The 57671-nt window shown below is 45.8% G+C and carries 32 protein-coding genes and 1 pseudogene (1 of these 33 running past the window's edge); 23 read left to right on the top strand and 10 right to left on the bottom strand.

Features of this window, described 5'->3' with window-relative positions; all coding sequences use genetic code 11:
• Window positions 1-4214 carry the 3' portion of a trifunctional serine/threonine-protein kinase/ATP-binding protein/sensor histidine kinase gene (locus AACV78_RS13360; protein ID WP_194008746.1) on the top strand. 1252 nt of this gene lie to the left of the window's left edge, so the window shows 4214 of its 5466 coding nt (coding positions 1253-5466); the start codon falls outside the window, past its left edge; it ends in the stop codon at window positions 4212-4214.
• 219 nt (window positions 4215-4433) lie between these two features.
• Window positions 4434-4853, top strand: coding sequence for a hypothetical protein (locus AACV78_RS13355; protein WP_194008747.1), 420 nt, complete (start codon window positions 4434-4436; stop codon window positions 4851-4853).
• Window positions 4854-4986: 133 nt separating this feature from the next.
• Here the strand turns inward: AACV78_RS13355 and AACV78_RS13350 are convergent, their stop codons facing one another.
• Window positions 4987-5424 carry a thiol-disulfide oxidoreductase DCC family protein gene (locus tag AACV78_RS13350; RefSeq protein ID WP_194008748.1) on the bottom strand — a complete coding sequence of 146 codons (438 nt, stop codon included), beginning with the start codon at window positions 5422-5424 and terminating at the stop codon, window positions 4987-4989.
• Window positions 5425-5612: 188 nt separating this feature from the next.
• Entirely contained in the window at window positions 5613-8663 is a 3051-nt protein-coding gene (locus AACV78_RS13345) for a PAS domain-containing sensor histidine kinase (RefSeq protein WP_194008749.1), read from the bottom strand.
• Between the two features lie 532 nt (window positions 8664-9195).
• Here AACV78_RS13345 and AACV78_RS13340 point away from each other — a divergent pair.
• The 6 genes from AACV78_RS13340 (at window position 9196) to AACV78_RS13315 (ending at window position 17284) form a co-directional block, all read left to right on the top strand.
• On the top strand, window positions 9196-10389 hold the full coding sequence (locus AACV78_RS13340) for an NAD(P)/FAD-dependent oxidoreductase (RefSeq protein WP_194008750.1): 1194 nt from the start codon (window positions 9196-9198) through the stop codon (window positions 10387-10389).
• 326 nt (window positions 10390-10715) lie between these two features.
• Entirely contained in the window at window positions 10716-11423 is a 708-nt protein-coding gene (locus AACV78_RS13335; protein ID WP_194008751.1) for an HAD-IA family hydrolase, read from the top strand.
• Window positions 11424-11580: 157 nt separating this feature from the next.
• Window positions 11581-12204: a DUF3859 domain-containing protein gene (locus AACV78_RS13330; protein WP_194008752.1), complete on the top strand. Its 624-nt coding sequence runs from the start codon at window positions 11581-11583 to the stop codon at window positions 12202-12204.
• Between the two features lie 112 nt (window positions 12205-12316).
• A complete protein-coding gene (locus tag AACV78_RS13325; RefSeq protein WP_194008753.1) occupies window positions 12317-14059 on the top strand; it encodes an asparagine synthetase B family protein in 1743 nt (580 codons plus the stop codon).
• 467 nt (window positions 14060-14526) lie between these two features.
• On the top strand, window positions 14527-15747 hold the full coding sequence (locus AACV78_RS13320) for a diaminopimelate decarboxylase family protein (RefSeq protein WP_194008754.1): 1221 nt from the start codon (window positions 14527-14529) through the stop codon (window positions 15745-15747).
• 217 nt (window positions 15748-15964) lie between these two features.
• Window positions 15965-17284: a toprim domain-containing protein gene (locus tag AACV78_RS13315; protein ID WP_228042232.1), complete on the top strand. Its 1320-nt coding sequence runs from the start codon at window positions 15965-15967 to the stop codon at window positions 17282-17284.
• A gap of 310 nt (window positions 17285-17594) precedes the next feature.
• Here AACV78_RS13315 and AACV78_RS13310 read toward each other — a convergent pair whose 3' ends face one another.
• From AACV78_RS13310 to AACV78_RS13300, 3 genes are all read right to left on the bottom strand, one after another.
• Window positions 17595-19268, bottom strand: a complete 1674-nt coding sequence (locus AACV78_RS13310; RefSeq protein WP_194008756.1) for an asparagine synthetase B family protein — start codon at window positions 19266-19268, stop codon at window positions 17595-17597.
• 17 nt (window positions 19269-19285) lie between these two features.
• Complete coding sequence (locus tag AACV78_RS13305) at window positions 19286-20746, bottom strand: protein kinase domain-containing protein (RefSeq protein ID WP_194008757.1); 1461 nt, start codon at window positions 20744-20746, stop codon at window positions 19286-19288.
• Between the two features lie 343 nt (window positions 20747-21089).
• Window positions 21090-22094: a LysR family transcriptional regulator gene (locus tag AACV78_RS13300; protein WP_194008758.1), complete on the bottom strand. Its 1005-nt coding sequence runs from the start codon at window positions 22092-22094 to the stop codon at window positions 21090-21092.
• A 241-nt stretch (window positions 22095-22335) separates the two neighbouring features.
• Here AACV78_RS13300 and AACV78_RS13295 point away from each other — a divergent pair, with 241 nt between their 5' ends.
• The 5 genes from AACV78_RS13295 (at window position 22336) to AACV78_RS13275 (ending at window position 30285) form a co-directional block, all read left to right on the top strand.
• The gene (locus AACV78_RS13295; RefSeq protein ID WP_194008759.1) at window positions 22336-23049 is read left to right on the top strand and encodes an NnrU family protein; all 714 of its coding nucleotides are present in this window, start codon (window positions 22336-22338) and stop codon (window positions 23047-23049) included.
• 45 nt (window positions 23050-23094) lie between these two features.
• Entirely contained in the window at window positions 23095-23472 is a 378-nt protein-coding gene (locus AACV78_RS13290) for a thioredoxin family protein (RefSeq protein ID WP_194008760.1), read from the top strand.
• A gap of 378 nt (window positions 23473-23850) precedes the next feature.
• Window positions 23851-25896, top strand: coding sequence for an NAD(P)H-quinone oxidoreductase subunit 5 (locus AACV78_RS13285; protein ID WP_194008775.1), 2046 nt, complete (start codon window positions 23851-23853; stop codon window positions 25894-25896).
• Window positions 25897-26365: 469 nt separating this feature from the next.
• Window positions 26366-27949, top strand: a complete 1584-nt coding sequence (locus AACV78_RS13280; RefSeq protein ID WP_194008761.1) for an NAD(P)H-quinone oxidoreductase subunit 4 — start codon at window positions 26366-26368, stop codon at window positions 27947-27949.
• A 383-nt stretch (window positions 27950-28332) separates the two neighbouring features.
• Window positions 28333-30285 carry an AbiA family abortive infection protein gene (locus AACV78_RS13275; RefSeq protein WP_194008762.1) on the top strand — a complete coding sequence of 651 codons (1953 nt, stop codon included), beginning with the start codon at window positions 28333-28335 and terminating at the stop codon, window positions 30283-30285.
• A gap of 201 nt (window positions 30286-30486) precedes the next feature.
• On the opposite strand, the gene AACV78_RS13270 is transcribed toward AACV78_RS13275, so the two are convergent.
• Window positions 30487-31191, bottom strand: coding sequence for a LuxR C-terminal-related transcriptional regulator (locus AACV78_RS13270; RefSeq protein ID WP_194008763.1), 705 nt, complete (start codon window positions 31189-31191; stop codon window positions 30487-30489).
• 92 nt (window positions 31192-31283) lie between these two features.
• Here AACV78_RS13270 and AACV78_RS13265 point away from each other — a divergent pair, with 92 nt between their 5' ends.
• The 3 genes from AACV78_RS13265 to AACV78_RS13255 all read left to right on the top strand — a co-directional run bounded on the left by AACV78_RS13265 (window position 31284) and on the right by AACV78_RS13255 (window position 32945).
• Window positions 31284-31706 (top strand): DUF6220 domain-containing protein, encoded by a 423-nt coding sequence (locus AACV78_RS13265; protein WP_194008764.1) that lies wholly within the window; start codon window positions 31284-31286, stop codon window positions 31704-31706.
• 9 nt (window positions 31707-31715) lie between these two features.
• Window positions 31716-32144 (top strand): MAPEG family protein, encoded by a 429-nt coding sequence (locus tag AACV78_RS13260; RefSeq protein ID WP_194008765.1) that lies wholly within the window; start codon window positions 31716-31718, stop codon window positions 32142-32144.
• Between the two features lie 426 nt (window positions 32145-32570).
• Window positions 32571-32945 carry an IS1/IS1595 family N-terminal zinc-binding domain-containing protein gene (locus AACV78_RS13255; protein WP_194008766.1) on the top strand — a complete coding sequence of 125 codons (375 nt, stop codon included), beginning with the start codon at window positions 32571-32573 and terminating at the stop codon, window positions 32943-32945.
• Window positions 32946-33033: 88 nt separating this feature from the next.
• Here AACV78_RS13255 and AACV78_RS13250 read toward each other — a convergent pair whose 3' ends face one another.
• Complete coding sequence (locus tag AACV78_RS13250) at window positions 33034-35544, bottom strand: ATP-binding protein (RefSeq protein ID WP_194008767.1); 2511 nt, start codon at window positions 35542-35544, stop codon at window positions 33034-33036.
• 103 nt (window positions 35545-35647) lie between these two features.
• Here AACV78_RS13250 and AACV78_RS28745 point away from each other — a divergent pair.
• From AACV78_RS28745 to AACV78_RS13240, 3 genes and pseudogenes are all read left to right on the top strand, one after another.
• Window positions 35648-36118: pseudogene (locus AACV78_RS28745) on the top strand (FMN-binding negative transcriptional regulator).
• Between the two features lie 83 nt (window positions 36119-36201).
• Entirely contained in the window at window positions 36202-36381 is a 180-nt protein-coding gene (locus tag AACV78_RS13245) for a hypothetical protein (protein WP_228042231.1), read from the top strand.
• Window positions 36382-36513: 132 nt separating this feature from the next.
• Complete coding sequence (locus tag AACV78_RS13240; protein ID WP_194008768.1) at window positions 36514-38544, top strand: bifunctional serine/threonine-protein kinase/formylglycine-generating enzyme family protein; 2031 nt, start codon at window positions 36514-36516, stop codon at window positions 38542-38544.
• A gap of 113 nt (window positions 38545-38657) precedes the next feature.
• Here the strand turns inward: AACV78_RS13240 and AACV78_RS13235 are convergent, their stop codons facing one another.
• On the bottom strand, window positions 38658-40433 hold the full coding sequence (locus tag AACV78_RS13235) for a DMT family transporter (protein ID WP_194008769.1): 1776 nt from the start codon (window positions 40431-40433) through the stop codon (window positions 38658-38660).
• Window positions 40434-41244: 811 nt separating this feature from the next.
• Here AACV78_RS13235 and AACV78_RS13230 point away from each other — a divergent pair.
• Window positions 41245-44580 (top strand): non-ribosomal peptide synthetase, encoded by a 3336-nt coding sequence (locus AACV78_RS13230; protein ID WP_194008770.1) that lies wholly within the window; start codon window positions 41245-41247, stop codon window positions 44578-44580.
• A 293-nt stretch (window positions 44581-44873) separates the two neighbouring features.
• A complete protein-coding gene (locus tag AACV78_RS13225) occupies window positions 44874-46310 on the top strand; it encodes a PepSY-associated TM helix domain-containing protein (protein WP_194008771.1) in 1437 nt (478 codons plus the stop codon).
• Between the two features lie 153 nt (window positions 46311-46463).
• On the opposite strand, the gene AACV78_RS13220 is transcribed toward AACV78_RS13225, so the two are convergent.
• Window positions 46464-47573, bottom strand: a complete 1110-nt coding sequence (locus tag AACV78_RS13220) for an alpha/beta fold hydrolase (protein ID WP_194008772.1) — start codon at window positions 47571-47573, stop codon at window positions 46464-46466.
• Window positions 47574-47727: 154 nt separating this feature from the next.
• Between AACV78_RS13220 and AACV78_RS13215 the strand changes: the two genes are divergently transcribed.
• Entirely contained in the window at window positions 47728-52986 is a 5259-nt protein-coding gene (locus AACV78_RS13215; RefSeq protein ID WP_228042230.1) for a non-ribosomal peptide synthetase, read from the top strand.
• Window positions 52987-53022: 36 nt separating this feature from the next.
• Window positions 53023-57096 (top strand): non-ribosomal peptide synthetase, encoded by a 4074-nt coding sequence (locus tag AACV78_RS13210; protein ID WP_194008773.1) that lies wholly within the window; start codon window positions 53023-53025, stop codon window positions 57094-57096.
• A 32-nt stretch (window positions 57097-57128) separates the two neighbouring features.
• Here the strand turns inward: AACV78_RS13210 and AACV78_RS13205 are convergent.
• Window positions 57129-57671: inorganic phosphate transporter (locus tag AACV78_RS13205; protein ID WP_194074298.1), on the bottom strand; the 543-nt coding region annotated here is incomplete at its 5' end.

Raw genomic sequence — 57671 nt, 5'->3', positions numbered from 1 at the left:
CTTTAGGAACAAACGGTAAAGTAATTGCCGATGTAATTCCTGAGCTTGAATTAATCGTTGGCAAACAGCCAGAAGTCCCAGAAATCGGCCCTGTAGAATCGCAAAATCGCTTCAATCGAGTATTCAAAGAATTTATTCGCGTTTTCGCGCAAAAAGAACACCCGCTAGTGATTTTTTTAGACGATTTGCAGTGGGCAGATTCAGCAACATTAAAGTTAATGCAAATACTGATAACTGACCCTGACCAGCAATATTTGTTGCTAATCGGTGCTTATCGAGATAACGAAGTTAGTCCCACTCATCCTTTAATTCAAACTCTAGAAGAGATTGAAAAGACGGGTACGGTTGTCAACAATATCGTGCTGCAACCGCTGGATTTAGAAAATGTGATTGAATTAATCGCTGAAACACTTAACAGTCGCAGAGAAAAAGTAAAGAATCTAGCAGAGTTAATCTGCAATAAAACTGGCGGCAATCCTTTTTTCTTGACGCAACTACTCCAAGCACTTTATCAAGAAAATCTTTTAAAATATGACTTTAGTCCCATGATATCTCCCGTTACCAATGAAGAAGGTAAAGGGGGCTGGAATTGGAGTATCGATGAAATTCAAGCCATTGGAATTACCGATAAAAGTGTGGTGGAACTGGTAGCCAGCCGCATTGAAAAACTCCCCGCAGCCACGCAAAAAATGTTGAAATTAGCAGCTTGTGTGGGGGATAAATTTGCTCTAGATGTGCTGTCACTTGTCAGAGAAGAGTCAGCTAATACTACAGCCACTGAACTTTATTCAGCTTTGCAAGCAGGGTTAATTCTGCCCTTGAGCGATGCTTATCGGATTCCTTTGGTTTTCACTCGAGCCGAATCAATTAATCTCAAATTAGATACTTCGCGGGTTAGTTACAAATTTTTGCACGATCGCGTCCAGCAAGCCGCATATTCCCTAATTCCCGAAGATAAAAAGCAATCCACCCATTTAAAAATCGGTCAATTACTGTTACATAATACTCCACCAGAAAAGCTCGAAGAAAACATCTTTGATATTGTCAATCAGTTGAATGTCGGAATTGACACGATTAGCCAGCCAGTCGAAAAAATTGATTTAGCAAGATTAAATTTAACGGCTGGACGCAAGGCAAAAGCCGCGAGTGCTTATGAAGCTGCTGTTAGGTATTTGCGGGTGGCTATGGAATTATTGCCAGCGGATTGTTGGCAAAGTCAGTATGAATTAACATTAGCAATTTACGAGTCAACAGCAGAAGCTGAATACTTAAACAGCAACTATGAAAATTCCAAAAAACTGGTCGATATCGTACTGGAAAAAGCTAAAAATTTACTGGAAAAAATGAATGTTTATGAACTTCAAATCCAATCTTACAATGCTCAAATTAGACTTGTAGAAGCACTAAATACAGGACTGGAAGTGCTGAAACTGTTAGGCATTTCTTTTCCTCAAAACCCCAACGCGCTAAATATTGTGCCGGGACTGATCAAGACAAAACTGAGCTTGGGGTTGAAACGAATTGAGGATTTAGCTAACTTGCCAGAAATGACAGATCCCAATCAACAAGCAGCCATGCGAATTTTATCAGGGATTATCAGCACTGCTGTTCAGGGAAAACCCCGCCTGGTAGCGCTGCTGGCATTTAGGATGGTCAACCTGTGCATTAAATATGGCAATTCGCCTTATGCAAGTATTGCCTACCTTTATTATGGCGTAGTTATGTGCCGGCTAGGGGACATTAGTTTGGCATACCAATGCGGTCAACTGGCCACTAGGATGTTAGACAAATTTCCATCCCGTTCAATGAAAAGTAGAGTTTATACACTCTTGGGTTGTTTTATTCTACACTGGAAAACCGAGGTTAACTCAGGATTAAGCGTTCTCAAGGAAGGTTTTCAAACAGGGATGGAAACTGGAGAATTGGAGTATGCGAGTTATTGTATAGGTCAATATTGCTTCAAAAAAATGTCGATAGGAGAGCCTCTCGATTTGGTGGAGCATGAGACTGGTAAATATATGAAAATAATGCAGCAATCTCAACTAGAAATGGCTGTACAGTATCTAAGTATAGGCAGGCAGACAGCCCTCAATTTGCGCGGTCAAGCTGTCGAACCCTGCCATTTAGTTGGTGATAGATTTAATGAAGTTAAAACGCTCCCCGTTTTAATAGAAGCTGAAAACTTTTTTTTAGTGAGTTTGGTTTATCATGCCAAAACTCAGCTTAATTTTATCTTCAGAAACTACGCGGAAGCCTTAGAAAATTCAAGGCTATTTGAAAAATATGAAGAAGCAGTAGCCGGATTTTATGTAGTTTCTCTGAATAATTTTTACTCTTCTATAAGTCTTCTCGCTTTGTATCCCCAAGCTGAGAAAGGGGAGCAAAAGCAATATCTGAAAAAAGTGCTGCGCCACCAAAAGAAGATGAAAAAATGGGCAGTTGATGCTCCGATGAATTATCAACACAAATACGACTTGGTAGCAGCCGAGAAAGCGCGAGTGTTGGGGAAAAATACCGAAGCAATGGATTTGTACGATCGCGCAATTTCTGGAGCTGCCAAAAATGGTTACATTCAAGAGGAAGCATTAGCCTATGAATTAGCAGGAAAATTTTATCAAGCTTTGGGTAAAGAGGTAGTTTTTCAAGCATATCTGACTAAAGCCTATTATGGATATATCCATTGGGGAGCCACAGCTAAAGTTAAAGACTTAGAGTCAACACATCCTTTCTTAGCAGCACAGACGCGCACAATTCAAACCTCAACCCTCGATGTCAACCGCACAACCATGGGAAATACTACCAGTGGTAGTTTAGGCGATTTCTTAGACTTAGCTACTTTTATTAAGTCGGCGCAAGTCCTTAACGGTGAAATTGTTCTTGAAAAATTGTTGACAAAATTAATCAAAATTATTTTAGAAAATGCGGCGGCTCAAAAAGTCGTGCTGCTGCTGCTGAAAAACGATATTCTCTGCATAGAAGCTACTGGCAGTTTTGCGGAGGATAAAGTGACACTTTTACCGTCTATTCCCGTAGAAAATCGTCAAGATGTACCCCTATCTGTGATTAATTACGTACACCGGAGTCAAAAGCATCTGGTTTTAGACAATGCGACTGTCACCGAACCTTTTAAGGTGGACACCTACATTCAGAAATATCAACCAAAATCAATTCTCTGTTTGCCGATGATTTATCAATCTCAGCGGCGCGGAATAATTTATCTAGAAAATGCTGTGACGGTAGGAGCTTTTACAGCAGAGAGAGTAGAAGTATTCAAAGTGTTAATTTCTCAAGTTGCTATTGCCGTAGAAAATGCTGGTTTGTACGCGCGGGAGCAAGAGAAATCTCAACAGTTAGAAAAATCTTTCAATGAACTGCAACAGGCGCAACTGCAACTGATTCAAAGCGAAAAAATGTCGGCTTTGGGCAATTTGATTGCAGGGGTTGCTCACGAAATTAACAATCCGCTCGGTTTTATTGCGGGCAATCTTGATGCTGCTGCTGAGGCCAGCTTAGATTTGATTGATTACTTGCAACTTTACCAAGAAAAATTTCCTAATCCTGGAGATGAATTAGAGGATAAAGCATCGGAGATTGATTTAGAATATTTGATCGAAGATTTGCCAAAAATGCTTTTATCTATGAAATCAGGTACAGAGCGCATCCGCAATATTAGCACGTCTTTGCGTATTTTTTCCCGCGCTGACAGTGCGAATAAAGTGTCAGCAAATATTCATGAGGGTATCGACAGCACTTTGATGATTTTACAGTATCGCCTGAAAGCTCAAGATACTCGCCCCGCGATTAAAATTATCAAAGAATACGGCAATATCCCGCCCGTTAAATGTTATTTTGGGCAACTGAATCAGGTATTTATGAATTTGTTGGCAAATGCGATCGACTGTTTTGAGGAATCCAATCAGGGCCGCACTTACGCTGAAATTCAAGCTTTACCGAATACGATCGCCATTATTACTCATGTCTCCGAGGATAACCAGAGCGTGGTGATTAAAATCAAAGATAACGGTCAAGGGATGTCATCGGAGGTCAAATCTAAAATATTTGACCATTTATTTACTACCAAAGGAGTAGGGAAAGGTACGGGTTTGGGGTTGTCTATCAGCAGGCAAATTGTGGAAGAAACCCACGGCGGTAAACTCAGTTGCGAATCGGTGCTGGGAGAAGGTACTGAATTTGCGATCGCCCTGCCGCTTTGATAAAATTTATTCCGCACCCTTAAAGAATTACTCATTGCCAATTGTTTAATCTAAAATCTAAAATCTAAAATGTATGACTTGTGCTTAACACACATTTGGAAATTTGTCAATTCCTAAATATCTATCAAATAGTCCACAGTTCACTGTTTAAAGCAGGCAGTATGCAGTTACATTGTTAGCTAAATCATGTAATAACTGTATTTGATAGGAGTTTTTCGAGTGAACGCTGCCGAACAAGCCAGAAATATAGAAGTTGCCAGCAAAATTGCTGCTGTTGTTAATTTATTCAAGTCCGAATTCCCGGATGCGAAAGTCGATTTGAAGCCTTGGATGAATGACGAGGATACCAGAGAACTTGTAGATCCAGATTCGATCGACATTGGCTTCCATTTCCCCGGTAGAAGCCGCTTGCTGCAAAGCCGCAGCATCCTGATTCAAATCCGATTTTACCAAGATCCAGTCGAAGGATCTCGGCGGGCGATCGGGGTTGAGGCGGCCGGTTACGATCATAACGGTCAGCAGTGGCGCTTTTCTACCGTGGAAAATTGGGATTTTGTGGGTGAAACTGAACCTGTTGCGGAGTCTGCCGAAAAGCTCAAACACTTTTGCCGCGAGATATTCAATTTGTTTAATAGCTAATATTAATTTCTGGTTAATTACACATCATAAATCAAGCTTTTAGTAAGGACTTTAGTCCTTATTAAGGCTTGTAGTGAGGACTTTAGTCCGTATTAAATTAAATTATCCTCGATGGAAAAAACTAAAGTCCTCACTACGAACCGGGTTTTAAGTCGGGATTGTCGCAATTCTCGATCGACCTACAGCCAACCGCATAAACAGATTTGTACGTTGTCGATCGCTTGCCAAACAAAGTATAGCGGTTATCGCGGACTTGTTCGTACAGGCGATCGCCCATCCACTTCATCCCCGGCATAGCGCGGTAAGCCGCCACAAACACCTCACCAGCAGGCAATATCCGCCCGATTTCCTCCGCCGCATCGCTACCTTGCCAGCGTTTTTCTAGATTCTGTGAATCTATCAAAATCATCCCCATTTCGCAATCATCGGCAGTGATCCCAAAGCGATCTAATCCCTCTAAATCTTGCATAGAAATATACTCAAAATTCTGCCCTCGATCTAAGTTTTCCAGTAACTGCACCAAGGTGACGCAGAGATTGCAATTGCCGTCGTAAATTACCTTATAATTCATTGGTTGAATGTTGAATGTTGAATGTTGAATGTTGAATGTTAGCTGTTGACTGTTGACTGTTGACTGTTATTTGTTATTGGGAGTTGAGAATGGGAAATTGGGAATTCGTAGCAAGTAACCAATAACCAATAACCCATAACCAATAACTAATGACTAATGACTAATAACTACTGACTAATGACTACTAACTACTGACTTCTAGCGACAGGAATCTCGATCGCAAATTCCGTACCTTGACCCGGTGCAGAATGACATTTAAGCTCACCGCCGTGCTTTTCTACCACAATTTGATAGCTGATAGACAACCCCAAACCCGTACCTTTACCGGGTTCTTTTGTAGTAAAAAACGGATCGAACAGCCTTTGATGAACCTCTGGCGGAATCCCCGGCCCGTTGTCAGCAATCCGAATCACAATATGAGAAGCATCCCCAACAGAATGATCCGCAACAGCATCCTGTTCGTATTTTACACCAGTACAAATCCACAGCGTCGGCGAAGGACAAGAAGGAATAGGCGCAGGTTCCCCATCTGCCCAATGTCCCGTCTCCATTGCTTCTTCCAAAGCATCTATTGCATTACCGATAATATTCATAAAAACCTGATTCAACTGTCCGGCATAACACTGTACGCGAGGCAAATCACCGAACTCTTTGACTAGCGTAATTTTCGGATGTCCTGCCGTTTCTTTTAACCTGTGCTGCAAAATCAACAAAGTGCTGTCAATCCCTTCGTGAATGTCAACCTGTTTTTGTTCGGCTTCATCCAATCGCGAGAAATTCTTCAGCGACAGCACAATTTGACGAATTCGCTCGGCTCCCATTTTCATCGATGTTAACAGTTTTGGCAAATCTTTGAGCAGAAAATGCAAATCTACATCCTCTATTTCTTGTAGAATTGCTGCTGTTGGTTGAGGATATTCCTCCTGGTAAAGTTGCAGCATTTTTAGCAAGTCTTTAAAGTAATCGTCAGCGTGCATGACGTTGCCGTAAATAAAGCTAACTGGATTGTTGATTTCGTGAGCTACACCAGCTACTAACTGCCCCAAACTCACCATTTTTTCATTTTGAACCATCATGCTTTGAGTTTTGTGCACGTCCCGCAGCGCTTTGGCAAGTTCTTCATTTTTGTTCCTCAATTGACTTTCCGAAAGGCGCACTGCTTCTTCTGCTTGTTTGCGATCGGTAATATCTTTGCGAATTGCTACATATTGATGGGGTTCTCCGTTAGAATTTAAGCAAGGTACAATAGTTGTATCCAACCAGAATAATGTGCCATCTTTAGCTTGATTTTTCATCTCTCCCCGCCAAACATTTCCTTGGCGAATGGTAGACCAAAGATGCTTGAAAAAATCCGGTGAATGATAAGCTGAATTGACAAGTCTGTGGGTTTTGCCGATCAAGTCTTCTCGATTGTATTTAAAGAGTTCGCAAAATTGGTTGTTGACATAGGTAATGACACCGAATTCGTCGGTATTCGAGACGATCGCAGATTCATCTAATGCAAATTTTTCAAATTCTAATTCTTGGAGAGTTTGTCGCAGTTCGGCTTCGGCTTGTTTGCGATCGCTAATATCGGTAATCATCCGCAAAACACCTGAAAATTCGCCTTTGTCATCGAACATCGGTGTCGCTGAGACGATCGCCCACAAGTGAGATCCATCAGAGCGAGTAAACTTAAAATCGTGGCGTTCCCGAATACCTTGTCGCCTGCGCTTTACGTAACCTTCAGCTATTTCCCTCGCCTCGGCGTCGATAAACTCAAATAGCGATCGCCCCAGCATCTCCTCCACACTATACCCCAGCATTTCCGCCATCCGAGAGTTAGCAAAAGTCGTGGTGCTATCACCGTCAAACATCCAAACGCCCTCCGAAGCCGTCTCGACAATGCAGCGGTAATAACTCTCGCTCTCCCTCACTGTTGCCTCTGCTTGCTTGCGATCGGTAATATCAGTTTCTACCGCAATAAAACCTTCTAGTTTCCCAGTTTCTTGATAAATCGGCACGATCGACATCGCCACCCAATAACCTTTTCCATCCTTGCTGTAATTGTAAATTTCCTGATTAAACGGTTCACCTGTCGCCAAAGCCGATCGCATTTGAGCAATAGTTAACGGGTCAGTGTGAGGGCCTTGCAGCACATCAACCGGTTTTTTTCCCAGCACTTCTCCTAGCTTGTAACCGCTAATCCGAGTAAACCCTTCATTCACCCATTCAATGCAGCCTCGATCGTCAGTAATAATCACACCATTTTGCGTTTTTTGAGCCACGATCGCCAACCGCAACAATTCTGTTTCAGTTTTTTTACTTTCCGTAATATCTTGAGCAATACCCAGAATGTACTTAGCCGTACCCGAACTGTCAAACAAAGGAACTTTTTTGGCCTGCAAAATCCGCTTTCCCCGGCGCGGTAGTTGAATAGTTTGTTCTGGCAAATCCACACATTTTCCCGTAGCCAATACTTCTAAATCTTGTGTTTGCAAGTAATTTGCCTGCTCTGCTTCCAACAAATCAGCAGCATTGTTATTAAGCACTTCATCGCTGGAATAGCCAAATAAATTTTCGCTGGCTTTATTCCAATAAATAAATTTTTGTTCCGTAGCATCTTTAATAAACACGCTAATCGGCAGATTTTGCAGTACCGCCTTCAGAAAATCTTCTGTATTTCGCAGCTTTTCCTCAGCTTGTTTGCGCTCCGTAATATCCCAAATCACTCCGTCGATATAAAAAACCCGCGACTGAAAATTTGCGGACGAAATCGGCGAATCCGCAGCAGACAAAAACCCCTCAATTTTCCCTTGTCCCTCTTGTTTTCCTCTAGCCTCATCCACCTCGCCGCCAACAGATCGGCCTTTTTCGCAAACCCAGCTAATTTCGCCGTCAGCCCGGACAATACGGTATTCAAGAATGTACGGAGTTTTTGTTGCTACACTTTTTTGGACAGCAGCATCCACATTTTTGCAGTCTTGAGGATGGATAATGCTGGCAAAAGAACGGACGCGATCGTTGATAAAATCAGAAGATGGATAGCCTGATATTTCTTGAATTGCCTCGCTCAAAAACGCCATTGTCCGTGTTGTGAATCCGCCGTCGCCCGTACCCTCGCAGGTACAGCGGTAGACAGCACCGGGAATATTAGCTACTAAGTTTTTATAGCGTGCTTCGCTGCTTAACAAAGCTGAGTTGTCTTCGTTATGGCGATCGCCGTTATTAAATTTAGAAGAATTGGAGGAAGTTTGCATAATTTAGTCACTTGTGAGTGTGGGGGCAAGTGTTAGAGTAGATGCCTGTATAAAAAATGAATTTAATTGGGACAATAATCCGCTATCAACTAATATAGTACAAAATTACTTGGACTAACATTCAAAAAACTTTATCCTGGCTAATAGGCAAAGCTAATCAAAGATATTATGTAGAACGCAGAAGGTCGTTCGCCAAGGGATTTGATAACGGATTTAAGGGATTTAACGCATGGATGTTCGGGAAATATTTTTCCGATTCTCGCCTTTAGACTATCTTTCTCTTTCCCCATCGGACTATTCTCCCCATCTCCCCCTCTCCCCCGATCTCCATTGGGATCATCTGTGTTTTACTTTTGATCTGGCGAACTCTTAAGCTCGCACTGTAACAAAAAATACTTTGTGGCAAACTTTACAGATGCTCTCTCCCCATTACACCATTAGACTATCTCCCCCCGCTGCCACTTCCCCAATTCCCCACTCTCGTTAGAATAAGAGAAGTTGCCTTGCTATCGATCGCCCTCAAACAAAAACCATGACTCAACAACAACCCCGGATTTGCATTCTCGGCGGAGGCTTCGGCGGACTCTACACAGCCCTGCGCTTGAGTCAGTTACCCTTCTCCAAAGCCGAAAAACCCGAAATAGTCCTAGTCGATCGGCGCGATCGCTTCCTGTTCGTTCCCCTGCTGTACGAACTCCTCACCGGTGAACTCCAAACCTGGGAAATCGCCCCGCCGTTTGCCGAACTATTGGAAACCACAGGCGTGCGCTTTTGTCAAGGCACTGTATCGGGCATCGACTTAGACCAGAAGCGAGTGGAGTTACGCGACGGGCCAGAAATTCCGTGCGATCGCCTCGTTTTAGCTTTAGGTGGCGAAACCCCTCTCGATATGGTAAGAGGAGCCGTTGAATACGCTTATTCGTTCCGCACCCTCAAGGACGCCTACAGCTTGGAAGAAAGATTGCGGTTTCTCGAATCCAGCAATACCGACAAAATTCGGGTGGCGATCGTCGGTGCCGGTTATTCGGGAGTAGAATTAGCTTGTAAATTAGCCGATCGACTCGGAGACAAAGGTCGCATCCGGTTAGTCGAACAAAGCAACACAATTCTGCAGACATCGCCAGAGTTCAACCGCGAAGCAGCCAACAAAGCACTAGAAAAGCGCAAAGTGTGGATCGACTTAGAAACATCAGTAGAGGCGATCGAATCCGACACCATATCCTTAGTCTACAAAGGACAATTAGACGTTCTCCCCGTAGACATAGTATTGTGGACAGTAGGAACTAAAGTTAGTCAAACAGTGCGATCGCTACCCCTCAAACAAAACCGTCGCGGTCAACTAATAGTGAATCCGCAGATGCAAATTATCGACCATCCCGACATATTTGCCTTGGGAGACATAGCAGAATGTCACGACGCAACCGGTCAAAAAGTCCCCTCCACCGCTCAAACAGCATTCCAGCAAGCCGACTACACCGCCTGGAACATTTGGGCATCCCTGAGCGATCGTCCATTACTACCTTTCCGCTACCAGCCGCTAGGAGAAATGATGACATTAGGAATAGACAACGCCACCCTCACAGGTTTAGGAATCAAACTCGACGGACAACTAGCACACATTGCTCGCCGCCTAGCCTATCTCTATCGGATGCCCACATTTGACCACCAACTGAAAGTTGGTTTCAATTGGATTAGCAAACCAATTCAGGATTTACTGAAAAAGTAATAGTTAACTGTTAACTGTTAACTGTTAACTGTTAACTGTTAACTGTTGATTTATGATATAGAGGAGACGGCTTGGCCGTTTCCCTACGCCAGATTAATTGTAGGAAAACGGCCAAGCCGTCTCCTAATTTCTAATAATTCCGATGCAACCGGAAACTCTATGACTAACAATTAACTTATGATATAGAGGAGACGGCTTGGCCTTAGTCCCTACCTTGATTAATTGTAGGGAAACGGCCAAGCCGTCTCCTAATTTCTGATAATTCCGATGCAACCGGAAACTCTATGACAAATAACAATTAACAACTAACAAATAACCAATAACTAATGACAAAAATAATTTTTTTAGACGCCGCTGGTACATTATTTGACGTTCGCGGCAACGTCGGCGAAGTCTACGCAGAACTAGCCAAAAAATTTGGAGTTGCCGTTAAAAGCGAAGAGTTAAATGCAGCATTTTCCCAAAGTTTTGCCACAGCCAGTCCGATGGCATTTCCTGGGATAGAAGCAGCAAAAATTCCCCAGCTAGAATTTGAATGGTGGCTGACAGTTTCCGCGAAAGCATTTCAAATAGCAGGCGTTTTCCATCAATTCTCAGACTTTCCAAATTTCTTTGCCGAACTCTACGCTCATTTTGCCACCGCCGAGCCTTGGTTCGTCTATCCCGACGTATTCCCAGCATTAAATAAGTGGCAGCAACAAGGAATTGAATTAGCAATAGTCTCGAATTTTGATTCGCGAATTTATGCAGTCTTAAAAGCATTAAATTTAGCAGAATATTTCACGTCGGTGACAATCTCTACCGAAGTAGGTGCTGCTAAGCCAGATTCTAAAATTTTCACGGCAGCTTTACAAAAGCACAACTGTGTTGCTGCAAATGTGTTGCATATTGGCGATAGTTTTAAGGCTGATTATTGTGGTGCTAAAAATTCTGGTTTAAAGGCAATTTGGTTGAATCGCCAGCAGGAAATACTGGATTTAGAAAAGTTAAATTTTCCGAAGGTGGAGGAATTTGCTAGTCTGGATTTGATCTAAATATGATTTTTATGATGTTAAAGTTATGATTTTTATGAATTGACTTTGAGAATTATTTATTAAATAATATGGATAATTTAACTGCAGAGGGCGCAGAGGGCGCGGAGGAAGAGAAGAGAGGGGTGATTTATATATCTGATTTTTACTGGAAAACTCTATGGAAACTCGACTTACTCAAGATCAGTTAGCACAGGTTGTCGCTGAAATCGATAGGTTATCAAACCAGCGTGAGTTAGAATTGGGAACCGATCGGGTAAGAGAAATTTTACGGGAGTTGAATTTGCCTGATGAACTTCTGGAAGATGCGATCGCCCAAATGCACCGCCGCGAAGCCTTGGAAAAACAGCAGCGACGGAATCGTTGGATTGCGATCGCTTCGACTGCGGTTGTGATTTCGGCGATCGCGATCGGCATTCTATTCGGGCAAAATCGACAGCAGCAAAATGCTCAAGTTGCGTCAACAGAAGACAGGATTTCGCTATCGAAAAAGGGTGGTGATAGCCTCAGTCAAGTCAACCGTCAAATCAATCCCCGCATCTACTACCAGGTGACGTTGAAAAATGCTCCGATCGGCAATCGGTTGTCTCTGCAATGCGACTGGACTAATCCCGGCGGTCAAATTGTTCATCAGAACAAGTATCAGACTCGCACGATCGATACACCAGTTTGGAATACTTACTGTTTTTATGACCTCGGATCTGCTTCCCCGCCGGGAAACTGGGAGGTTCGGATGTCCTTGGATGGGCGCGCGATCGGCAGTGAACCTTTCGTGGTGAAATAAGATCATTTCCGGTTGCACCGGAATGATGTTGACTGTTAACTGTTAACTGTTAACTGTTAACTGTTAACTGTTAACTGTTTGAACAATACCAATACAACCGGAAATGATATAAATGGGTGCGATCGCAAAACCTGCACATTTCATCGGCTATTGGGGACAAACGGATCTCACAAAAACCTTGCGCCGTTTAGTGCCTAATTACTGCATCCGATCGGGCAAATTGTCAGAATGGGCGATCGCCTCTGCATCAATCCTGGCGGCTGACACAGTGACGCTGAATGCTTGCGGGCGATTTCAACCGACGGATTTTCCGGGAGATGTCTGGGCTGGAGTGGAAACGGGACAGCTACGGCTGGGGCGCGATCCGTTTGGGCGAGTGCCGCTTTACTGGATGCGATCGCAAGACACAATCTGGTTTTCGACGCAGATGCAATTGCTGCTACCGCTGATTGATTCTCCTGAAGTGAGTCCGATCGCCCTACACAGTTATGCTTGTTTTTCCTACGTACCAACGCCGTTAACTGCGATCGAGCAAATTGCATCCGTAGCAGCCGGAACGGAGATCCTGTGGGAAATCGCCGATGTTAAGTCTCAGCCGAAAGTGAGATCGCTCAAATCAGCTTGGCAAGAAGCGCCGCAATTACTGCGGAGTGAAGACGAGGCGATCGCACAATTGCAAACGCTGTTACAACAGGCGATCGATCGACAGGTGGCTGATTTGCCGATCGACGAGCCAGTCGGCGTTTTGCTATCAGGCGGGATTGATTCTTCCCTAGTGACAGCGCTGCTAGTCAAAGCAGGCTTGAAAGTCCGCGCCTATGCCCTCGATTTTGGTGTCGAAAGCTATTCCGAATTGCCCTACGCGCAACAGGTTGCCGACTTTTTCGGGATTCCGCTAATCCGAGTGGCGGCGACGGGCGATGCAATCTTGGGCGCGATCGGGCCAACCGCCAAAGCCCTCGATTCACCCTACGGAGACGGCACAACAGCCCCGCTGTTTTTGCTCAAACAGGCGGCGGCGCAAGACGTGCGAGTCGTATTCAATGGCGAAAACGGCGATCAGCTATTTGCCGGATGGACAAACAAACCCTTGATTGCACACGGAGTTTACAGCGCAGAACATCCAGCGGGCAAAGAAACCTTTGAACAGCAGTATTTGCGGACATTCCAGCGATTTTATGGTTATGAAAAACAGATTTTTACACCCGAAATGCTCGATCGCACTCAATCCCACGATTTAAGCGTTTACCTGCAAGATGCGATCGGTACCGACACCTGTCCATCCCTGCTAGCCAAACTGCGGCGGGCTTCGCTGATGCTCAAAGGCGCACAAAACATCCAGCCGAGGGCAAACGTATTGGGCTTTGCTTGCGGTTTGTGGGTGCGATCGCCCTTCTGCGACCCCGACCTCACGGACTGGACGTTTCAACTCCCTGGCGAGCTGCTGCTGCAAGGTGCGTGCGAAAAATACATCCTCAAAAAAGCCTCCGAACGTTGGTTGCCACCGGAAATTGTCTGGCGGGAAAAACGCGGGATGGGTGTGCCGTTGAAGGTGTGGTATTACCGGGAGTTTTGGAGTGCGATCGGATCTCGGCTGAATCCGAACGTACTGCGATCGCAAAAATCCTGGCAACCGCATTTAGCGGACTCGATGTTATCGGGAAAACTCGGAGTTGCCATGCGCGATCGATATATTGGCAACAATCTCTGGTTGCTGCTGATGTGGCAAGCATGGCGAACCGAAGTTTTAGGCGAAATTCCAGTTAAGCGATCGCTGGATCATGTTTTTTGGTTGCCACCGGCGATCGGACAACGCATTTGGAAATATCGAAGGAGGTTAACAGTTGATAGTTGACTACTATTTACTCGATTTTACAATAGACATAGACCATATTTCTTGTCGAACAGACCGGAAAGCCTGTTTAAAAAAGCCTTTTTGGGATAGATTTAATCTTCCTTATTCCTGATGAAGTTGGACGGAAAGATCGGGGGGCGACAGCACTAACAGCTAACAGCCAACAACTAACAACTATAGCAATCCTCAATGAGTCGTCAACTTTTTACCCCACCCCAACCCTCCCCTTACTAAGGGGAGGGAGTAAGAAATTTACAAATGATTTAGCTATGACAACCAATAACTAGCAGCCAACAACTAACAACCAACAAATGAGGGCGGGTACGCACCATCCAATGCCCTACAAAATAACAACAACAAATAACAAACAACAAATAACAAACAACAACAACAACAACTAACTACTAAATACTGACAACTGACAACTGACTACTAACTACTGACTACTGACAACTGACTTCTTTTATATGCTTGAATCTTTGCTAACAAATGAAACGAAAATACATTCGCCACCATTCTCCGAAGCAATGGCCCAGCGACTGTTATCAACCTATGGTTCGCCCTTATATGTGTATCAAGCCGATCGCCTGCGTCAAACCCTAGAACACATTACCCGATCGATCGACTATCCGCACGTTCAGTTTCATTTTGCCACCGTCACCAACGGCAATATTGCTTTGTTGCAACTGATTCAGCAAGCTGGTTGGGGGCTGCACGCGAATACGCCCGGTGATGTTTTTTTGGGACTGAAAGCGGGTTTTACGGGCGATCGCATTGTCTACACTGGCAGTAACCTCAACCGGGCGGATATTCAGCAACTGATTGAATGGAAGATTGATCGATTCAACTTCGATAGTCTGTCGCAACTCCAGGATTTTTGCGAATATTCGCGCAGTCAACCGCGATTAATCTGTCCCGAAATTGGACTGCGGCTCAACTTACCCGAATTGACGGGAGACAGCCGTATCGGACTAAATCCCGCTGAATTTGAAAAAGCCAACGAAATCGCGCAGCAGCATGGTTTTAGCATCACTGGACTGCATTTTTATCGGGGGACTGGAACTAATGCCACTGGTGCTTTTACGCAAGTAATCGATCGCCTAATTGCGATCGCCCAACAGTTACCCGATTGGCGAATTCTCGATTTTGGGGGTGGTTTTGGCTATCCCTATCGAGGCGGTGCGGTGTTTGACTGGGGGGAGTTTGGTATGGCGATTACTGAACGGTTGAGTGCTTTATCTCGCCCGATCGAGTTAGTAATTGAACCGGGACGATCCGCGATCGCAGGTTGCGGTATTTTGCTAGCAAAAGTTGTGTCTGTGAAGTGGTTGGGCCATCGGCAAATAGTCGGAGTCGATACCACTGTATCAAATCTATCAGTGCCTGCGGTACACGGAGGCTATCGGGCGATCGCAACTTGGGAAACCGGCGATGTATCGCGATACGAAACGGATATTTGCGGCAACACGACTTATTCGCGGGATTATTTGGGGCGCAATTGTTGGCTACCGAAACTGCAAATTGGAGATAATCTCGCAATTTTGGATAGTGGGGCTTACGGTTATGCGATGTCGTCGCATTTTCTGCACCGCCCCCGCCCTGCTGAGGTGTTGATTGATGCTAAGGGCGATCGATTAATTCGACAGCGAGAAGACTATTCCATCTTGTTAAACGGGCAAGTATTTTAAACGGGATTTACGCATCACAACCAAGAAACCGGGTTTTTAGCAGAATCTGGGTTGTAACGAAGTATTCTCGAAAAAACCCGGTTTCTGAATACTTGCATCACAACCAAAGAAACCGGGTTTTTAGCAGAATCTGGGTTGTAACGAAGTATCCTCGAAAAAACCCGGTTTCTGACTACCAATAAATCCATTAAATCAATCAGGAGTAACCGAAATGGGAATGAAATGCGTCCAGTGTAACACCGACAACAATTTGCGCGATCGTACCACCCACTCAGGTCACTGTAAGAATTGCAACCATCCCTTTGTATTTGATCCCACTACTATCACCGATCAAAAAATCGCCTTCACCGATCCATTTTTCAAGAATGCGATCGCAGATATCTCCAGCCAAAATATGTTATTTTTTACGCCCAAACAGTTTTTGTATTTGATGGATAAACGGCTAAAAAATCGCACGTCATCTAACCTCTGGAAGTGGGTTTTAGAATATTTAATCCAGAGCTTTATAATTCTAATCGTTGGCGGTTTATTCATGAGCTTTATTTTTTCTAACACTGTGGGATTTTTGATAGTGTGGACTGTTTTAAATATTATTTGGATTGGGGGCTTTTTTGCCAAAAGCAAATCTACCGAGCAAAGTGCTCGCAACAGAAGAATTAATGCCACAAATTTACAAACTTTAGGAATAATAATTTTAGTAACAGGGATTTCAGGAAGCTTGATACTGAACTATGTCCCAGGATACATTGCAGCGATCGCCCTAGGACTATTTTCCTACTGGCTGGGCGTTTCACAAAAAAATAGTCCACAGATAACTGGTGAAATATTTCTAGTCAATCAAGCCCAGAGTAATGAGTGGCTGCTAGACTGGCAAAGAGTAAACGGTACACTAGAAAAACTCCTCCCTGCACCTCGCCAACAAGCTTTATCTGCCAGCATCGATCCCGAAGTCAGCGCCTACAGTTTCGATCGCGCAATCATCTGCGACAGTGACGAAACCGCCCAATTCCTGATTGCCAACAACGTCCATTTTGAGAACAACTGCGCCATTCTCAGCATCAGCGGCTATCCCCAAAGCATCTTCGACACAGTAATCGAAATGCTGCGACGCAATGCCGATTTAAAAGTCTATGCACTGCACGATGCGAATCCTGCTGGAGTTAGTTTAGTCCATCAACTGCGAACCAGTCCAAACTGGTTTGCAAATCAAGCCGTCACAATTTTTGATTTAGGCATTTCTCCCCGTCAAATCTGGGAAACTCGCGATATGTTTGTACAACAATCTCAAACAATGGCACAAAGCACTCGTCAATTACCCGATGCTGTGAGGCAAGGTTTAACAGCAGAAGAACTCGCATGGTTAGATGCGGGCAATTTCGTGGAATTGGAATCTTTTACGCCGCAGCGGTTGTTGCGGGTGGTGAATTATGGACTTGCTCAAAGTGGCGATCCGCAGAGCAACGACGGCTTAATATTAGCGGATAATTCTGTGGGATATGGTGGCGGCTATGTGTTTGTTTCTGATAGTTTCGGTTGAGGAACAGAGGAGACGGCAATGCCGTTTCCCTACCCCAAAATAATCCGATCGCCAAACAACAGAGGAGACGGCAATGCCGTTTCCCTACCCCAAAATAATCGTAGCAACAGAGGAGACGGCAATGCCGTTTCCCTACCTCAAAATAATCTGATTGCCCGGGTTTTAATGCAACCATCGCCCGATTAATGGTAGGGAAACGGCACTGCCGTGTCCTGATTTATTTAATGCAACCATCGCCGGATTAATGGTAGGAAAACGGCACTGCCGTGTCCTGATTTCGGGTAACTTGCCCGTCATTTAAAAACACTCCCTAACGACGATTCACCTGTAACCAAATTTCCAGCGTCACCAACAGCCACAGCTTCAGCCCGTAGCGGGGAAAAACTTCGCCCCGATAGTTTAGCCACTCCTCAATTAATGCCCGATCGAGGTAAGGTGCGATCGCCGCATGACGATTCAACAGCAACGATCGCGCTTGTCGTTGCCAATCCCTCAAAAACCACTGCTGCATTGACATTACCATGCCACTTTTCGGACGGTTGACAATGACATCTGGCAGTAAATCGGCAACAGCAGCCTTGAGCACAGCCTTTTCCTGGGCACCCGAAAGTTTGTATTCTGGCGGAATTTGCAAACTCAGCGCCACCATCCGCCGATCGAATAAAGGCGATCGCGCTTTTAGCCCCGCAGCAGCCGTCAGATTATTCACCTTAGTTAAAATGTAATCGGCCCCTTTGTACTCAATATTCAGCCGCATCAACCGATTCAAAAAAGTCGTTTCTGTCTGTTGCAATTCCTGTGCAAACACCGAAGGCGCATCTTTTACCTGATTCCAAACCTCCGGTTTCAGCAAGCGCGGTAAATCCACATAGCATTTCTGAAACGAAGTCAAGTAAGCTGCGATCGGATCGGGTTTACCCTGAATCGAACCATACAAACTATTCAGCAACATCGGCTTATTTTTGGGCCCGCCAAAACACGGATCGCCACCTTCCCCATTCAGTACCACATCTGCGAATTGTTTTGCCGATCGCCCCAGCAGCAAATTGGGCACCGTCAAGCCTTCCCCCACCGGATCGTCCATAGCAGCCAGCGTTTCCGGTAGCAACTCCCAAATTTGCTTGGGCGAAACTTCTAAAATATGGTGCTCGGTGCCGCAATGTGTTGCGACGATGTTGGCAAATTCAATCTCGCTGGGATATTCGGCGCCAAAGTGCATCGAAAAAGTGTGCACTGGCCGATCGTGCAACCGGGCTGCGATCGCAGTCACGCAACTTGAATCAATGCCACCCGAAAGGTATGCTGCGACAGGTTCCCCGGCTGGTAGCCCTTCTTGCACCAGTTGTTCCAAGAGCGATCGCACTTGTTGACTGTGCCATTCCAAAGGGCGATCGGCGTTAGTAATTTGCTCCTGCGGCTGCCAATATCTCTGCGCCTCAACATCCGGTAAATACAAGTAACTACCAGGGCGCAACTCTCGCACCGATTCCCACAGCGTTTGTGCTCCCGGTACAAACGCACAGCACAAATAGTCGCGCAAAGCAACCAAATCGAGTGTTCGATCGTGATACGGATTGAGCGATCGCAGTCGAGGCGCAATCCAGCGAGTATTTCCCGCACGGGTGTAATAGAGCGTTTTGGCTCCGACGCGATCGCGCCCCAGACACAAGGTTTTCTCCTCTAAATCCCACACAGCCAGCGCAAACTGTCCTTCCAGCAAGCTCAGAGTTTCAATCCCCGACTGTTCCCACAGCCGCCCGACGATCGCCAAATCCGTCAATCCATCGGTATCAATCTGTTGTTTGAGCAACAAAGTGCGATCGAAGGAACAGTCACCTACCAGCACAAATCGCTGATTGGGGCTGAAGGTGGGTTCAGCTCCAATTATGGCAAAACCGGCGGTTTCCCAAGTTGCAGGGTGCGATCGGGCGGCATTCCCCCAGGCGATCGCCCAATTCGGGTTAATCGACTTCTGATTTTGCATCAATTTAGTTTGAGTGATTAAAAGAAATTAGAAAGTAACTTATAAATCAGGCGAAATATCGCTGTTGCAGCGATCGCACCTAAAGCCCCCAAGCAGCCCACAAACAACACGCCAACGATCGGAGAACCGGGATAAATCATAGTTGCGGCCTTCTGCAAAGCCGGGAAAAACCACAGCACGGCCAGAGTAGCAGCACCAATAATCAGCATCTCAGTTTGTTCGATCGCCCTGCGGTACTGAGCGTAAATCAGTCCCCCCACGATCGCACCCAACAACCCGATACTCAAGCCAGGAGATGGCAGCAAACTCGTCAGGGCGATCGCCAGCAACGCCCCCTCAAAACCCGTAAACGCAGCCCCACGCAAAACCTCCCAAATCGAAAAAGCCCCTCTCGGCGAAGCTTGCAAACTTCCCGGAGGAGTCGCCGGAACAGGCGCAGGAAGCTGCTGAGGCGGTGGTGGCGGTTGAGTCGGCAGGGGGGGCGGAGTCTGCACAGCAGGCGGCTGCACGACCATTGTAGGCTGTTGAGAATTGTATTTCAGAGCCGCTTGCACCTCAGCAGCAGATTGAAAGCGCTGGCTCGGAGCCGGCAACAACATTCGATCGAGAACTTCAGCCAAACGCGGGCTTACCTGCACCTTAGAATGCCAATTCCACTGATTTTGATAACTATCAAACAACTCCGTCGGCTGCAAATTGGTCAACAAAGTAATGCAAGTCACAGCCAAAGCATAAAAATCCGTTGCCGGATAAACCTCTTGCCCGCTCATCTGTTCTGGCGGAGCGTAACCCAAAGAATAAATACCAGTAGAAGCCTTAGAACTTCCCGCAGTTTGCGTCACCTGTTTGACAGCCCCAAAATCTAATAAATAAAGCCGACCATTTTTAGCCCGCATAATATTAGCAGGTTTAATATCTCGGTGAATCGAACCGCGAGAATGCACAAAATCGAGAACCTTCAAAATTTCTCGCAGCACCTCCAGCGTTTGGGCCTCCGAAAACTTACCCTTAGCAGCAAGTTCCTCCTCCAAATTTTCACCGTCAATAAATTCTTGAACCAAATAGAAAAACTGATCGTCGTTCCCCCCTTGCAAACTCGGAACAGTCAGCTCAAAAAACGCCAGCAAACTCGGAATTTGCGAATGTTCGTTTCCCAGTTCTTCCAGCACCGCCGCTTCCCGTTCAAATAGAGTATGAGCGATTCTTAGCTGTGCCGGAGTCATATTTGCCGACGGCTGCAAAAGTTTAGCCACGCACTGCCGCATCGCCGGAGTGTAGCGGTCTCTAGCCAAAAATGCCGCCCCAAAACCGCCTTTACCCAACAACCTCGCGGGCAAATAGCGGCCGCTCAAAATTAGGGGCATCCCGCAAGTCGTGCAAAACTTTTGCTGCACAGTTTTCAGCAGGGAACTGTCATCGAGGTCTGCAAAATTGTTTTGAGGGCGCGGGCAGGCCGGGCGGGTGCAGTAAACTTCCATTGTGGTTTGCTAATTGGTCTTAGGGCATTGGTCATCGGGCTCTAGCGTTGCGGAGGGATTGGTCATCGGGCCGATGCCCGCGAGGGGAATTAGGAATTGGTAATTGGGAATTGTAATTGGTTTAATTCCTAATTCTAGGCGGTCAAACTTTTTAAGACTAATCCCAGTTTATTTTACCCTCTTTATCTAGTTTTGGTATTAGGTTTTGGTCTCAAAAAAGCCAATTGCCGATTTCCGATTCCCGATTATCGATTCCCAATTTATTCATTTTTCCAGGGACTCTCAAACCAGATTTTTATTTATAAACTAACCGCGAACTGCTAACTGCCAACGACCTCACAAATTAATTTCCCGCCGAGTTGGGAGTTACTATTTCTATCAGAGGCAAATCGATCGCCGGAGCTGCTTTTTTTTCTGAAATGGTGGAATAAGTAGCAAACAGGGGCAGAATTTCATTGCTGAAAGCCTCTGCTGCTTTAGAACGGTAGCGGTTGGGGTTGCAAATCAGGGACAAAATCCGCGTTACTAACACTTCGTCCATTTTAGATTTGTGCAAAACGCCCATCAGCAACTCTTTTTCGATCGCCGAAACCGACACAAAAGCAGCGCCTAGCCCCGACTGAACGGCATTTTTAATAGCTTCGATCGAATTTAGTTCCATCTCGATTTTCAGGCGGCGCGTGTCAATGCCGCACCGAGTCAGTACCTGATCGATGACTTTGCGGATAGTAGACTGGGAGTCTAGGGAAATAAACTGCAATTTATAAAGGTCTTCTTTTTGGATACTTTCTTGTTGTACCATCGGGTGAGACGGAGGCAGAATCAGAGCCAGTTCGTCCTCTGCGTAAGGAACAATTTCTAAAGCTTCTACAAGTTCGGTAGGAATTTCTCCGCCCACAATTGCTAAATCGATTTGCCCGTTGGCCACACTCCACGCGGTGCGGCGGGTAGAGTGAACGTGAAGCTGTACCGCTACATCCGGGTACTTTTGGCGGAACATCCCAATCATCCTGGGTAGCAAATATGTCCCGGTTGTTTGAGAAGCGCCGACTATCAAAGTACCGCCTTGGAGATTTTGCAAGTCTTCGAGAGCTCGACAAGTTTCTTGACAAAGCGATAAAATTTTCTCGCCGTAACTCAGCAGCAGGTGTCCGGCTTCGGTGAGTTGAGCCCTGCGCCCCCCCCTGTCAAACAGCGGCACGTCCAACTGTCTCTCTAGGTTTTGCACCTGCAAGCTAACTGCGGGCTGGGATACGTAGAGGCTGTCGGCGGCGCGTTTGAAGCTTCCTTCGGAGGCGATCGCCTTGAGAATACGTAACTGGTCTAAAGTGAAAGGAAGGTCAGACATATATCTAAATTGTCATTTGTCAGTTGTCAGTTGACGGTTGTCAGTTGTCAGTTGTCAGTTGTCAGTTGTCAGTTGACGGTTGTCAGTTGTCAGAACAGCAAACAGCGAACAGTCAACAGCCAACAGTCAACAGCAAACAGCGAACAGTGAACAGTTAACTGACTGATAACCGCTGAATGCTCCTATAGATACTTTGTGACACAACTTGGCCGCGAATCAATAACTTTTCTTAATATTTGCAATGACGATCGACTTAGCGCTTGACTCCCACTTAGTTATTCTGGGACTTTTATTCGGTTTTGCGATCGCCCACAGCGGTTTAGCAGCCCTCCGACCAAAAGGTGAAAAGCTGATGGGGGCTAGACTTTACCGGGTTTTGTTTGCCCTTGTCAGTTTGCCGCTGGCGGTAATTCTGATTGTCTATTTTTTCAACCACCGCTACGACGGCGTGCAGCTTTGGCAAGTACAGGGAGTGCCCGGAGTTAAACCCGCAGTTTGGATACTTTCAGCAATTTCCTTTCTGTTTCTGTACCCCGCAACCTTCAACCTCTTAGAAATTGCCGCCGTCCAAAAGCCGGATGTTCACCTCTACGAAGCCGGGATCATCCGCATCACCCGTCACCCGCAAATGGTGGGACAGGTGATTTGGTGCGTGGCCCACACCCTGTGGATTGGCACTAGCTTTACTCTCGTCACTTCCATCGGTTTGGTACTTCACCACCTGTTCGGAGTGTGGCACGGCGACCAGCGGCTGCGGGCGCGTTTTGGCGAATCCTTTGAAACCATCAAATCTCAAACCTCAATTATTCCATTTTTGGCCATCCTCCAAAAGCGTCAAACCCTTGATTTGCTTGAGTTTATGCGTCCTTCCTACGTAGGTGTAGTTATTTTTACGGGCCTGTTATGGAAAATTCATCCTTTTTTGATGCGTGTCACTGGGAACATATACTGGTAGCATGATCCCTAGGATAGAAAAAAAATTATTAAATTCTGAGGGCTCATGGTGTTGTCGGTTAGCGAACGCACTTTTGCACAAGAGGTATTTCAAGCCTCTACCCCCGTTTTAGTTCACTTTTGGGCACCTTGGTGCGGTTTGTGCCGCGCGATCGACCCCACGCTTGCGAGTTTTGATGCACAGTGGGCAGGAAAAGTCAAGCTCCTAGGGGTGAATGCCGATCAAAGTTTGAAGTTAGCCAACACTTATCGCCTGACAAGTCTGCCAACGCTGATTTTGTTTGAGGGCGATCGAGTTCGATTTAGATTTGAAAATTATCAAGGACGCGAGGAACTGCGGCGCACTCTCGATTCTTGGATGCTAGCCACTGTGAATTCTCCCCAAACTCAACGCCTGCAACCGCAGCAAGCAGTTAACAGGTAAGGATTCCCAGACATTTGGCCCGCGCGGTAGAAAGTATTTGGAATTCCCCATTTATTCGATCGGCCATCCGACGACACCTCAGTAGAGGCAGAAACCGAGTTTTTTTACGAAAATACGGCGTATATCGCCTGATATCGGTAAAAACCCGGTTTCTTGAGTCGATCGGCTCTAAAAGTGTATGGATTTGTCAATCTATCTTTAGGAATAGATTGAAAGCAAACAAGATCGATCGGGAAAAAACAAAGCAGTTCTCCAGCATTGTCGATCGGCAATACTGAAAAATTGGAGCGAGTATTTTTGCCCAGTGGCGCAGGCGTGTGTCACAATTGTTTACAGTTTTGGCAATATCTAGTAGAAACTTTAAACAACCTATCAGTCATGGAACTGCTTTATCTATACGCTTGGCTGATTCCAGTCCTGCCGCTGGCAGGCGCAATGCTAGTAGGTTTAGGCTTAATCACCTTTAACCAGGCAACCAACAAACTCCGACAAGCGAATGCGATTTTAATCGTCTCCACGCTGGGAGGGTCAATGGTACTATCTTTCGCATTGCTGTGGAGTCAACTACAGGGCCACGCACCCTACACCCGAACGATTCAGTGGGCCTCTGCTGGCGACTTCTCGCTGAACATGGGCTATATCATCGACCCCCTGACGGCGGTAATGCTGGCGATCGTCACCACGGTCGCCTTTTTGGTGATGATTTACACCGACGGGTACATGGCACACGATGACGGGTACGTGCGATTTTACGCCTACCTGAGCATCTTCAGCGCCTCAATGTTAGGTCTAGTCCTCAGCCCCAACATCATTCAGGTTTACATTTTCTGGGAACTCGTAGGTATGTGTTCATACCTGCTAGTAGGCTTTTGGTACGATCGCAAACCCGCAGCAGACGCTTGCCAAAAAGCCTTCGTCACCAACCGCGTCGGCGACTTCGGCTTGCTGCTAGGCATACTCGGTATTTACTGGGCAACCGGCAGCTTTGAATTTAGCGTGATGGGCGAACGCCTGCACTCCCTAGTCGAATCCGGCGCCCTTTCGGCGACTCTAGCAACAATCTTCGGCGTTTTGATCTTTTTGGGCCCAGTCGCCAAATCAGCTCAATTCCCCCTCCACGTCTGGCTCCCAGACGCAATGGAAGGCCCCACACCGATTTCAGCCTTGATTCACGCGGCCACGATGGTAGCCGCCGGAGTATTCCTGATCGCTCGGATGTACCCAGTATTGGAAGGTCTGCCTGAAGTCATGAATTTGATCGCCTGCACCGGCTGTTTTACAGCATTCATGGGTGCTTCGATCGCAATTACGCAAAATGACATCAAAAAAGGCTTAGCCTACTCCACCATCTCCCAATTGGGCTACATGGTCATGGCAATGGGCGTCGGCGCCTACAGTGCCGGACTGTTCCACTTAATGACCCACGCTTACTTCAAAGCAATGCTGTTCCTGTGCTCGGGTTCAGTCATTCACGGCATGGAAGCAGTCGTCGGGCACAACCCGGTTGTGGCTCAAGACATGAGAGTCATGGGCGGCTTGCGTAAATATATGCCAATTACCGCTTCTTGCTTTTTAATCGGTAATTTAGCAATCTGTGGCATTCCGCCCTTTGCAGGCTTTTGGTCAAAAGACGAAATCCTCGCCCAAGCTTTTCACGCTAATCCCGCTCTCTGGGCTGTGAGTTGGCTGACTGCGGGCATGACCGCGTTTTATATGTTTCGGATGTATTTCAGCACCTTTGAGGGCGAATTCCGAGGCAATGACAGCGCCATCAAGCAACGACTCCTACAACCGAATTTGGTTTTCGGCCCCGGAGCGATGAATGTTAAGGAATTGGCACCCACTGGCGAAAGTCACGGCGAACACGACCATTTTCCTCACGAATCTCCTCTGACAATGGCTCTGCCGTTGGTGTTGCTGGCTGTACCTTCAGTATTTATCGGTTTTGTCGGTACGCCGTTTGCTAATTATTTCGAGCAGTTTGTGCACGCGCCGGGGGAATCTCTAGAAGAAGTTTTGCAACACGCCGCTGAGTTTGATTTGACGGAATTCCTCATCATGGGCGGGAGCTCTGTAGGTATTGCTTTGCTTGGCATTACTTTGGCTTCTCTGATGTATTTGAGCCGGAAAATTGACCCGAGTGCGGTAGCTGCAAAAATCAAACCGCTTTACGAGTTCTCCCTCAACAAGTGGTATCTAGACGATATCAACGAAGTTCTCTTTGTCAAAGGCAGCCGCCGTTTAGCGCGACAAGTCATGGAAGTGGATTTGCGAGTTGTCGATGGTATTGTCAACTTGACAGGGTTTCTGACTCTGGTAACAGGCGAAGGTTTGAAATACTTTGAAAGCGGTCGCGTTCAATTTTACGCCCTGATCGTGTTTGTCGCAGTTCTGGGTTTTGCGATCGTTTCGGGAGTTGGTTAAATCTGTAGGGAAATGGCAATGCCTATTGGTCTCAACAATCGCCTGAAACCTTTTGTCTTTCTCCTTTACTGCCGAGGTCTGATCCCCCTAAATCCCCCTTAAGAAGGGGGACTTTGAGCAGATTCTTGTCCCCCCCTTTTTAAGGGGGGCTAGGGGGGATCTGGCCTCGGAGATCGACGAGAGATACAAAGGTTTTCAGGCGATTGTTGAGACGCCTTGGGCGAAGCGAAGCGGAGGGATTGCCGTATCCCCACCAAGAGATATTTTAAGAAATGCTATTAGCTCAATAACTCACAATTGACAATTAGCCAATAGAAATAAATTTTGAATGAAACTCAATTTGTGCGATCGTACAAATTGTCGCAAATATAGCAAAAACAAATGTTTCGTATAAAGAAAGTATAAAATTTATAGGAAAACGGTTAAAATATGTTTAAACCTAATAGTTGATGGCTAATTTTAAAACGCAATGGATACAGCTAATTTCCCCTGGTTAACAACAACAATTCTGTTTCCCATTGCTGCGTCCTTGCTGATTCCTTTGATTCCCGACAAGGATGGCAAGACGGTGCGCTGGTATGCACTAATTGTAGGTTTGATCGATTTTGCTCTGCTTGTGTACGCTTTTTGTACTCATTACGACTTCAGCAATCCAGATTTGCAACTGGTAGAAAGCTATATTTGGGTGCAGCAACTCGATTTAAATTGGTCAGTGGGTGCTGACGGTTTGTCGATGCCGCTGATTTTGCTGACTGGTTTTATTACTACGCTGGCTACTTTAGCAGCTTGGCCGGTCACATTTAAACCTAAGCTTTTTTACTTTTTGATGCTGATCATGTACGGCGGACAAATCGCAGTTTTTGCCGTACAGGATATGTTGCTGTTTTTCCTAGTTTGGGAACTGGAATTAGTCCCTATTTACCTAATTTTGTCAATCTGGGGTGGCAAGAAGCGCCTCTACGCAGCAACTAAGTTTATCCTGTACACTGCAGGCGGTTCGCTGTTTATTTTGGTGGGCGCCCTGACGATGGCGTTTTATGGCGATACTGTGACTTTCGATATGCGGGCGATCGCGCTTAAAGACTTCGCCCCCAATATAGAATTGCTCCTGTACGCAGGTTTCTTAATAGCCTACGGCGTCAAACTGCCAATTTTTCCCCTCCACACTTGGCTCCCTGACGCTCACGGCGAAGCCACCGCACCCGCCCATATGTTGCTAGCAGGAATTCTCCTGAAAATGGGCGGCTACGCTTTGCTGCGGATGAATGCGGGAATGCTCCCCGACGCTCATGCTACCTTCGCACCCCTGTTAGTAATTTTGGGCGTAGTTAACATTGTTTACGCCGCCTTAACTTCTTTTGCTCAGCGCAACTTGAAGCGGAAAATTGCTTATTCTTCGATTTCGCACATGGGCTTTGTACTGATTGGGATAGCTTCGTTTACCGATTTGGGAACCAGTGGTGCAATGCTACAAATGGTTTCCCACGGTTTAATCGGGGCGAGTTTGTTCTTCATGGTAGGTTGCACTTACGATCGCACTCACACCCTCATGCTCGACGAAATGGGCGGTGTCGGTAAGAAAATGCGTAAGGTTTTTGCGATGTGGACTGCTTGTTCTATGGCTTCTTTGGCTTTGCCGGGAATGAGCGGTTTTGTAGCAGAATTAATGGTATTTGTGGGCTTTGCAACCAGCGATGCTTACAATCCGGTGTTTAAGGTTTGTGTAATATTTCTGGCGGCTGTCGGCGTAATTTTGACTCCGATTTACCTGCTGTCAATGCTGCGGGAAATCTTCTACGGCCCGGAAAACAAGCAATTGGTGGAACACGAAGAGTTGGTGGATGCGGAACCGCGAGAAGTGTTTATTATTGCGGCTCTGTTAGTGCCGATTATTGGCATTGGGTTGTATCCAAAGATGCTGACTCAGGTTTACGATGCGACTACTTCACAGTTGACTGCAAAGTTGCGGGCTTCTGTACCGTCTCTGGTGGCTAAGGCTGCTGATAAAACAGTGGCTTTGCGCGCTCCGGCGATCGAGCCGAGTAAGTTGTAATTTGAACGAGATGTAGGAAGAAAACCCCCAAACCATTTTTAAAATAGGGTTTGGGGGTTTTCTATTTTTTTGCGGTTGGGCGATCGAGGCAAATCAAGGTTAGAATCTAAGTAGGGCTTGCTGAAAAAGTCCACAAATCGAATCTAGGTGCCAAACAGCTTGAAAAATGGGAGATTCGGAGATGGGTTCCCAAATTTATTCCACAATTCTCCACCGAAATGCAAGGATTTTGAGGCTACAAACGTCATAACCTTGCACTTTTTTGTGTTTAAAAGTCTTGAAACCCTTGGCAGTCATAACTTCTAGTTCTATTCAGCAAGCCCTAAGTAATGTTCGCTTATTTTAAAGCTTTCAAGACCTCTCATTTACTAGATCCCTAAAAAATGACAGATAAAAGAAAAACTCAACTTGGCTACTTCATAAATTTTAAGCTTTGGCAAGATGCTTTGAAACTTTTAAGATTTGAAATTAAGCAAAAGCAATCTAATAGGCATTTCAATACTTTAAGTATGTTTTATTATGAAAAGCTTGATGCAGCCTGTCTAGATGCTGAGCCTCAAACTTATTTCCAAACAAAGATAGCAAGTAGCCTCTTTTATGGCTTAAAAAAAGAATTTGCTGTCTTCTCTTATGTAATACCTAAAACTCGTCTTGGACTACGTGACTATAAATTTTTCACTTACCCAATGCGAGCGGTTTACTATGCAGTTGGGCTTTACTTACTAAAGCTCTCGCAGGAATTTATAATTGAAACTCATAAAAAAGTAAACAGAATAGAAGCTTTTTATGGAGGAAATCTAAATTATAAAGCTCACAAGCTACAAATTACAGCAAAAAACATTTACTACCGTAGCTTTCATGAACAATTCAAACAAAGAATTAAAGAAGAGACCATCAGCGGAAATCAAGACAAATTTATTTTAAAGCTAGATATTGAAAACTATTTCAACGAAATATCAATTCCAAAGTTACTTCATTTTTTGCATACTTATGTAAAACCCAGTATGCAGGCGAGTATGGCATATGACTCCTTCACACGTGAACAAATTGTTTATCTATTTCAATTTATTGCTAACGGAAAATCTTCTGGCATTCCTCAGTCAGATAACAATGTCATATCTAGCTTTATTGGTCACTTGTATCTAGTCTTTGGCGATTTACTTATAGATGATGTGTTGAAAAACTGTACCTCTGTTATTGATTTTTATAAAATTATAAGATATACAGATGACATTTATATATCGATCACCTTTAAGCATGGGATTAGCCATGAAGAGCAAGGTATTCTAATTCATTCAATAGCATCTCAAATTTCGGAAGTTTTATACAGTCGCTTAAATATTAAGCTTAACTTAAAGACAAGGCTCTATCGCATGGCAAAGCAAGATGAAAAAGAAGAACTTCTTAAAAATATTCGTAGAGCGTCTCCTAGCGATGAATACACTAATATTAGTGAAAAAGAGGAAGAACATAAAAGGAAAGAGACTGAATTCAGCACTGAAACACCCCAAAAAAAGCTACATAAAGTATTTAAAGAATTAAGAAAAATTAAAAAATCGAGGGTTGAAGACTACTTCACACGAGATAGTTCAACTCAAGATGAAATTTTACAATTAGTTCTTGATAAGAGCGTAGAACAGATTCTTGACAAACCAGAAAACAAAAAAGAAATACGCTCTATATTCAATAAGTTTAACTTTGATTTAGTGAAGGTTAAGCCTCTTGAAATCCTAGTTGTTCTTCTTAAAGATGAAGTATCTATAGATAATTTTAAAAATTTTTGCCTAGGCAAAAATATTATTACAATAAGCGATGCAGATTTGATAATTAAATTTTTATGTCAGACTAATTTTAGCGATGAAAAACTACTTTTGAAGCTCAAGCAAAATGCTCACATGAATAATATTATTGATGTATTCATTGAGGGAAAACTTAATTGCAGTAGTCCTGGATATTATAGGTTGGCTTGTATGCAAATGCATCAAATTGCAGTAATGCCAGAGGTGATTGAGCAAACTAGATTGAGAGTATTAAGTGAAAAAGAAAGCTCTTATTCTGTTGCGCTTAACCATCTGCTTAATGAAATTCATGCGGTATGTATAAAGAAAGAAAAGGCCAATAATAAAAATTATGATGTTAATGATGTAATTAAATTTCTTCATTTAAATAATGTTCCACATGAGATATGTATAAAGATCAGAAATTTGTTTGATCGTAGAAACTCTAATAGTATTTCGCATCCTGGTTCTGATGATAGCCTTGCTTGGGAAGTTACACGAGAAGAGTATTGGGATTATCATGAAAACGTTGGGAAGTGTTTAGATTTTCTGCTGTAGCAAATGGCTGCTAGGTGAGTTAAGAATAATATGTTGAGCAGCCAGCAGGATAACAAGGCGATGGAGCGGAATGTTGAGAGCTTTTTCGTCTAGTTTTTAAGTTTATTTGCTGCGGTTCAACTCTGCTGTTATCCCACGATCGCAATACGCAATACTTCAAAATTACCAGTGGGTCGATCGCCCTTTTAGTTCCTAGCGTTATTATTCTGCCAAAAGTGCGTTCTTTTTGACACTTGACAAATGGTATTTTGTCGCCGAAAGCTGTGCCACCATTTCGGCACGAGACGAAACCTCAAGCTTGCGAAACATTCGTTTCAAAGCTTGTTTCACCGAATTCTCAGTAATCCAAATTTCCTTCCCAATTTGTGCGTTTGTTCGTCCCAAAGCAACCAATTCGGCAATTTGCAATTCACGAGACGTTAATCGATCGCTCTGGAAAGGTTGGTGTTGAAATCGCACTGTTGCAGCCCAAACAGACAAATGCAAACAGATCGCACTCAAATCGGCTAAATTTTGTGTATCGAAGGCAAACATTGACTGTTCGCGGGTGCAACCCACTACACCCGCTAATTGACCGCGATTGACGATCGGGCCCGCCATCACGTGCCAATGATCGGGGCGGGGACAAATCATTGTCCAAACCTTGGGCGATGTCACCAATGCTTCGTGCACGGGAGCGTGACGCTCCACTAAATAACGCGCGAGAGGATTGTGTTCGATCGATAGCGCAACTTTCAAAGTTTTCTGAAGATTGCTATCTAGTGATGGAAGTCGATCGAAAAAGAAGATTCCCGATCGCTTAGCTGCAAAATACTCGCCGATTTTGGGCACGACTTGCGAGCGCAAATCTTGTTCGTCCTTCACCTGGTCGATCGCTTCAAATAAAAGCTGTAAGGGACTTTTCATGGTCATGGTGGCAAAAAGAGTACCCGATCGAGGTCTAGAAGCATTGCAATACTCAAATTATATTACCCTTATAGTCTCAAAAACAACTTGACATGACAACAGGTTTGGATATCGATCGCGCTCCTGCACGTTGGATGGCGATCGGCTTTTACACGACTTCAATCATCTTTAATCTCTGCTTGATTTCTCAGTTATTAACAGTTGGAGTTGCCTACTTCAACAATCCTGGATGGTGGAATATTCATGTTTGGCTAGTGCGAGGTTATGGCGGACTGGGATTAGTATTGCTGGGATGGGCGTTTATTGCCCCATTCTCGCGCAGAATACGGCATCTCGCCGCAAGTCTACCGGTGCTGCTTGGACTACAATTTGCCAGCATTCATCTCAAAAGTCCTCTGCACCTAGAAATACTGCATCCTCTGATTGGATTTACGTTGCTCTATGTTTCTTCCAGCCTTGTACATCACATATCGCGCACTTTATCGTCCAGCAACTATCACAAAAATCAAATTTAAGAGGTAAAAATGACACAAGATGCAATCTTCAGCCCCTTTTTTGCAACAGTGTTTTTAACACTCTTAGTCTGGGTGTATATGTACATCCGCCGGATTAGTTTTATCACAAGTAGAAAGCTCGGTCAAAAAGATTTTGCTGTCCCGGGCGCACTGGCACAAATTTCGCCAGCAAGCGTATCCAATCCATCAGATAATCTAAAAAACCTGTTCGAGATTCCGATGATTTTTTATGCGCTTGTCCTATATCTGTTCATCACAAAGCAGGTGGATGCAGTGTATGTAAACGCCGCGTGGGTCTTCGTTGTGTTTCGTGCATTGCATAGCGCTGTCCATTGCACGTTCAATCTCATCATCCTGCGGTTCTACCTCTATTTATTTGCTACGCTCGCGGTATGGTTCATCGCGCTCCGCGCAGCACTTATCCACTTTGGCACGTAGGTATGCTATTACCGTATTTTCTTCTCAATTTGACTGCTTAAGCTATTGGCTTGGGATGACGCTGAAGGCATCTTCACTGTCTACCTTGAAAGATTAGGATCCCTAACATTGCCCTTTTCACTGCTGCTGCTGAGATGTTTGAACAGCCAGTATCGCGGGTGCTGTTCGTGCAGTTTTATAGAACCCATTTGATATCTATTCTGCGTAAATCTCAGAAACCGGGTTTCTCTCTATATTTCTCGTCACCCAACCAAAAACTCCAAGAATACCCGGTTTCTCGCCATGAGCGTAAATCTCAGAAACCAGTTTCTCTCTATATTTCTCGTCACCCAACCCAAAAACTCAAAGATGTCAAATGGGTTCTATATAGCGCGCGAGATTTTCCAGTGGATCGATGAAAGTATGACTCAGTAGGCGATCGACTTTATGGCGAGTCTTTTGAAGCACAGAAATCCCAGCTTCGGGGAGGCACAATGCAGCCTGTTAGCGGAGGTTTGCGTTCACAGCATTAATGCTGTCATTCTGTCGGCACTTCGCAACCGGGATCGACAGCATCGCCAACAACTGGTACAGCAGATTGAGGATTTGTTGGTGTCGTATTTAGAGCCGTATGTGGGGGAAGGTCGGTCGAGCGATGTAATGAAAGTAATGAAATGTCCGCATTGTCGATCTGAGCAGTTGTCCAAAAACGGTTATCGACGGGGAAAGCAGTGCTATCGCTGTCAGGAATGTGGCAAACAGTTTGTCGATAATTCTCAGCGATCGGTTATGTTGACAATGAATTTGGTCGATCGGATGTGAGTATCGAGCCACATATTGATACCCATATCTATTAATTAATAATTGTGATGCCTCAACTTTTTTGAGGGCTGCACAAAACGCGAATTGGTTAAAATTCAGCAGCAATCTGGAATGATGAAATAATCGATTGCCGACTCGGGATCTGAATCACAAACTCAGTGCCAGATCCAAGTTCAGAAAAACACTTGATTTTACCGCGATGTTTTTCAGTAATGATTTGATAACTAATCGACATCCCCAAACCCGTACCTTTCCCGATGGGTTTGGTGGTGAAAAAGGGGTCAAAAATGCGCTGCTTCACTGGGTCTGGCATACCGATTCCGTTATCAGCGATCGCCACCTCCACCCATTGATTGTCGATCGCAGAAGTCCGAATCGTAATCTGGTTTGGGGTATCTTTAAGCTCCTGATAGGAGCGTTTGGTATTCATCTCATCTAGGGCATCCAGGGCATTGACCAAAATATTCATGAATACCTGATTGAGTTGTCCGGGGAAACATTCCACCTTCGGCAAAGTGCCATAGTCTTTGATTACTACCACACCTGGACACTCTGGTTGATCTTTGAGCCGGTGTTGTAAAATCAGCAATGTACTTTCAATTCCCTCATGAATATCAACATCTTTGAAGTCTGCTTCATCCATGCGAGAAAAGTTTCGCAACGAGAGAACAATACTGCGAATTCGATCGGTGCCTACCTTCATAGATGAAATTATCTTTTGGATATCTTCTGTGAGGAATTCCAAATCAATTTCCTCTGCCATTGCTTGCACGTCTGGATCGTTGCTGGGATGGCGCTGTTGATAGAGTTCGATCATCCGCAGCAGATCTTGGGTGTATTCGTCCAGGTGGGTGAGATTACCGTGGATGAAGTTGACCGGGTTATTGATTTCATGGGCAATTCCCGCAACCAATTGTCCCAAGCTAGACATTTTTTCGCTTTGGATAACTTGCATCTGAGCTTTTTGCAGTTCGTTGAGGGTCGTCTCCAGTTCTTTAGCTTGTGCCGTCGAGGAGATTGCTAGTTCTTCGATCGCAGCAACCTGGGGCAGACTTGTCCAGCAAGCAATTGCCACCCCCACAAATGCCAGCGTCATCAACACAATAATCAGCAGATAGGGATTTTTGGTTCCGGCTTCTACCCGCAGCCAGGATCTGATCAGCCAACTGATCGTCGCTGTACCACAAATCAGCGCGATCAACATTGCAACCTGAAACACTATAAAATCTTCGTTTTTAGGAGGAGTTACTGGCTTGGCATGGAGTCGATCCCACCACGGTAAGTGTAAAGGTGTCCAAGGAATCCGCCGAATTGCCGCGTCGATCGCGATCGCTACTAACGGCAACAGCAATCCGAGACCAAAATTCATCCATCCCCAGGCAACACCACCCACCACCAGGGAAATGAACTCCACCACCAGTAATGCTAAGGATAGTCGCCCCCAACGCACGACTGGATCGTTGCGCTGCATCCACAGCCCCAAGTGGAACCCCATGATAGAAATGAAAAAACTCACCCCTGACACCACGACAATTCGAGTGGTGTTGCCCCAGACTAAAAATCCTAAACTACAGATAAAGGTTAGCAGCAGGGCGGGTTCTAGGGAACCCCGACGGGACACTGCACCAAACACTGGAGACAACAGCCCATCCTGCGCGAGTTGGAAAAGGATGCGGGGCGTATTGCAAACGCTAGTCGCAGATCCCAACAAACAGCTAGCAGCAACCAGCAAAGTGACTATGACAGGGGCAGCGTCTCCCCAGAAAGGCTTGGCAGCCGCCAGGAAATTGCCGTACAAATTGCCTTCTAAACCGGCAGCGGTTGCCAACTGCACCAACACTAAAGTGCCACCCACAAACACCAGAGGCATGAACCAGGCAACCCAAGACAGGGCCTTGAGGGTGTCTTTTGGGTGGAGACTGTCTGCTACAAAGGATGAAGCTGTGTCACAGCCATAGAAGCTATAAGCGGCAAACAAGTACCATTTCAGCCAGTCCTGGACACTGATGGCATCAATGCTGCTGGGCAAGAGTCCGGGGCTTTGGGGCTCCAAGGCAAGCCAGCCTAAACCCTGAACGCAGAAGAGGAGTAAAAAGCCGATCGAAGGAAAGACAAAAAAGAGGTGCAGAATGGCGACGGCGCGGGTGCCACTGAATGCTAAAAAGTAAGCGATCGCAGTAAAACCGATCTCAAACACTTTTTCTGGAATACTCAGCCCCATCGGTTCTAAATGGAATTGGATCAAATCTGTGATGACGATCGCATTAATGGCCGGAAAGGAAACCCACCCCAAGAAGTAGGCAATCCCCAAGTAGCGGGAAAGGGCAGGGTAACGATCGAGCAGTCGCGTGATGTAATTGGGTGTTCCCCCAGATACATCTGGATATTTCTCACCCAAACTCTGAACTTGAAGGTTAAACAGAATTCCGACGATCACACCAGGAATCCAGACCAACAGCGATGCCGAGCCAATTTCTGCTTGCATCGACGGCGCTAAGGTAAACCACATCAGATATCCAACCACACTAAACCCCCAAGCTTCCGCAGAGGACATGGTGCGCCGGAGGCGATTCAGAAATGGCAAGCGATCTATTTCCATAACAAGCAGATAGGGGTAATCGTGTTGTGATACAAGTGTAATTTCCACAATCAAGAAAAAAACAAATACCTATATTGAAAACTGATATCGAGGTTAAATCGCCATGTATAGACCAACTGCCTTTCAAGAAGACAATATTGATAAACTGGTTGCTTTCATGCAAGCCAATAGTTTCGCAACATTTGTATCGATTGTAGACGGTGTACCTTGTGCTTCACATATTCCTCTCGTCATCGTTGTGCAAGAAAAGAAGATGTCGTGAAATTAAGCGGTCATCTCGCAAAGTAAAATCCTCAATGGCAAGCCTTCAAATCCGCTGAGTCATTGGCTATTTTCATGCCTGCCACACGCTTACATTTCCCCTACACAGTATGAAAAACACGAGAGTGTACCGACATGGAACTATATTGCTGTTCATGCCTGCGGTGTTCCCAAAATCATCATGCTCAATGACTCACCAGAAGCAATGAACAAAATGATAAATCAGATGATAAGCTGTTCTGCATTTAAACTATACTACCCCAGCGAGCAAGATGCTCGCACTACAAAGGTTTCACAATTTAGGAATAGGTAATTTAGATGCAGAACAGCTTAGACACCTACGAAGCTAACTACAAATCGCATTGGCACGGTTGATCGAATCAATTCCGTGAAGGGATGATGGATGGTATTGTAGGAGTTGAGATGGCTGTAACTCGATTGGAAGGAAAGTACAAGCTCAGTCAAAATCGCAGCCAAGTCGATCGGGAAACAGTGTCAAATACACTGCAACAGAGTTTAGATCCGGCTGCTAGTGCCGTGGGTGCCGAGATGAAACATCACCTGGAAGCGAATTAGACAGTGAAACGCACAATTGCTGCCCTACTTTGGAGAAATCGAGGGCTTTGTATGTATCGATCGGAGACTGCTCCATGAGGAACCCGAAAAGATATATCATTATCTTAACCGGATCATTTCTTCCCCAAGGATATGTTCTACTGCTCGAATCCAAGGTGCTCTAATCCTTTCAATCCCGACAACTCTAAATTTTGTCAAAGTTGCGGCGAATCAGACCTCACGCCCCTCTTCAGAAACCGCTACCGCGTAATTCGGCCGTTGGGCGAAGGAGGATTTGGCAGAACTTATGAAGCGGTAGATATCGATCGCATGGACGATTCCTGCGTCATCAAGCAGTTTTCCCCCCAAGTTCAGGGAACATCAGCACTTCAAAAGGCTACAGAACTGTTTAAGCAAGAAGCGAAACGACTTTACGAACTTGGCGACCATCCCCAAATTCCTCGATTAATTGCTTATTTTGAACAAGACAAGCGGCTTTATTTAGTACAAGAATTGATTGAAGGGCAAAATTTACTGGCTGAATTAACTCAGCAGGGCGCTTTTAACGAAGAAAAAATTTGGCAGTTACTGGCAGATATTTTACCGATTCTGAAATTTGTGCACGATCGCCATGTCATTCACCGAGACATCAAACTTGAGAATATCATCCGCCGCCGCACCTCAGCCAGCTCATCCCCGCCCAAGTTTGGAAATTTTCGCAATTCGGCTTTCCGCAGAGGAGGGCGGGGAGAATTAGTTTTGATTGATTTCGGCGTCTCCAAACAATTTACTGGTTCCCATCTAAGCAAAGTCGGCACCACCGTAGGAACGCCCGGATATTCCCCGGTAGAACAAATGCGGGGTCAAGTTTTCCCCGGAAGCGATTTGTATAGTTTGGGGATAACTTGTCTCAGACTGCTAACTAAATGTTTGCCACAAGTTGACGGTTTCGATGACCTTTACGACCCGATTAACGGCGGCTGGATTTGGAGAGAACGCTTACCACCCGGCACAAAAATTAGCAGCGAATTAGCAACAGTTTTAGATAAATTAATTCAAGATTATCTCAAAAATAGATATCAATCTGCTGATGAAGTAATCAAAGCTTTAAATCTCTATTCTCTACCTCCCCCACCTCACTGTGGTAATGGCGGAAAAATTACTTTAAATTATGCTCAGCCCAAGGTAGCCCTACCTCCGCTAAATGCTTATTTGAACGAGATTGAACAACTTGCTCTCAATAGTCAGAGCCAGCAAAGCCGACAAATAAACAGCAATATCTCTGTTAATCCGAGTGGAAAATCCCACAGCAATCCGCCTCGGAGCAAAGTAACACAAAGTATTGCTACTGTCAAAAGCACCTTTGAATTTCAGGTAGTGACAGTAGACAATCGCGGGCAGCAAACTAATCTTAACAGCCGCAGAGCGCGTTTTTTTGAAGAACATATCGGCAGCGGTACAGTCATGGAAATGGTATCTATTCCTGGCGGTACTTTCCTGATGGGCAGCCCAAAAGATCGGGGTGACAGCGACGAAAAACCACAGCATTCAGTAACTTTAGCTGCTTTCTATATTGGTAAATTTCCAGTCACTCAGTCGCAATGGAATGCTGTTGCAGCGCTGCCGGAAATTAAAATGTTTCTCAATCCTGAGCCTTCCCGTTTTAAAGGTGTAAATCGACCGATTGAAAATGTATCTTGGTACGAAGCGGTGGAGTTTTGCGCTAGACTTTCTCACAAAACAGGTAAGAAGTATAGCTTGCCTAGCGAGGCGCAGTGGGAATATGCTTGCCGGGGGCAAACTATGACGGCGTTTCATTTTGGGGAAACGATTACCAGCGAGTTAGCAAATTACAACGGAAATTCTAATTACGCTGACGCGCCGAAGGGAGTTTATCGCTTTCAAACGACAGATGTTGGCAGTTTTAAACCTAATGCTTTCGGATTGTACGATTTCCACGGAAATGTTTGGGAATGGTGCGCGGATGCTTGGCACCATAATTATAACGGTGCGCCTGCGGATGGCAGCGTTTGGGAGTCTGACGGGGACTCTTCGCTGAGGTTGTTGCGGGGAGGTTCTTGGAACGATCGCCCTCCGAATTGTCGCAGCGCGTGCCGTCTCAGATATCAGCCGGATTGTAAGGCTAGTATTGTAGGTTTTCGTGTGGTTGTTTCTGTTGTTTGATCTTGTGTTGGCTTCTATTTTAAACACCCTAAAACAGGTTCGATCGTTCGGACTTTAGTCCTTAAAATCCTAGGACTAAAGTCCGAACTACAAACACCAGTTTCTACCTTAGCTTAAGTAGCCTTTTTTTGAGGAGCGACTATGCGTTCCACACTCATAGCTGCCACGCTCAATGTCACTACAGCCATGCCAATAATTGCCAAAGGCTGCAACTTCTCATTGATAATGACAAACCCAAAGAGTGCGGTCATCGCTGGCCCCAAAGTGCCAATTACTGACGCTAATGCCGCCCCCGCAAAGCGGATGGCAAAATTGTTCAAAAGATAGCTAAACAGCGTCAGCACCCCTAAAATAACGCCTCCCAAGATCAAACCGGGCCATACATTTGGGTCTATTTTAGGAGCTAAATTTTCCGAGAGCGGCACCCACAAACTCAGGGCGGAAAATACAAAAATCGTGGCGAAATTAACTAAACTAAAAGGAATCGGGTGCAGCTTGCCCGCGGCCATTTGCGTCAGCAATACGTAACCTGCAAAGGTAATACCAGCACCGAGTGCCGCGGCGACTCCCACCCCGACATTGCCGCCGCCGGGAGCTGGGGCTGCAAAACTCGGCCAGCCGGCTAAAATCAAACCTGCGGTAATTCCGCAGATTGCCAAAAAGCCGATCGTGCTTGGGCGAGCGCCAAACAAGATCCAAGAACCAAGTACGGTGACGATCGGGTAAATAAAGAAAATCGTAATCGCAATTCCCGCCGGAATATTGCCGATCGCCAAATAAATCAAAACCTGAGACAAAAACAGAAAAAATGCGCTTCCTAAAACCTTGCTCCACAAAGCGCGATCGCCCGACTGGAACAACCGCCTAATATCTTTCCACACAGAAGGATACAGAAAAGTTGCCAATATTGGCATCAAAGCCATCACCACGATCAGCCGCATCAACAAAATCAACAAAGAATTGCCAAAACCAGGAGTTACAACCCCCGGAACTTCAAACAAGCCAAAAATCATCCGAGGATTTCTGCTTTTAATCAAAATTCTCAAACAAACATTAAACAGCGACAATACCACCGCCGAAGATAAAGCCAGAATCAAACCTGCTTGCACTTGAGAACCGGCTTTAGCAATTGCAGCAGAACCTGAAGAAGGCTGTGACACAGAGTCCCGCGGCGCATCGACAGGTGCTGGCGCTATAGCTGGAGCTGAGGGGCGGACAGAATTAGCTGATACTTCGGGATAGGAATCTCTAGCGTCGAAAGGATTGTCAAGATATTCTTCTTCTTCTTGTTCGAGTTCTTCCCTGATCCGGTTTACAAGATTTTGTAACAGCTCTTCCCCTTGCCGCTCTAAGGTTTGCATATTATTGAGCCGCATGGAAAGCTCGCTTTCATAGCTGCTCAAATCTTGTTCGAGCATCTGGAAACTGCGATCGATCCTTTGATCCAGCGCCGCCAGCAACTCCGAGGCCCGTTCGTCGTAGTTGCTCGGCGGCATCGGTATCGGGAATTCGCCGCTGGGAATCGGGCTGCTGAGAGAATGTCCCGAGTTAGCGCTGAGTTCGCTGAACCGCTGCACCAACAAATCCTGCAAATTGTGAGCCAAAACTTGAGCCAACTGCTTCAGCCACAATTGCTGCTGCTGAATGTATCGCCCAGACAGAGATTCCATTTGCTGGGACTGCAATTTGCGATATTGCTCTCTGAGGTCTTCAATATCGTCAATCAGGTTATTTTTTTCACTTTCGAGCCGAGTAATGTCCTGATTTAACTGGCCTTTGACATTTTGGTGCAAAGCGTCCAGTTCCTGAATCACTGAGTGGAGGACTTCTTCTGCTGACTGTGCATCCCCTGGGTCGTCTTTTGACGAGTATACGTTCCGCTGCGCCATTGGCCTATAACCTCTAATTTAAACTGCACGTTCAGTGTTCTTAAGTATTTTTGCAAAGTAGAGCCCAACTTCCAGTCATTTTCTCTAAAAGATCCCTGACACTGTTTAATCAATATTAGTCGCTTGGGTTGAAGATGTGAGAAAATTGCGATCGCCCCAAAAACACTTTGTGCAATTAGAAATCATACTACAGCTTGACCTCTGCACCGATTGCTCTGGGTCATTCTCGCATCTGACACCAGTTTGAAACAAAAATGCAACTGCCGATCGGCCACAAACCCGCCATGCACTAAGTCATTCTCTATTTTTTGACCGCAATCGGCCGCGACAGTTTTTGACCCCCAACAGTAGAATAAGGGTTCCAGGGCAATATGCCTGCATTCGACAAGGCTATTGCTGAGTTCAAAACCCAAGTTATCTTCCATTCGCACAAAACTCCGAGAAACCGGGTTTCTGCGTTAATTTCTCCTCACTAAACCCAAAACTCCGAGAAACCCGGTTTCTGAGGATGTATTCGCACAAAACTGCGAGACACCCGGTTTCTGGGTTAATTTCTCCTCACTAAACCCAAAACTCCGAGAAACCCGGTTTCTGAGGATGTTATACCATTTTTCTAAAGATGTGCTATGGATGAATTCTTACCCCCCCCTTAATAAGGGGGGTTGGGGGGGTAATATCTAACGCTACTTTATTCCATTGGTATTAAAAGTGTCATTTTTTTCCTCGCCAAAGTTTTAAAAGGCGATCGCACCGTAAAAAACCACCCGCGCCCTCAAAAAATTAACACATCTCATCCCCAAGAGCAACAGATATGGCATCCGAAATTCATGACAATTTCTTTACAGGCGATCGACAAAAACAGAATATTTCCTCAGAAGCCGAAGTCTTTGTCTTTCCCGCATCATTTGCCCAGCAGCGCCTGTGGTTCCTCGACCAATTCTCCCCGGAAAACCCTTTCTACAACGTAGTAACAGCACTGCGATTAATCGGTTCCCTCAACTTAACAGCCTTGGAACAAACCTTCAACGAAATAGTGCGGCGACACGAAACTTTGCGAACCACTTTTGCAGCGGTATCAGGTCAACCAATGCAGATAATTTCTCCTGTTGGCCAGATAAATTTTCAAATATTAGAACTGCAACATTTGCCGCCCGAACAACGGCAAACAGAAGCCCAGAAAATCACCGCCGCCGAATCTCTGCGCCCTTTCAATTTATCCACCGGGCCGCTGATGCGAGTCACCATTTTGCGGCTGACAGAAACAAAGCATATTCTATTGCTCAATATGCACCACATAGCCTCCGATGATTGGTCGATCGGCGTGCTAATTCGAGAAATAGAAGCTATCTATACAGCTTTGATCGATCGACAGCCATCTCCCCTGCCAGAATTATTACTTCAATATGCCGACTTTGCCGAGTGGCAGCGCGAATGGCTGCAAGGTGAAGTATTAGAAACTCAGCTTGCTTATTGGCGGCAGCAATTGCGCGGAATTTCTGTATTAAATTTGCCCACAGATCGCCTAGCACCACCTAGGCAAAATTATCGCGGAAAAACTCAATATTTAGAACTGCCGAAACAACTGAAAGACGCACTTGTAGGGCTATCGCAGCGAGAAGGAGCGACTTTATTTATGACACTGCTGGCAGCATTTCAAACTTTGCTTTACCGCTACTCGCAGCAAACAGATATTGTTGTAGGTTCGCCGATCGCCAATCGCAACCGCAGTGAAATAGAAGCACTAATCGGTTTCTTTGTCAATACTTTAGTGCTGCGAACAAACTGCTCGGGAAACCCGACATTTCGAGATTTTTTGAGCCGGGTGCGGGAAGTAACCCTGGGAGCCTACGCTCACCAAGATTTGCCCTTTGAGAAGCTCGTCGAGGAATTGCACCCGGAGCGATCGCTCAATCGCCACCCGCTGTTTCAAGTGGTATTCGGGCTGCAAAATGCGCCTGTAGACGAGCTAGAATTGCCAGGATTAAAGTTGAGTTCTTTCCATTTGGAGACTCAAACAACGCGCTTTGATTTAGAGCTGCATTTGTGGGAAGCTGAGGATAAGTTTAGGAGCAGGTACGGCGAAAAGTGGAAAGATTCGGAAGGGCTCAGAGGCGTAGCTGTGTACAATACGGATTTATTTGATGAAGTTACGATCGCCCGAATGCTGAGGCATTTTAAAACGCTGCTGGAAAGCATTGTCGCCAATCCCGAACAAGGAATTGCTAACTTACCTTTATTGAGCGAGCATGAAGTGAATCAATTATTAATAGAATGGAACGATACTCGCACGGATTATCCTCAAAATAAGTGCATTCATCAGTTATTTGAGGAGCGGGCCCAGCAGCACCCGGAGGCTGTCGCCGTCACTTTCGAGGGCCAGCATTTGACTTACAGAGAACTCAACAGCAAAGCCAACCAACTGGCGGGCTATTTACAAAAACAGGGCGTGGGGGCGGAGGTTTTGGTGGGGCTTTGCGCCGAAAGATCGATCGACCTAATTGTCGGGATGTTGGCTGTACTGAAGGCTGGAGGCGCTTATTTACCGTTAGATCCGAGCTATCCGCGCGATCGGCTAAACTTGATGCTGGAAGATGCTGGAGTTAAAGTCTTGCTAATTCAAGATAAATTGATCGAGAATTTCCGAGACTTCTCCAACTCGGTGATTAAGTGCGATCGCGATTCCGAACAAATCGCCAAAGAAAGTACAGAAAATCTCACCAACAAAGTAACAGCAGATAACCTAGCTTACGTCATTTACACATCTGGCTCCACCGGAAAACCCAAGGGAGTTGCTGTCACCCACAAAGCAGTAAATCGGCTGGTACTCAACACCAATTATATAAAAATAGAACCGGGCGATAAAATTGCCCAAGCATCAAACGCTTCATTCGATGCAGCCACATTCGAGATTTGGGGAGCCTTGCTTAACGGCGCTCAACTCGTAGGAATTAGCACCAATATTACCCTTTCGCCTCACGATTTAGCCTTAGAACTGCGCCAACAACAAATCACAATTTTGTTTTTAACAACCGCCTTATTTCAACAGATTGCCCGAATTTTACCGCAAGCTTTTAATTCGCTGCGCTGCTTGCTGTTTGGCGGAGAAACAGCAGATATTAGATGGGGGAAAAAAGTTCTCAAACAAAATCCAACCACTCAATTAATTCACGTTTACGGCCCTACCGAAAATACCACATTTTCCGCTTATTACTGCGTGCAAGACGTACCCGAAACCGCAACATCGATCCCCATCGGCCGTCCGATCGCCAACACGCAAATTTATCTCCTAGATGCGGATTTGCAGCCGGTGGCGATCGGCGTTGCAGGTCAATTATACCTCGGCGGCGACGGACTCGCGCGAGGCTACCTCAACCGCCCAGATTTAACCGCTGCTGCATTCATTCCTCATCCTTTTAGCAATAAATCTGGTTCTAGCCTTTATAACACAGGTGATTTAGGTCGCTATTTAACTGACGGCAATATCGAGTTTTTAGGCCGCATTGATGACCAAGTAAAAATTCGCGGCTACCGCATCGAATTGGGAGAAATTGAAGCGGCTTTGTGCCAGCATCGACAAGTGCGCGAAGCAGCAGTAATTGTCAGGGAAGACATCCCCGACGATAAACATTTGGTAGCTTATGTTGTGACTGATGACATTAATGAAAAAGCAGAAATTGACAATCTAAAGTCAAGTGAATTGCGCCAATTTTTGAAACAAAAGTTACCGGGATATATGGTTCCTGCAACTTATGCAGTGTTGGAGTCCCTACCGCTGACGCCTAATGGCAAAGTCGATCGTCGCGCTTTGCCTAATATAGATACAGACAACGAGGATCTAACAGAAAACTATGTAGCGCCTCGCACTGATCTCGAAGAAATGCTAGGGAAAATTTGGGCTAAAGTTTTGGGAAAGCAGCAGGTTAGTATCTACGATAATTTCTTTGAACTAGGCGGGCATTCCCTGCTAGCAACTCAGTTAATTTCTCGCATCCGAGACGCTTTGCAAGTTGAGCTACCGGTCAGCAATTTGTTTGAGGCTCCGACTGTGGCGAGTCTGGCAAAATATATTGAAACAATGCGCTGGGCCGCGAAAGGTTTGGATGCTCCCAGAACCGACGAAAAAGAGCGAGAAGATGTGGAATTTTAAGGGCTTACATAATTGCGGGATGATTTTGATTATTTTGTGGAATGACCAAGAATTTCTTGATGGTACAAGCCCCCGGATTTATCCGTGGAATCAATCCAAAATCTAAAATCTAAAATCCTCAAGCCCCCGCATTTATCCGTGGGGTCAATCTAAAATCTAAAATCTAAAATCTAAAATCTAAAATCGATTGACCGTCCAAAAGTGGGGAGCGTCTCTGTTTGACAGCCTGTCTTTTGACATTGTTCATACTTGTGTAGCACAATGGTTTTTTGTCGATATTTTGGCAAACAACAATGAGTAAATTGAACAGCGTTTTTAACCCTTCACTGGTTGCTGAACCTCCCAGTAATCGTTTTTATCGCACCGTTTGGCGATGGCATTTCTATGCAGGCTTGTTTGTTATTCCTTTCATGCTGATTTTGTCAATCACAGGCATCATTTACCTGTTTAAACCGCAATTAGATGCTGCGATGTATCACCAGAATATGTTTGTGCAGCCTGCGGATGTGGTGATGTCTTATACTCAACAGGTGGCAGTTGTTCAACGAACTTATCCTGATGCCAAAGTAACAAAATTTACGCCGAGCGTTGCGTCTAATCGTAGTGCTGAAGTGACGATCGCGACTAAAGATGAAAGAACACTAGCCGTTTTCGTGAATCCTTATACGGCTAAGATTTTAGGCGATCGCGATGAAAATAATAATCTCCAAGCGATCGCACGCAAGATTCACGGCGAACTGATGATCGGAAAATTGGGAGATTATTTAGTAGAGCTTGCTTCCTGTTGGGGACTGATTTTGCTAATTACCGGATTATATTTATGGTTGCCTCGCGGCAAAGTAACTTTTTTAGGAACATTAATTCCGCGTGTGTGGAGCCAGAATAAGCGGGTATTTTGGCGGGACTTACACGCCGTTTCGGGATTTTATGGCGTATTGCTAATTGGCTTTCTCATCATTAGTGGACTACCCTGGACAGGTTTTTGGGGAGATACCTTCGCTCGTTTGTCGAGTCACTATCCTGCACAAATGTGGGATAACGTGCCTCAATCGACAACACTCACAGGCTCACTCAATCAACAGGGCAATCTAATTGTGCCTTGGGCAGTAGAGCAATTACCAATTCCCAAATCTAGTAAGCCTAGAGAGGAGCATCATTCAGGACACAACGAAATTATCAGGGGAACTCCTGCTGGTACGTCCGTAAATCTAGATTCTGTTGTAACTTTAGCCCAAGTAAAAGGCGCACCCCCTGGATTTAGTGTTAGTTTTCCAGAATCCCAAACGGGTGTGTACACGGTTTCGGCATTTCCCAATAATCCGGCGCAAGAAGTCACTCTGCACATCGATCGATACAGTGGCAAAGTGTTAGCAGATGTGCGGTGGAAGGATTACGGGTTAATACCCAAAGCCGTAGAAATGGGAATTTCCATTCACATGGGCAAATATTTTGGATTGAGCAATCAACTGCTGATGTTGTTTGCAGCCTTAATTTTGATTGTGCTTTCAGTCAGTGGTACGGTGATGTGGTGGCAGCGTCGTCCGAAAGGGACGGGTTGGCTCGGTGCGCCTGCAATGCCCACCCATGTTCAGGGATGGAAAGTGCCACTCGCCATCGTTGCTGTTTTAGGGATTGCCTTCCCGCTTGTAGGACTTTCACTCGTCACCGTTCTGCTGTTGGATTATTTCGTGTTGGCTCGTATTCCTGCCCTCAAGCGCATTTTCAGTTAAAGGTGGGAGGGTGACTTTCGAGCTCTAGGAACTAGACCGAATCAGTGCGTAGGTTGGGCCGCGAGGGAACAAACCCTCCGTTTCACTCCGCCCAACATTTTCGCTACAATTTTCCTTAACTGAACCGTATTGGATTTTAACTCACATTTTTAGTCACGAAATTTCAGTGCAGAATGCCCTGACAGCTTGGGCAAACTCTTGGTTGTGTTCCATTAATGCCATGTGTCCTCCTTTCTGTATAGTAAGTAGCTCTGCTTGAGGTAATTCTGCTTTCATCCGCAGGCTAGCTGGGGGCGTAGTGGCTATATCTGAATCGCCGCAGATCACCAACACTGGAATGTCAATCGATCGCAAAGTTTTTGTTTCATCATATTTGAACATTCCCAGTGTGCCGCGAGCGAGAACGCCGGGAGAACCCAAGGCTGATAAGAAAGCGGAGAACTCTAATTGACCGCGCGTTTCAGTGCCTTTAAATCCCGATAATTCTACACTGATGTGCAGTGAACCATTGAGATAGCTCAGCCAAGTCATTCCCCACATAATGGGTTCAAAAGCTATGGTGAGATAGAGCATAGGTTGGAGCATCGGCTTCTGCAAAGCGCGTAATAAACCGCTAAAAATAGCTGTTTTGACGGGATTAGTATAAGTCGTATCTACCAGAATTAAACCAGCTACTCGACTACCGAGAAGTTCTGGGAAAAGCCGACAGAAGGTGAGAGAAATCATGCCGCCAATGCTGTGTCCGAGTAGGATAACAGGTTTATTTCCTGCTATGGCAATGACGGCTTCTAGATCGCGGGCAAATTTTTCTAGGGAGTAGTCGCTGTTTTTTGGTCGAGTGGATTTTCCCAGCCCTGGAAGATCCCAAACAATCACTCGGAAGCGATCGCTCAGTTGCCGTTTCGCGTAATACCAAACCATACTGTTCGGCCCCCAACCGTGCGAGAGGATAATCGGCTGTCCGTCCTCTGGACCGTAGAATTCTACTTGTAAAATAGTGCCATCAGGCCTCTCTACCCGCTGCACCGTACCCGTCCGCATCGGCTTCGGTTCGTCAGTACCGGGGCGGCGGAACAGCGGCAAACTGATAAAGCGGCCGCCAACAGACCAAAGAACCATCAACACTCCGCTGACTAAGTAGGAAATCCCTACAAGTGCGCCGATGTACCATTCGTAGACAATGTATATACCTCCGCCAAGTACCCCGACGGACAGCAGTCCCACCAGCCATAGGAACAGGAAATTGAAGGGCATGAACGGCATAAGCTGAAACCTTGGGTAGGATTTTGGTGGCGGATTCAAACAGAATCATACTCAGGTTAGGCCACAGTCGGCAAGCGGTAAGTTAAGCTCTTAATTTGTGCGCTGGTAGAATTTATTTTATTGATTTGCCCAAGTAATGACAGGATGACTCAAAATGACCGATCCAAAAATATCGAGTTCATCGCCAAATGCCAGAGATTCTGTCACGGTAGAGTTAGTTGAGTTTTTATCTTACCTTCGCAGTCTAGATATTAATGTTTTTGTTGAGGGCGAGCTCCTGCGCTGCAATGCTCCCGAAGGAATTATTACACCGGAACTGCGCGCCGAAATATCTCAGAAAAAAGCCGAAATAATTTTATTTTTACAAGCAGCTAATCGGAATTCGAGTTTCACTTTTGCACCGATTGTTCCTGTGGGGCGGGACGGAAATCTACCGCTTTCCTTTGCACAGCAGCGCTTGTGGTTTCTAGACCAATTAGTACCGAACAATCCTTTTTATAATGTTCCCGCAGCATTGCGTTTGACAGGTTCGCTCAATTTGACGGCGCTGCAACAAACCTTCAATGAAATTGTGCGCCGCCACGAAGCTTTACGCACGAGTTTAGCAGTAGTTTCGGGCCAACCGGTTCAGAGAATAGCTGCTGCTTTCCACCTCCCGATTAATGTAGTGGACTTGCGAAACTTGCCAAAGGAATCTCGACAAACTGAAGCAAACAGACTCACCGCCCAGGAAGCTCAAAGTTCTTTTAATTTATCCAATGACTTGTTGCTCCGAGTCACATTGTTGCAGTTAGATGATGCCGAATATTTGCTGATGCTGAATATGCACCACATTGTCTCCGACGGTTGGTCTATCGGAGTGCTAATTCAGGAATTAGGCGCGCTTTACACGGCATTTGCTTGCGAAAAACCTTCGCCTTTACCTGCTTTGTCGATCCAGTATGCTGATTTTGCCAAATGGCAGCGCGAATGGCTGCAAGGGGAAGTTTTAGAAACGCAGCTTGCTTACTGGAGACAGCAGTTAAACGGCCTTTCTATGCTAAATTTGCCTGCGGATAGACCCAGGCCAGCAATTCAAAGTTACCGAGGCAAAAGGCAATTTTTGCAACTGCCAAAACAACTGAGCGAGGCTTTAGAAACGTTGAGCCAGCGCGAAGGAGTGACGCTGTTTATGACCATGCTGGCAGCTTTTAAAACGTTGCTTTACCATTACGCGCAGCAAGAAGATATTGTTGTAGGTTCGCCGATCGCCAATCGCAACCGCAGTGAGATTGAAGCATTAATCGGTTTTTTTGTCAACAGTTTGGTGCTGCGTACAGATTTGTCGGGAAATCCCACTTTTCGGGAACTTTTAAACCGAGTCAAAGAGGTAGCATTGGGAGCTTACGCTCACCAAGATTTGCCGTTTGAGAAGTTAGTAGAAGAACTGCACCCCGATCGCGCGTTGAACCAAAATCCCTTATTTCAGGTGGCCTTTGCGCTGCAAAACGCGCCCGCGAATCGGTTAGAATTGCCCGAATTAACCCTCAGCCCGCAGCAGTTAGATGTCGGTACAGCCAGGTTTGATTTGGAGTTTCATTTGTGGGAGCGATCGCCCAACAGCTCGGAAAGCAACCAATCGCCCAGCAATAAGCTGTGGGTTGATAGCTCCGAGGGCATCAGCGGCATGGTTATTTACAGCGCCGATTTATTTGATGAAGCTACGATCGCCCGAATGTTAGGACATTTTCAAACGCTGTTAGAAAGCATTGTGAAAAATCCCGAACAGCGAATTGCAAACTTGCAATATTTGAGCGCCCAAGAGCGTTATCATTTGTTAGTTGAATGCAACAATACTCAGGCAGATTATCCGCAAGATTTGTGCATCCATCAGCTATTTGAAATGCAGGCAGATCGGACACCGGATGCGGTGGCGCTGGTATTTGGAGATGAGCGAGTCACATACCAGCAGCTAAATCTCCGCAGCAACCAACTAGCACATTATCTGCAAAAAATCGGGGTGGGGGCGGAAGTTTTAGTCGGGCTGTGCGTAGAGCGATCGCTCGATCTGATTGTCGGGATGTTGGGTATCCTGAAAGCGGGAGGAGCTTACCTCATTTTAGATCCCAGCTATCCCGTCGGGCGATCGAGCTTTATGCTAAAAGATGCTCAATTATCTGTTGTGTTAACTCAGCAGCAATGGGTAGAGAATTTGCGCTCGCCCAATTTACAGATAGTTTGTTTAGACACAGACTCGGAGATGATTTCCCAAGAAATCGCCGACAATCCAACCAGCGCCGCCACAGCCGAAAATCTGGTTTACGCGATTTACACCTCCGGCTCCACCGGAAAGCCGAAAGGAGTGGAAATTGAGCACGGGAGCCTGTTAAATCTCGTTTTTTGGCATCAAAGAGAGTTTGAGGTGTCAGCGGGCGATCGGGCTACGCAAATTGCTGCGATCGGCTTTGATGCTTGCGGGTGGGAAATTTGGCCTTATCTCGCCGCCGGAGCTAGCATCTACTTTCCCGAAGACGAAATCAGGCGAGATCCTGAAAAACTGCAAAACTGGTTAGTATCAAAAGCAATAACAATTAGCTTTTTACCAACACCTTTAGCCGAAAAACTTTTGCGATTAGATTGGCCTCAAAATACAGCCTTGCGAATCTTGCTCGCAGGCGGCGAAAAACTGCAAAAACATCCTTTAAAATCCCATCCATTTAAGCTAGTAAATAATTACGGCCCCACCGAAAACACAGTCGTCACAACTTCCGGTTACATTCCTGCAACAGAGCAAACAGACATCGCCCCGACAATTGGCCGCCCCATTGCTAACACTCAAATCTACATATTAGACAAATATTTGCAGCCGGTGGCGATCGGCGTTGTTGGCGAATTGTACATCGGCGGAAACCAACTCGCTCGCGGCTACCTCAACCGCCCCGATTTAACCTCAGAACGATTTATTTCCAATCCTTTTAAACCAAATTCAGGCACCCTTCTCAATGACTTATTTATGAACAGGCAAGATGCCTGTTCCACAATAAAATTCAATCTTTGTGGAACAGGCATCTTGCCTGTTCTCGATAATAGTGCGACATCTCAGTTTAAACCAAATTCAGGCACCCTTCTCAATAACTTGTTTGTGAACAGGCAAGATGCCTGTTCCACAATAAAATTCAATCTTTGTGGAACAGGCATCTTGCCTGTTCTCGATAATAGTACAACATCTCAGTTTCAACTAAATTCAGGCACCATTCTCAATGACTTGTTTAGGAATAGGCAAGATGCCTGTTCCACAAGCAAATTCATCTCTTGTGGAACAGGCATCTTGCCTGTTCTCGATAATGGTGCAACATCTCAGTTTAAACCAAATTCAGGAGAGCGAATTTACAAAACCGGCGACTTAGTGCGCTACAGAGGCGATCGCAACCTTGAATTTTTAGGACGCATTGACGAACAAGTAAAAATTCGCGGTTTCCGCATCGAATTAGGAGAAATCGAAACAGTATTAACTCAACATCCTGCCGTGCAGCAAACCACAGCCACAACCTCGGAAGATGCAGAAGGAAATAAACGTTTAATAGCTTATGTCGCCCTCAATCCAGAATATAGCAGTGCCCGCGAAACCAGCCAAATCATGCAATTGCAGGAAGAACAGGTTTTGCAGTGGCAAATGCTCTACAATGAAACTTACGATCGACCTGCTGTTGACTCAGATCCAACATTTAATATAGTCGGCTGGAATAGCAGTTATACCGATCGGCCAATCCCAGCAGAACAGATGCGCGACTGGGCGAACAATCAAGCAGCCCAAATTTTAGCTTTGCAGCCGGGTCGAGTGTTAGAAATTGGCTGCGGCACAGGTTTGTTGCTGTTCCAAATCGCGCCTCGCTGCACTCACTATTGCGGCACAGACTTTTCACCTATTTCGCTCAACTACATTCAGCAACACTTGGCAAATCAACACTTAGCTAATGTAACGCTGCTTCAGAAAATGGCGACTGACTTTGCCGGAGTAGAGACAGCAGCTTTTGACGCGGTGATTCTCAACTCAGTCGTGCAATATTTCCCGAATATCGACTATCTCGTACAGGTGCTAGAAGGTGCGGTGAAAGCAACTGCTCCCGGCGGCTTTATATTCATCGGAGATGTCCGCAGCTTGCCGTTGCTGGAAGCTTTCCACGCTTCAGTACAACTGTATCAAGCCGAACCTTCTCTCGCTGGCGAACAGTTGCAGCAGCGAGTACAAATGCAAATTTTTCAAGAAACAGAGTTAGTTATTGAACCAGATTTTTTTAAGGCATTAAAGCACTGCTTTCCGCAGATTAGCGGCGTAGAGATTCAATTAATTCGCGGTAGTTACCACAACGAGTTAACTGATTTTCGGTACAATGCTATTCTGCATATTGCGCCGGAAATAGCACCCCCCAACCCCCCTTATGAAGGAGGGCTAAGAAGTATCTCTAACTTTTATGACAAAACACAGCTTCAGAACCCCCCTTTTCAAGGGGGGCAGGGGGGATCAAAACGGTTGGATTGGTCGGATGAAAATCAGAATCTGACTGTTGCCAAGGTGCAACAAACATTATTGGAAAATCAACTCGATATTTTAAGAATTGCTAATGTGCCTAATGCGCGGGTAACGGCCGCAGTTAAGGCGGCAGAATTGCTGTCAGTTGTCGATAAATTTACCACAGCAGCTCAGTTGCAGAAAGCCGTAGAAAAAGTCGAGAATTTAGGAGTCGATCCAGAGGATTGGTATGCTTTGCAAGTTCCGTACAATGTCAATATTAGTTGGTCTAATTCCGACAGTCAAGGGCGCTACGATGTAGTGTTTGCACGGGGCAAAACCAGAGATTTTGGGCAAGAAACCCGAAGCGATAACTTGCGTCCTTGGCGCTCTTATGCTAACAATCCCTTACAAGCTAAAGCAGCGCGTAAATTAGTACCGCAGTTGCAGGCTTATCTAGCAGAAAAACTGCCTGAATATATGATTCCGTCGGCTTTTGTGGTGCTGGAGTCGCTACCGGTGACGGCTAACGGAAAGGTCGATCGCCTCGCTTTGCCCGCACCGGAGCCAATTAAGTTAGAATGGGCTGGCAGTTATGTTGCGCCTCATACTTCTGTTGAGGAAGTTTTAGTGAAAATTTGGGCCGAAGTTTTGGGGATAAAGCGAGTGGGTATCCGCGACAATTTCTTTGAATTGGGAGGCCATTCGCTGCTGGCGACTCAGCTTGTTTCGAGAGTGCGAGATGCTTTCGCGGTAGAGTTGCCTTTGCGAAGGGTTTTTGAAGCGCCGACAATCGGAGAATTATCTAAGATTGTGGAGAATTTAAAAGAGAGCAAGGTTGATATTAAAGCTCCGGCTTTAGTGGCTATTTCTCGCGAAAGTCGGCGGAGGAAGCTATCATCTTTTGATCGAGAAAGTAAATAAAATTAAGGCGGTTGAACGGGTGCAATTTCGATAAATATGCAGCAAGAAACAGAAGTTTTCGTCTTCCCCGCATCATTTGCTCAGCAGAGGCTTTGGTTCCTCAATCAATTAGCACCGGGCAATCCTTTCTACAATGTCTCAACAGCGCTCCGCTTAACAGGTTCCCTCAACTTCATAGCCTTAGAGCAAACCTTCAACGAAATTGTGCAGCGGCACGAAACTTTACGCACCACTTTTACGCTTTTGGAAGGGGAACTCGTACAAATTATTGCTCCCATTTTAACAGTACCCCTCCCCACAATCGACTTACAAAATCTCTCGCCAACTCAGCAGGAAACCGCAGCGCTGCAACTCGCAACCGATGCAGCGCAATGCCCTTTCGATTTAGCCGCCGGGCCGTTATTTAAAGTAACACTGTTACAACTGGGTGAAACCGAACATATATTGTTGCTGAATTTACATCATATTGTGGCTGATGGTTGGTCGATGGGAGTGCTAATTCGAGAGCTAGGAACGCTCTACACGGCATTTGTAAAAAACGAGCGTGAAGCGAAGCTATCCCGAAGGGAATCGCACTTACCAGCACTGCCCGTGCAGTACGCCGACTTTGCAGAGTGGCAGCACCAATACTTGCAGGGCGAAGTATTAGAAACCCAGTTAGATTATTGGCGCGAGCAGTTAAAGGGAATTACCGCGCTAAATCTACCGACAGACAGACAAAGGCCGGCGGTTCCATCCTACCGAGGTGCTAAATATTTTATAACACTATCACCTGCTTTGAGCGAGCAGCTAAAGTCATTTAGCCAGCAAGAAAGCGCGACTTTATTTATCACTTTACTAGCCGCTTTTCAAACTTTGCTGTACCGCTATACAGGACAAGTAGATATTGCAGTAGGAACGCCGATCGCCAATCGCAACAAAAGCGAAATAGAAGCATTAATCGGTTTTTTTGTCAACAGTTTGGTGCTGCGTGCAGATTTGTCGGGAAACCCAACTTTTCGGGAACTATTGCATCGGGTAAAAAACGTCGCAATGGCAGCCTACGCCCACCAAGATTTGCCCTTCGAGAAGTTGGTTGAGGAATTGCACCCCGATCGCGAATTGAGCCGCAACCCCCTATTTCAAATTAGTTTCAGCCTGCAAAACACTCCTGTAGCAGCGCTAGAATTGCCGGGAATCACTTTGGGGGCGATAGACTTTGACAGCGGAACCGCCAAGCTCGACTTAGAGTGCAACTTGTGGGAAGATGCAGGAAGCATTCAAGGGCAAATTGTTTACAGCACAGATTTATTCGATCGCGCCACAATTGCCCGCATGGCCGAACATTTCCAAACGCTGCTAAAAGCCATTGTTGCCAATCCCCAACAGCGCCTCAGCGACTTGGCTTTGCTGACAGCACCAGAATACCAGCAATTATTAAATGATTGGAATGACACTCAGAGAGATTATCCGCAAAACCAGTGTTTCCATCAGCTATTTGAAGAGCGAGTCGAGCTCGCGCCCGATGCTGTCGCCGCCGTCTTTGAAAACCAGCAGTTAACCTACCGCCAACTCAACAGCAAAGCCAACCAACTTGCACGTTACTTGCAGCAATTGGGTGCCAAACCGGAAGTTTTAATAGGGCTTTGTGTAGAACGTTCCTTAGATGCGATCGTCGGCATCTTAGGCATTATCAAAGCAGGCGCAGCCTACCTGCCTTTAGATCCAACTTATCCTCAAGAGCGGCTTAACTTCATGTTAGAAGATGCTCAGGTGTCGATTTTGCTAACTCAGCAGCACTTAGCCCAAAACTTGACTGCGCCGGAAAATTACGGAGTCTTTACAGTAGTTTGTTTGGATTCAGACTTAGAAATTATTGCCAGAAAAAGCCCAGAAAACTTAACTACAAATATTATACCAGAAAACCTATCCTACATCATTTACACATCTGGTTCAACCGGAAAACCAAAAGGCGTTTTAATCGAACATCGCGGACTCTACAACTTAGCCCTAGCTCAAATAGAAGCTTTTCAAATAAGCTCAAATCACCGCATTTTGCAATTCGCATCTCTGAGTTTTGATGCCTCAATCTTTGAGATTGTCATGGCATTGGGAACCGGAGCAACACTTTACTGTGCCAAGAAAGAATCTTTGTTGCCCGGACAAACATTAATCCAATTTTTGCAGGATAATGCTATTACCCACGCTACCCTGCCGCCCTCGCTGCTAGCTGTCCTTCCAAACGCCGAACTTCCCGCACTGCAAACAATCATCTGTGCTGGCGAATCCTGTTCCCCGGATGTTGTGAAACGCTGGGGTTTTGGGCGCAGGTTTTTTAACGCTTACGGCCCTACAGAAGCGACTGTCTGGTCAAGTTTTGCTGAAATTTGCGAGCGCAAAAAACCGCCAATCGGCCGCCCAATAGCTAACACTCAGCTCTATATTTTAGATGAAAATTTACAGCCTGTACCCGTTGGAGTTCCCGGTGAATTGTACATCGGCGGCAGCGGATTGGCGCGAGGCTACCTCAACCGCCCCGAATTAACCGCCCAGCGATTTATTGCTAATCGGTTTAGCCAAAAAGCGGGAGAACGAATTTACAAAACAGGTGACTTAGCTCGCTATTTTCCCGACGGCAATATTGAGTTTTTAGGCCGCACTGACGAACAGGTAAAAATTCGCGGTTATCGAATAGAATTGGGAGAAATTGAAGCGCTGCTGCTTCAGCATCCCGCAGTTAAAGAAACAGCGGCGGTTGCTGAAGATGATTTTTCGGGCAACAAGCGCCTAGTTGCTTATGTTGTCCCCAATCAAAATCCGACGCTTAATCCCTTGGAAATGCGTAATTTTCTCAAACAACAACTGCCCAATTACATGATTCCCAGTGCTTTTGTGGCGATCGACTTTCTGCCCCTAACTCCCAATGGCAAAATCGATCGCAACCGCCTAATATCGCCGGAGAATCTCACTAGCAATTCAACAGATAAAAGCTGCATTGCACCTCGCACGCCAACCGAGTCAACCCTCGCCCAAATTTGGTCAAAAATCCTTAACACAGAGCCTGTTGGCATTGGCGACAACTTCTTCGATTTGGGTGGAGACTCCCTGCTCGCAATTCGCCTCATTAATGAGATTAACCAGCAATTTGAGCGCGAGTTGCCTCTGTCTGCTCTTTTTTTAAATCCGACAATAGAAGGTTTAGCAGATTCGCTATCTTCAGAAACAAATTCTCTGGAATGGTCGCCTTTAGTGGCAATTAAGCCTCGCGGTAAAAATCCGCCGTTCTTCTGCGTCCATCCCATCTTTGGCGTGGTATTTCCTTATGTCGAGCTAGCATTTCAGCTAGGAGAAAATCAACCGTTTTACGGGCTGCAACCTAAAGGAATTGACGGGGAAAGTTCTCCGTTAACTCGCATTGAAGAGATGGCGGCTGACTACATCGCAGCCTTGCGTACAGTTCAACCAAAAGGGCCTTATTTTTTAGGAGGTTGGTCTTTTGGAGGTTTGGTGGCTTTTGAGATGGCTCAACAGTTACTCGCAGCGGGTGATGAAGTGGCTTTGCTGGCTGTGCTGGATACTTTAGCGCCGATTGCTGCTAACAAACCTTCTTTTTGGGACGGTTGCAAGTTTATTCTGACTACTGTTTCGCGCTCTATCTGGCCTTTTGTGGTCGATTATTTTCGCTTGGTGGCTGCTGCGGAAAATGTGCAAGTTGGCGGTATTGCTGCCAGGTTTCCTAAATTAAATAAGCTGCTTAATTGGGCTGCTAATTGTTGGCATGGCTGGAATTGGAAACAGGCTGTTATGGTTAGCATCTTATCTCAGGAGTCACAACAACACAACTGGCGCGAGCTGGCAATTCCTTCGATGTTTACTGTATTTCAGGCTAACAGTCAAGCAACTCTCAGCTATGTACCGAAAATTTATCCGCACCGAATTACTCTGTTTAGATCGGGGGAAAAGCTCAGCACGAACCATCAAGATCCGACTCTTGGCTGGAGCGATTTAACGGCGGCACAAGTAGAGGTGATTCGAGTTCCTGGCAATCACCTTACTATGTTGAGAAAGCCCTGTGTTGAGGTGCTGGCCAGACAGCTAAACCTTTGCTTGAAGCAGAAATTAAGTGATTGAGCGGCCCTTGGGCGCGATCGATCGAATTGCGTTCATCTGGCTAAAATCCATTGGGCGATGCTAAAAATGCTAGCACCCAAAGCGCCTGCGATCGGAATTGTCACCAGCCAAGCCGAACCAATTGACAGCAAAGTTTCCCAGCGTACTGTTTTCCAAGCTTTGATCAGTCCGACTCCGACAACTGCACCGACTAAAGCGTGGGATGTGGAAACCGGAAACCCGAAGCGGGATGCTAGCAAGACTGTGGTGGCTGTGGCTAATTCGGCGCAAAATCCGCCGCTGGGTTGCAGTTGGATGATCTTTTCGCCGACTGTGGCAATTACATTTTTGCCCCAAATTGCTAAACCGATGACGATTCCTACGCCTCCGACGATTAAAATCCACAGGGGAACGCTGAAATCGTCTGAGGGAAAGGAACCTGTGCGCCGGATGTAAGCGATCGCAGCTAGGGGCGCAACGGCATTTCCTACGTCGTTGGAACCGTGGGCAAATGCTACAAAACAAGCGCTCAATACTTGAAATCTCGCCATCTGTTGCTCGATGAGAGAGTGGCGGGGAGGGGGAGAGGGGGAGAG

It is taken from the genome of Tychonema sp. LEGE 07196 (assembly GCF_963890365.1).
In the GTDB taxonomy this organism is placed as follows: domain Bacteria; phylum Cyanobacteriota; class Cyanobacteriia; order Cyanobacteriales; family Microcoleaceae; genus Microcoleus.
This window is presented reverse-complemented; position numbering and strand designations above follow the sequence as displayed.

What these genes read in the sequence shown, in the direction of transcription:
- AACV78_RS13280 (WP_194008761.1), top strand. Translation starts at nt 26,366, where the DNA reads ATGGATACAGCTAATTTCCCCTGGTTAACAACAACAATTCTGTTTCCC.
- AACV78_RS13305 (WP_194008757.1), bottom strand. Translation starts at nt 20,746, where the DNA reads ATGGAAGTTTACTGCACCCGCCCGGCCTGCCCGCGCCCTCAAAACAAT.
- AACV78_RS13310 (WP_194008756.1), bottom strand. Translation starts at nt 19,268, where the DNA reads ATGCAAAATCAGAAGTCGATTAACCCGAATTGGGCGATCGCCTGGGGG.
- AACV78_RS13290 (WP_194008760.1), top strand. Translation starts at nt 23,095, where the DNA reads ATGGTGTTGTCGGTTAGCGAACGCACTTTTGCACAAGAGGTATTTCAA.
- AACV78_RS13235 (WP_194008769.1), bottom strand. Translation starts at nt 40,433, where the DNA reads ATGGCGCAGCGGAACGTATACTCGTCAAAAGACGACCCAGGGGATGCA.
- AACV78_RS13335 (WP_194008751.1), top strand. Translation starts at nt 10,716, where the DNA reads ATGACAAAAATAATTTTTTTAGACGCCGCTGGTACATTATTTGACGTT.
- AACV78_RS13220 (WP_194008772.1), bottom strand. Translation starts at nt 47,573, where the DNA reads ATGCCGTTCATGCCCTTCAATTTCCTGTTCCTATGGCTGGTGGGACTG.
- AACV78_RS13350 (WP_194008748.1), bottom strand. Translation starts at nt 5,424, where the DNA reads ATGAATTATAAGGTAATTTACGACGGCAATTGCAATCTCTGCGTCACC.
- AACV78_RS13345 (WP_194008749.1), bottom strand. Translation starts at nt 8,663, where the DNA reads ATGCAAACTTCCTCCAATTCTTCTAAATTTAATAACGGCGATCGCCAT.
- AACV78_RS13215 (WP_228042230.1), top strand. Translation starts at nt 47,728, where the DNA reads ATGACCGATCCAAAAATATCGAGTTCATCGCCAAATGCCAGAGATTCT.
- AACV78_RS13275 (WP_194008762.1), top strand. Translation starts at nt 28,333, where the DNA reads ATGACAGATAAAAGAAAAACTCAACTTGGCTACTTCATAAATTTTAAG.
- AACV78_RS13255 (WP_194008766.1), top strand. Translation starts at nt 32,571, where the DNA reads ATGGCGAGTCTTTTGAAGCACAGAAATCCCAGCTTCGGGGAGGCACAA.
- AACV78_RS13225 (WP_194008771.1), top strand. Translation starts at nt 44,874, where the DNA reads ATGAGTAAATTGAACAGCGTTTTTAACCCTTCACTGGTTGCTGAACCT.
- AACV78_RS13340 (WP_194008750.1), top strand. Translation starts at nt 9,196, where the DNA reads ATGACTCAACAACAACCCCGGATTTGCATTCTCGGCGGAGGCTTCGGC.
- AACV78_RS13260 (WP_194008765.1), top strand. Translation starts at nt 31,716, where the DNA reads ATGACACAAGATGCAATCTTCAGCCCCTTTTTTGCAACAGTGTTTTTA.
- AACV78_RS13250 (WP_194008767.1), bottom strand. Translation starts at nt 35,544, where the DNA reads ATGGAAATAGATCGCTTGCCATTTCTGAATCGCCTCCGGCGCACCATG.
- AACV78_RS13245 (WP_228042231.1), top strand. Translation starts at nt 36,202, where the DNA reads ATGATGGATGGTATTGTAGGAGTTGAGATGGCTGTAACTCGATTGGAA.
- AACV78_RS13270 (WP_194008763.1), bottom strand. Translation starts at nt 31,191, where the DNA reads ATGAAAAGTCCCTTACAGCTTTTATTTGAAGCGATCGACCAGGTGAAG.
- AACV78_RS13300 (WP_194008758.1), bottom strand. Translation starts at nt 22,094, where the DNA reads ATGTCTGACCTTCCTTTCACTTTAGACCAGTTACGTATTCTCAAGGCG.
- AACV78_RS13295 (WP_194008759.1), top strand. Translation starts at nt 22,336, where the DNA reads ATGACGATCGACTTAGCGCTTGACTCCCACTTAGTTATTCTGGGACTT.
- AACV78_RS13285 (WP_194008775.1), top strand. Translation starts at nt 23,851, where the DNA reads ATGGAACTGCTTTATCTATACGCTTGGCTGATTCCAGTCCTGCCGCTG.
- AACV78_RS13210 (WP_194008773.1), top strand. Translation starts at nt 53,023, where the DNA reads ATGCAGCAAGAAACAGAAGTTTTCGTCTTCCCCGCATCATTTGCTCAG.
- AACV78_RS13320 (WP_194008754.1), top strand. Translation starts at nt 14,527, where the DNA reads ATGCTTGAATCTTTGCTAACAAATGAAACGAAAATACATTCGCCACCA.
- AACV78_RS13230 (WP_194008770.1), top strand. Translation starts at nt 41,245, where the DNA reads ATGGCATCCGAAATTCATGACAATTTCTTTACAGGCGATCGACAAAAA.
- AACV78_RS13315 (WP_228042232.1), top strand. Translation starts at nt 15,965, where the DNA reads ATGAAATGCGTCCAGTGTAACACCGACAACAATTTGCGCGATCGTACC.
- AACV78_RS13330 (WP_194008752.1), top strand. Translation starts at nt 11,581, where the DNA reads ATGGAAACTCGACTTACTCAAGATCAGTTAGCACAGGTTGTCGCTGAA.
- AACV78_RS13265 (WP_194008764.1), top strand. Translation starts at nt 31,284, where the DNA reads ATGACAACAGGTTTGGATATCGATCGCGCTCCTGCACGTTGGATGGCG.
- AACV78_RS13240 (WP_194008768.1), top strand. Translation starts at nt 36,514, where the DNA reads ATGTTCTACTGCTCGAATCCAAGGTGCTCTAATCCTTTCAATCCCGAC.
- AACV78_RS13325 (WP_194008753.1), top strand. Translation starts at nt 12,317, where the DNA reads ATGGGTGCGATCGCAAAACCTGCACATTTCATCGGCTATTGGGGACAA.